Genomic DNA, 56,019 nt, shown 5'->3' on the forward strand with positions numbered 1-56,019 from the left:
GGTACTCCTTTTGGCATAGCAAAACACCCCACTTGTTAGATAGTATATCATACTGTCTAACAAATGGGGTGCTGTTCAGATTACAGCGATCCGGGGATTTTTTATACATTATAAAATTATAAAAAGGAACAGGCAGCAAGTTACTGCTCACGGAAGGTCAGCTGATCGTCGCTCATGGTATCCACGATCGCCAGACTTGCCAGTTTGTACCCGGCGGCGCGCAGCTCGGCACCACCCGGCTGGAAGCCCTTCTCAATGCAGATGCCGATGCCGCCCACGGTGGCACCCGCTTGGGCGCAGACATCCAGCAGGCCCTTCATGGCCTTGCCGTTGGCAAGAAAGTCGTCCAGAATCAGCACTTTGTCAGCGGGGGAGAGGAACTTCTTGGCGAGGGTGATATCGTAATCACGGCCGTAGGTATAAGAATGTACGGTGGAAGTGTAAACGTCGCCGTCGATGTTCTTGCTCTTGGCCTTCTTGGCAAAGACGACCGGCACATTGAAATGTCGCGCGGTCATGCAGGCAATGGCAATGCCGGATGCCTCAATGGTGAGAATCTTGTTGATGCCGTCGTCCTTGAAGATGCGGTAGAACTCCTCACCGATCTTGTCCAGCAGGTCTACGTCCAGCTGGTGATTCAAAAAGCAATCCACCTTCAGGACATTGCCGGGACGAACCTGCCCCTGCTCCATAATGCGCTCCTCCAGAAGTTTCATCTGCGATGATGCCCCTTTCACAAAGTCAATCAAATTATCTTCTATTATGACAAACTCTGCCACATTTTGCAAGCGTTTTCTCTAAAAAAGTCGCGCCAAAATGTCAAGATGACAACCTGATAATATTTTGTAATACATTTTTGTGAAATTTCCCATAAATAGGGGAAATGCACACCGCAACACTGTTGATTTGTATTATTGCATTTTTGCGAACAAAAGATTATAATTTACTCAACAAAACAGCACAGGGTCGTGCGGACCTACGAATGTGCTGCTTGTGTTTTTAGGAGGGAATTACAATGAAAAAACTCGTTAGCTCTGTGCTGGCGGCTTCCATGGTGTTGAGCCTGGCCGCCTGCGGTTCTACCGCATCTACCGACACTGCTTCTTCCGAGGCTGCCTCTGAGGCAGCTTCTACCGCCGCTACCACCGAGGCAGCAGGCGAGGGCTCCGGCGCTTACACCGGCACCCCCATCAAGATCGGCGGCATCGGCCCTGTCACCGGCGGTGCTGCTATTTACGGCCAGGCCGTTAAGAACGCCGAGGAGCTGGCCGTCAAGGAGATCAACGCCGCCAACGGCAGCGATGTCTTTGAGTGGAAGTTCGAGGACGATGAGCATGACGCCGAGAAGAGTGTCAACGCCTACAACACCCTGAAGGACTGGGGCCTGCAGGTTCTGGCCGGCCCTGTCACCACCACCCCGTCCATTGCCGTTGCCGCCGAGACCGCCAATGACAACCTGTTTATGATGACGCCTTCCGCTTCTGCGCCCGCTGTCATCGAGAGCGGTGACAATGTGTTCCAGATCTGCTTTACCGACCCCAACCAGGGCGTTGCCTCCGCAGATTATATCGCAGAAAACAAGCTCGGCACCAAGGTCGGCATCATCTATGACTCCTCCGATGCCTATTCTTCCGGTATTTATGAGAAGTTCAAGGCCGAGGCCGATGCCAAGGGGCTGGAGATCGTTGCCGCAGAGGCATTCACCGCTGACAACAAGTCTGACCTGTCCACGCAGGTTGCCAAGTGCCAGCAGGCTGGCGCTGATCTGGTGTTCCTGCCCATCTACTATCAGGAGGCTTCCCAGATTTTGATTGCTGCTAACAAGAGCGGCTATGAGCCCACCTTCTTTGGCTGCGACGGTATGGACGGCATCCTGACCATCGAGGGCTTTGACACCTCTCTGGCCGAGGGTCTGATGCTCCTGACCCCGTTCGCTGCAGACGCACAGGATGAAAAGACGCAGGCCTTTGTCTCCGCTTACAAGGAGGCCTACGGTGACACCCCGAACCAGTTCGCTGCCGATGCTTACGATGTCGTCTACGCCATCTATCAGGCTGCGGTTGCCGGCGGCATCAACGGCGACATGGATGCCTCTGACGTCTGCGATGCTCTCAAGGCTCAGTTCACCAGCATGACCTTTGACGGTCTGACCGGCGATGGCATGACCTGGGATGCCTCCGGTGCGGTTTCCAAGGCTCCTAAGGCTGTTGTGATCAAGGACGGCGCTTACGCAGCCATGTAATTCCGGCACGGCGCACGTAAACTGATTTTTCCGTTGCCAATGGGGGCTGCCGGACATAGGGTTCGGCAGCCCTTTTTCGTTTGCACTGCACGATTTCCGACAAAGACACTTGTTTTTTACAGAAATACAGGCAAACCCATTGTTTTAGCCGCAGATTTGTGCTACGATAATTTTATATTTTCCTGCTTGTCTGCGGCGTATCGACCGGCAGGGGAAAAGATAGAGTGAGGTGTATTACGCAATGCAGTTTTTATCCTACCTAATCAACGGCATCAGCCTGGGCAGTGTTTACGCATTGATCGCCCTGGGGTATACCATGGTCTACGGCATTGCCAAGATGTTGAACTTCGCCCACGGCGATGTCATCATGATCGGCAGCTATGTCGTCTTCTTTGCTTTCGGCTCTGCGGGCATGAACCCGGTGCTGGCCATCGTCCTTTCGATGGTCGTCTGCACGGTGCTCGGCGTCACGATCGAGCGCGTCGCTTACCGCCCGCTGCGTGAAGCACCGTCCCTGGCTGTCCTGATCACGGCCATCGGCGTCAGCTACCTTTTGCAGCAGGTGGCCCAGCTGGCCTGGTCCTCCAACCCCAAGAGCTTCACCTCCGTTGTCTCCGGCATGAAGCCTATCTCTCTGTTTGACGGTCAGCTGACCATCTCCGCTGAGACGGTCGTCACCATCATCGCCTGCGTCATCATCATGGTGGCGCTGATCTGGTTCGTCAACCACACGTCCGCCGGCCACGCCATGCAGGCTGTGTCCGAGGATCGCGGCGCTGCTCAGCTGATGGGCGTCAACGTCAACGCCACCATTTCGCTGACCTTCGCCATCGGCTCTGCGCTGGCGGCGGTGGCTGGTGCGTTGCTCTGCTCGTCCTACCCGACCTTGCAGCCCACCACCGGCGCTATGCCCGGTATCAAGGCCTTCGTGGCCGCTGTTTTCGGCGGCATCGGCTCCATCCCGGGCGCGTTCCTGGGCGGCATCCTGCTGGGCATCATCGAGAACCTGAGTAAGGCCTACATTTCCACCCAGCTGTCCGACGCAATCGTGTTCCTTGTCCTGGTCGTGGTGCTCATTGTTAAACCCACCGGCCTGCTGGGCAAAAAAGTCAATGTGAAGGTTTGAGGTGGCTGCTATGTTGAAAAATATGAAAAAGTCCACCAAGAGCAACCTCATTACGCTGGGGATCGTCGTCGGCTTCTACGTGCTCATTCAGATTCTGGGTGCAGTCGGCGCACTGACCAATTCCTTCTCCGGTCAGCTGGTGCCCATCTGCGCTTACGTTATCCTGGCCGTTTCGCTGAACCTGACCGTCGGCATCCTGGGCGAATTGAGCTTGGGCCACGCCGGCTTCATGAGCGTCGGCGCGTTCTCCGGCACGCTGGCCTATGTGGTGCTGTCTGAAAACGCCCCGCAGCCCCTCGCCATGCTGGTGGCCTTCGTAGTCGGCGGCGTTGTGGCGGGCCTGTTCGGCGTGTTGGTCGGCATCCCGGTTCTGCGTCTGTCCGGCGACTACCTGGCCATCGTCACGCTGGCTTTCGGTGAGATCGTAAAGAACGTCATGAACGCCTGCTATCTGGGCCTGGATTCCCACGGTCTGCACTTCTCGCTGAAGGACACCGCCTCGCTGAACATGGAGGTGGACGGCAAGGTGCTTATCAACGGTGCTATGGGCATCACCGGCATCAAGAAGGCCTCCACCTTCGCCGTCGGCATCGTGCTGGTCATCATCACGCTGCTGGTCATTCTGAACCTTGTCAACTCCCGCGCGGGCCGCGCCATCAAGGCCATCCGCGATAACGAGATCGCCGCCCGCTCGGTGGGCATCCCCATCACGAAGTACAAGCTCATGGCGTTCGTCACATCCGCTGTCTTTGCAGGCATCGCTGGTGTACTCTACGCGCTGAACTATTCCTCTCTGGTCGCGAAAAAGTTCGACTACAACACCTCCATCCTGATTCTCGTGTTCGTCGTTCTGGGCGGCATCGGCAACCTGCGCGGCTCGGTCATTGCGGCCGCCGTGCTGACCGTTCTGCCCGAGCTGCTGCGCAGCATGAACGACTACCGTATGCTGATTTATGCCATCGTGCTGATCGTGGTCATGATCTTCAACCAGAGTCCTGAAATGATCGCCTTGCGCAAGCGGCTGACCGCCCGTTTCCGCAAGGAAGGCGCGGACAAGAAGGACGCAAAAGAGAAAAAGGGGGTGGCGTAAATGGCACTGTTGGAAGTCAGTAACTTAGGCATTGCGTTCGGCGGCCTGCAGGCCGTTGCGCAGCTGGACCTTTCGATTGAAAAAGGCCACCTGTATGGTCTCATCGGCCCCAACGGCGCGGGCAAGACGACGGTTTTCAATATGCTGACCGGCGTCTACAAGCCTACCGAGGGCAATATCGTTCTGGACGGCAAGGATATCACGGGCCAGAACCCTGAGCTTATCAGCAAATCCGGCATCGCCCGTACCTTCCAGAATATCCGCCTGTTCAACGAAATGTCGGTAATTGACAACGTCAAGGTCGGCCTGCACAACCAAATCAAGTACGGTATGTGGACCGGCATCCTGCGTCTGCCCGCTTTCAAAGAGAAAGAGCACGAGATGAACCGCGAGGCCATGAAGCTGCTCAAAATCTTTGACCTGGATAAAGAGGCTAACTACAAGGCCAGTCAGCTGCCCTACGGCAAACAGCGCAAGCTGGAGATTGCCCGCGCCCTGGCCACGAACCCGAAGCTGCTGCTGCTGGATGAGCCTGCCGCCGGCATGAACCCCAACGAGACGGAAGAGCTGATGCACACCATCCACAGCGTGCGTGACCAGTTCGGCGTTGCCATCCTGCTTATCGAGCATGATATGAACTTTGTCATGGGCATCTGCGAGGAGATCACTGTGCTGGACTACGGCCGTGTGATTGCCCGCGGCGATGGCAAATCCATCCGCAACAACCCGAAGGTCATTGCGGCATATCTGGGAGGTGACTGACGATGGGCGAGATGCTTTCTGTCAAAAATATCAATGTTTTTTATGGTTCTATCCACGCCATCAAGGATGTGTCCTTCCATGTCAATGAGGGCGAGATCGTCACGCTGATCGGCGCGAACGGCGCAGGCAAGACCACGACGATGCACGCCATTTCCGGCCTGCTGAAATTGCGGAGCGGCGAGATCGATTACTGCGGCCAGACCATCAGCAAGATGGAGCCGCATAAAATCATCCGTCTAGGTCTGGCCCAGGTGCCGGAGGGCCGCCGCGTGTTCAGCGGCCTGACAGTGCAGCAGAATTTGCAGATGGGCGCGTACACCCGCCGCGACGGCAAAGAGGCCATCCAGAATGACTTCGACATGGTGTTCGATCTGCTGCCGCGCTTGAAGGAGCGCCGCAACCAGCCCGCCGGTACACTTTCCGGCGGCGAACAGCAGATGCTAGCCATGGGCCGCGCCCTGATGTGCAAGCCGAAGATGCTGCTGCTGGACGAGCCGTCCATGGGTCTGTCTCCGCTGCTGGTCAAGGAGATTTTCAGAATCATCCGCCAAGTCAACCGCAACGGCGTGACCGTCCTGCTTGTTGAGCAGAACGCGAAGATGGCGTTGGAGATCGCCAACCGCGCCTATGTCCTGGAAACCGGCACGATCAAGATGGAAGGCGAAGCCACCGAGCTCGCCAACAACATCGAGGTCCGCAAAGCATATCTGGGCTGCGAATAAGTGCATACTAAAAAATCCTGTGTCCGCAAAAGGACACAGGATTTTTTGCTATAAAGCCTCCCTTGTAGGGGCGAGCATTGCTCGCCCGCAGGGGAGCCGCACACACACGTAGGGGCGGATTCCATATCCGCCCGGGCACATTGCGGCAGGAACTCAGTATTCCTTCCGCTTATAAATCCCCACGCATACCTTATAGCTCACAAAATACACCGCCAGCAGCCCCACAAACGCTGCAACCAGCCCCGTCAGCAACACTTCGTCGGAGGCATTGAACAGCTGCATCAAATCAGGCGAGACGGAAGCGACCAGCCCAATACAACCGCCGAGCACACCGATGATCAGAAACAGCCAGCTGCGGGCCTTGACACTGTTGAACCGATAGGACAGCGGCAGCAAAAGCGCGACCAACAGCAGCGCCATGCTGCCGCAGGCCAGCAGGGCTGCCAGACACTCGAGGGGCGGTACTTTATACGAGGTGTGCCAGAACAGCAGAGGCGGCAGCACATTGTTCAGCGCCACGATCAGCACCGTACACACTGTGCCCAGCGCCAGCCCGCACAGCCCAAACAGGTATTTGCTGCCCACAAGCTGCGCGGGTGTTACGGGCAGCGTGCGGGCGTAGATGTCCCAATGGGAGTTCTCGTCAAACGAAATCGTGGAGGTGATCAGAATGGAAAATACAACGAGCAATGCATAGGCCATCCCGGTCTGCCCGGTCAGAATGCTGATGCCGCCGTAGAGGAGCGCGATAAAAAATACAGACTGTTTGTAGGAACTTGTCAGAATGGCCCATTCTTTATACAAAAGTCCTTTCATTGCGCATCCCTCCCGCTATAAAACCGCATAATATCATCGAGCCTTGCCGCGTCGCAGACGGCCTCCGGCAGAAGCTCCTGCACGGTGTGCCGTTCCCTGACCAGACTTTCACACCCATAGGCCCCGCGCCTGGTGAACACCACCAGCCCGGCGGGCAGGGAAGTCAGTACATCCTCGCCGCAGTGCAGCACGCCGTAGCTTTGCAGCAGCTCGTCCTTGTTCTCGTGGAACAGCAGCTGCCCATTGTGCAGGTAGGCGATAGAATCTGCCACCTGCTCCAAATCGGCGGTGATATGGCTGCTCATGATGATGCTGTGCCGCTCGTCCTGAATGAACTCCAAAAACAGGTCCAGCAGCTCACCGCGCACCACCGGATCCAGTCCGGCCGTGGCCTCATCCAGCACCAGCAGCTCGGGGTCATGGGCCAGTGCGGCAGCCAGGCTCAATTTCAACCGCATACCGCGGCTGTACTCCTTGAGTTTTTTGCCAGCGTCCAGCCCAAAGCGGCGCAGATACCCGGCAAAGGTTTCAGCATTCCACCGCGCTCCATACACGCCCGTCATGCTGCGGCCAACCTGTGCGGCGGTGAAGCTCCCGTAGAAAAAGGCATCCTCAAACACAACGCCAATCTTAGCACGAGTGGCGGCATCGGCAGGAGAGCCGCCCAGCAGGTCGACCGTGCCGTCATCCGCCCGGTTGACGCCGCAGAGGATTTTCAAAAGCGTCGTCTTGCCTGCGCCGTTCTCGCCGATCAGCCCGACGATGTTGCCTGCGGGCACGGTCATATCAACCGGCCCAAGGGTAAAGTCTTTGTACTGCTTCGTGATGCCGCGTAAAGCGGCGGTGCTTGCTGCCATAGGTCAGCCCTCCCACAAAAGGCGCAGAGTCTCTGCGACCTCGTCGTAGCCGATACCGCCCAACCGCGCGGCGTCCACCGCGCCTTGCAGGCAGTCCTCGACCTTTTTCAAATGTTCTTCGCGCAGCAGGGCGGGATTTTGCTCGGCGACAAAGCTGCCCCGGCCCTGCTGGGTCAGGATAAAGCCGTCGCGCTCCAAATCCTCATACGCGCGCTTGGTCGTGATGACGCTGATGCGCAACTCCTTCGCCAACAGGCGGATGCTGGGCAGCGCGTCCCCGGGACGCAGCGCACCGGACAAGATTTGCTGCTTGATCTGCCGCGTGATCTGCGCGTAGATCGGCTCTTGCCCGGCATTGGATAGATAAATCTGCATAGTGTAGAAGCTCCTTGTAGTCGAACTGTACATATTCTATATTTACAGTATATACACGCTATGCACAGTTGTCAAGGGGGATGGCACAAAAAATCCCCTGCACCCGTAAGGGTGCAGGGGCGAAAGGCTTCCCCCTAAGGGGGGGAGGTGTTATTGCAGCGCTGCCGGCGGCCGATCATCCTCACTGCCGGGCTGGGTCAGTGTATCCATGAGCTTGGGATAGATATCGCTGCCGTGGGCGATAAAATTGTTTTTTATCATCTCTGCGGTCAGCTTATCCGGCATGGCCAGCTCCAGGCGGAATACATCGCTGCCCATATCGCCAATCGAACAGACTACGCTGTACTTGCCGTCCGTCTCCTGCACCACGGCACGGTTCGACGCGGCGCGGTGGTTCCAGCTGCGTATCTGCATCACGGCGCGGATGGCGCTTTCCCGCACGGTGCGGGGCAGGTCGTAGGCCAGTGTGTCGGCTACGGTGGAGCCTTTCTGGGTGATAACATACCGCCCCTCGCCATCGATGGTAACGAGCTTCTGCTTTTCCACCTCGACCAGCGCGTCGGCGAACTCAAAATAATTGACAAGCTGCTCCTGCAAGATCGCGCCCTGCATGGTGTCGCGCTTTACAGGGCCTGCCACTTTGACCAGGTAGCAGAGCAAAATGCGAATTTGTGTGTCGTCGGTAAGGCCGCCGGGACGCACACCGGCGGTAAATGCTTCTGCCATCGCAACCACTTCCTCGAAAAATTTTCATTACTTTATTATACACGCAGCGGCGGGCTGTGGCAAGATGGCAAATTTCAAAAGTGACAAAAATGGGATGCCAAAATTCAAAATACCGTCTCGATCTGTTTGTGGCTCTGGGGCGTCGAGTAGGTCCAGCGCTTCAGCCGCCCGCGGGTCACAAAGTAGTGCGGCTCAAACCGCAGGGGCTGGCCCAGATTTTTGTTTACCACCACGAGCTTTATCTTCATCTTGTCAGGCAGGATGTTCTTGATGTACACGCTCACGGCCTGGCCCGGGCGCAGGGTGCTGTCTGCTTCGGCAAGGCCCGCCAGGTTCGGCGCTATCTCGATAAAAACGCCGTAATCCTCGACGCTGCGCACAATACCCACGACGGTCTCCCCGGCGGCAAAGCAGGCGGCGTTCTCGCTCCATGTGCCCAAAAGCTCCCGCAGTGTCAGCACGATGCGCCCCTGCACATCGCGGTTCTTGATGGCGCACAAAAGCTGCTGGCCCACCTGTACTCGGTCGGCGGGGGAGGCAATACGGCTGACCGAAAGGCAGTCGATGGGCAAAAGCGCCGCAATGCCGCAGCCGATATCACAGAACGCGCCGAAATTTTCAATGTGGGTCACGGTGCAGGGGATGACGCTGCCCGCTTCCAGCGTGTCCAGGTACTGTGCCCGGCAGCGGCGCTGGGCCTCCGCGCGGGAGAGCAGGTAATATTCCTCGCCGTTTTCGTCAAACTCGGTTCCCATGATGACAAAGCAGGTCGGGCGGCCCACCCGGGTCAGCACGGCAATGTCCTTCACGGTCTCGCCGGGGGCAGCGTCCACACAATCCGCAAAGGGCATAATGCCCCGCACACCGCCCAGCTCAAACCGCAGCCGACGCTCGGTATCGTAGGCAAGGGCGGTGCTTTGCAGCACTTCGCCGTTCGCCATGCAGCGGCTCAGTTCCTCGCGGTTCAGGTGGTTCGCGTTGCGGCAAAGACCTTCAGCTCTGAATTCCAACATTTTCGGTTCCTCATTTCTTCTAAAATTTAGGGTGTGTTTGTGATAACTTGCTAAACTTTTATGCGGGATGTTTGCAAAACAATACCGGCTGTACTATAATAGAACTGATATTTTTTAAGAAAGGCGGTGTGCCGTATGGACGTACAGGTCGGGGACGTGATCCAGACCAAGAAGCCGCACCCCTGCGGTGCGAACCGTTTCGATGTACTGCGTGTGGGCATGGATTTCAAAATCAAGTGCCAGGGCTGCGGGCATGAAATTATGCTGCCCCGCGCCAAGATCGAGCGCAACATCAAAAAAGTTCTGCGCACGGGCGAGCAGTAGCGGGCTTTGCACAACGTATTGGCAACTTTTTCGGGCGGGTATGGAATCCGCCCCTGCGTGTAGGGGGCGATGCTTGCATCGACCCGGGAACTTGGCGGCAGCCGTAAAGCTCCGCGGGCAAATACTGTTTGCCCCTACAAAATGACCATGTGCAAAGGAGAACCCATGCAGAATTTTACTGAACTTTATGAGGTCGAGCGCCGCTATGAGGAGCTTGCCCACAAAATGTCCACGCCCGACGCGGCCGCCAACGCCGACGAGTATGCGCGGATGATGCGTGATTACAAAGAACTTACCCCCTTGATCGAAGAATACCGCCGTTATACCGACCTGCAGCAGCAGGAGAAGGACGCCAAAGAAATGCTGGCTGCCGAATCGGATCCGGCGTTTGCTGCTATGGTACAGCAGGAACTCTGCGAAATTGCCCGGAATCTGGCACAGAGCGAAGAGAATTTGCGTTTGCTGCTTATCCCCAAGGACGCCGACGACGAAAAAAGCGTTATTTTGGAAATTCGCGCCGGTGCCGGCGGTGAGGAAGCGGCCTTGTTTGCCCATAGCCTGTGGCGCATGTACACGATGTACGCCGCCAGGCGCGGCTGGCAGTGCGAGACCATCAGCGCCAATGAGACAGAACTCGGCGGCGTGAAGGAAATTGTTTTCTCGGTCGAAGGCCCCGACGTGTACAGCCGCCTGAAATTTGAGAGCGGCGTCCACCGCGTCCAGCGCGTGCCCGAAACCGAGACCCAAGGGCGCATCCACACCTCAACGGTGACAGTTGCCGTCATGCCAGAAGCTGAGGAGGTCGAGCTGGAGATCAACCCGAAAGACCTGCGCATCGACACCTTCCGCTCCTCGGGCGCGGGAGGCCAGCACATCAACAAGACCTCGTCCGCCATCCGCGTGACCCACCTGCCTACCGGCATGGTGGTCGAATGCCAGGATCAGCGCAGCCAGCGGGAGAACAAGGACCGCGCCTTGAAAGTCCTGCGCAGCCGCCTTTTACAGCAAAAGCAGGACGCCTACGACGAGGAGTACAACGCCCGCCGCCAAAGCCAGGTGGGCAGCGGCGACCGCAGCGAAAAGATACGCACCTACAATTTCCCGCAGGACCGTGTGACCGACCACCGCATTGGGTTAACGCTACGCAACCTGCAGGGCGTACTGGACGGCGACTTGGACCGCGTGGTCGAGCCGCTGATTCTGGCCGACCGGAAAGAAAAGCTGAAACAGAGCAGCACAGAAGAAGGAAAGTAATATGAAAACACAGGTTTTGCCCATCACGCCGGAAAGCGTGGCACTGGCCGCCAAGCTCCTGCAGCAGGGCGAGCTGGTCGCCCTGCCCACCGAGACGGTCTACGGCATCGCCGCCGACGCCCGCAACGGCGCAGCGGTGAAAAAAATATTTGAAGCAAAGGGCCGCCCGCAGGATAACCCCCTCATCGTGCATATCTATGGGATGGAAATGCTGAACGGCATCGTCTCCGAAGTGCCCGAACGCGCCAAAAAGCTGGCGGCCGCCTTTTGGCCCGGCCCACTTACGATGGTCATGCCCCGCGGCCCCGAGGTCAGCGACGTGACCTGCGCAGGGCTGGACACCGTAGGCGTGCGTATGCCGTCCCACCCGGTCGTGCAGCAGGTGATTAAAGAAAGCGGCGTCGCCTTCGCCGCGCCCTCGGCGAACCTTTCCGGCAAGCCCAGCCCCACGAACGCTCCCGACACGCTGGCCGATATGGACGGCCGTCTGCCGCTGATTCTTGATGGCGGCGAGTCGAAGGTCGGCGTTGAGTCCACCGTTGTGGCCGTGACAGGGGAGCACCCGATGCTTTTGCGCCCCGGCTATGTCACGAAGGAGCAGATGGAAGCTGTCCTCGGCGAGGAAGTCCTCGTCAGCCCGGCCATTCTCGAAAAGCTCAAGGACGGCGAAGTTGCACGTTCGCCCGGCATGAAGTACAAGCACTACGCCCCCAAGGCACAGGTCACGATTCTCCACGGCAACTTTGACAAATACAAAACATTTGTCAAAGAGCACACCGCCCCCGGTGTCTGGGCACTCTGCTTTGACGGCGAGGGGGCCGAGTTGGGCGTGCCGTTCATTGAGTACGGCAAAAACCACGACGGCGTGACCCAGGCGCACCATCTGTTCACGGCGCTGCGCGATTTGGATAAACACGGCGCACAGGTCGTCTACGCCCGCTGCCCTGAGCAGGACGGCGTATCCATGGCCGTCTACAACCGCCTGATCCGCGCGGCGGCGTTCCGGGTGGTCGAACTATGAAGATTGTAGGCATTACCGGTCGTTCCGGCTGCGGCAAATCCAGTGCGACAAGTTTTTTGCGCACACAGGGGTATCCTTGTGTGGATGCAGACCTTGTGGCGCGGGAGGTCTTGCTGCCTGGCTCGGCCTGCATCCCGCAGCTGCAAGCGGCGTTCGGGACGGATATAGCCGATGAAAACGGCGAAGTGCGCCGCCGTCTGCTGGCGGACCGCGCCTTTGCAACGCCGGAGGGCACAGCCCGGCTGACGGCCATCACCCAGCCGGAGATCCTGCGCCGCATCGACGCTGCGCTGGCGGATGCCGAACGGGCAGGGGCGAAGCTCGCCTTTGTGGACGGTGCGGTCATCGTCGGCACGCCGTTTGAACAGCGCTGCGACGCTTTGATTCTCGTCACCGCGCCCTATGACACCAGCGTTGCCCGCATCTGTGCCCGAGACGGCATTGCGCCCGAAATGGCCCGCCGCCGCCTGGACGCCCAGACGCCTTTAGAGACGTTGCGCGCAGCTGCCACCGCCGAGCTTGTCAACGATGGCACGCCAGAGCAGCTGCGCGAAAAGCTGCAGCTTTTACTGCAAAAGCTGGAAAAGGAGGAACATGGCTAAACGTCAAAAACGCAAAAGGTCTGTGTTTCTGCCGCTGCTGGCGGTGCTGCTGGTGCTGGCCTTGGCAGGCACGGTCCTGTTTTCCGCCTTTCGGGAGAAGATAGACCGCTGGGAATACCCCCAGCGCTATGAGGAGTACGTTGAGTATTATGCCGGGAAATACGGCATAGATCCGATGATTCTGTACGCCTTCATCCGCACCGAAAGCAACTTCGACCCGAATGTGGATTCCGACGCCGGGGCACGCGGCCTGATGCAGATTACTGAGGTCACGTTCGACTGGATAAAAACGAAAATTGCCCCGACAGAGGATCTGACCTTCGACGATCTCTACGACCCCGAGACGAATATCCGCTTCGGCAGCTATTTCGTCAGCTACTGCCTGCTGCGGTACGACGACCACCTGGCCACCGCCGCGGCGGCCTACCACAACGGGGTAGGGGCCGTGGACGCGCTGCTGAAAGAAACGCAGTACTCGTCGGACGGCATCACGCTGGATCATTACCCCTACCCGCAGATGCGGCAGTATGTAAAGAAAATCACCGAGAGCTATCAACGCTACTCAGAGATATATAACTAAGAAAGAAGGATTTTCAAGATGAAAACCACTGAGGAACTCAAGAACCTGCTCTACAAAAATGAGACCGTGGCGGACGCTGCGCCCGACGCGATTGCTGCCGCGCAGGATTTCTGCGAGGGTTACAAGACTTTCCTGGATAACGCCAAGACCGAGCGCGAGGCCACCGCATACAGCGAGAAGCTGCTGACCGCCGCCGGCTACCAGAAGTTTGTGCCCGGCACGAACTACGCTCCCGGCACCAAGGTCTACACCATCAACCGCGAAAAGTGCGTGCTGGCTGCCACCATCGGCACCAAGGGCCTGGAGGAGGGCTTCCATCTGAACATTGCCCACATCGATTCCCCGCGTCTGGACCTGCGCCCGGTGCCGGTGTTTGAGAAAAACGGCATTGGCTACCTGCGCACCCACTATTACGGCGGCGTGCGCAAGTACCAGTGGCCCACCATCCCCCTGGCCCTGCACGGCGTTATCTACCGCACCGACGGCACCAAGGTCGAAGTCTGCATCGGCGAGAAGGACGACGACCCGGTTTTCTGCATTTCTGACCTGCTGCCCCACCTGGGTGCAAAGCAGAACGCCAAGACCCTGGCCGAGGGCATCACGGCCGAGGAACTGAACGTCATCATTGCGTCCCTGCCCATCGCTGATAAGGACGCTGAGCAGCGCGTCAAACTGAACGTGCTGGGCATGCTGAACGAGGCCTATGGCATCACCGAGCGCGACTTCACCCGCGCCGAGATCGAGGTCGTCCCCGCTCACAAGGCCCGTGATATCGGCCTGGACCGCGCCATGATCGGTGCCTACGGCCACGACGACCGCGTGGACGCCTATCCCGCCCTGATGGCCGAGATCGAGACGAAGACCCCGGCCTACACCTCCGTCTGCGTGCTGACTGATAAAGAGGAGACCGGCTCCGATGGCGTCACCGGCCTGAACAGTATGTACACCTTCCACTTCCTGCAGCAGCTCTGCGCAGGGCAGGGGGCAGACTACATCACCGCCTGCAAGGCCGCCAAGTGCCTGTCCGCCGATGTCACGGCCGCCTTTGACCCGACGTTTGCCGATGCCTTTGAACCGGACAACGGCACCTACGCGGGCTGCGGCGTGGCCATCTACAAGTATACCGGCTCCCGCGGCAAGTCCGGCACCAGCGATGCCTCTGCCGAGATGGTCAGCTACCTGACCGGTCTGATGGACAAGAATAACGTCATCTGGCAGATCGGCGAGATGGGCAAGCTGGATCTGGGCGGCGGCGGCACGGTTGCCAAGTATGTTGCCAACCAGGACATCGACACCATCGATATCGGCGTGCCGGTCATCTCGATGCACTCTCCGTTCGAGATCGTCTCCAAGGCGGATGTATATATGGCCTACCTGACCTTCAAGGCCTTCTGTGAGGACGCCGAGTAAGCAGCCCCTACACCAGGGCAGCAGAAATATTTTTTGCCGCAGGGTATTGACTTCTGTGCAAAAATCTGTATAATATTTACTGTTGCCTTGTGTGCTGGTGTGGCTCAGTTGGTAGAGCAGCTGATTCGTAATCAGCAGGTCGCCGGTTCAAGTCCGGCCACCAGCTCCATAAAATAAGCGCTGAAACGTGATGTTTCAGCGCTTATTTTTTTATGCTGTTTAAAATTGTGGGTTTTGACTACTTTTTGACTACCTACTATGATTTTATGTACGGTCAAGTAGCCTCGGCAGCGGGGAGATCGTCAACGAAATTGTGCAATAGCAAAAGCCACGGCAGGTGAGCTGTGGCTTTTGCTGCATTTATAGTTTTATAAGGCGGTGCTCCTGGCAGGGGACAAACAACTGCCGCATATCTGCCTTTTCCAGTTCCAGTAGCTTGATTTTTCGGTCAAGGCCCCCGGCGTAGCCGGTCAGGCTACCGTTTGTGCCCACAACGCGGTGGCAGGGGATGATGAGAGAGACCGCGTTGTGACCCACGGCCCCGCCCACCGCCTGGGCGGATACCCGGGCCGCGCCGGTCTGGGCTGCAAGCTGCCGGGCCAGTGCGCCGTAGGTGGTCGTCTGGCCGTAGGGAATCTGCAAAAGCAACGTCCACACTGCCTGCCGGAAAGGGGAGCCGACCAGGTGCAGCGGCGGTGTAAAATCCGGCTGCTGACCGCTGAAATACACATCCAGCCAGCGCCGTGCCTGGGTCAGTGGCGGCGTTTCCTGCACGGTATGTGCGGCGGGCAGGGTACTGGCAAAATATTTCTGCCCCTCAAACCACAGCCCAATCAGGCCGACTTCATCTGCCGCTAAAAGAATGTCGCCCAGTGGGGAGCCATAGCAACAGGTGGAAATCATTTCTGCCCTCCCGGGTCTTTCCCGGTTTCCGGGGCAGACTCCTCCGCCATAGGGGTGCTGTTGTTGGCGACGGGGATAAAACGCTTGGCAAACTTGCCTTTGCCGCGGCTGCGCACGTAGAAGTAGCCGATGATAGAAAACGTCAGTGCGCCGATGAAATTGACGAACAAATCTTCCATCGTATCCAGCAGGCCAATGTCCAGATACCCGCCCAGGCCCAGCGCGGTCTGGGTACCGTCAGTCTGCACAACGATGACGTCGGTGATGTTTTTCAGCACAATGGGTGTGTTGCCGCCGGTGGGGTCGAGCATGATCGAACCAATCGCGCTGACGACGGTGTCCTTCTGCATATCGAGGAAGAACAGCTGATCCATCGTACACTCAAAAAATTCCCAGATGACGCCCACTGTCATCGAAAAACAGAAGGACATAATGGCCAGATACAAGGGCGACAGGTGGAACCGCGCGTCGTTGTGCCGATTCAAAATGTCCAGAAGGGAAAACCCGATGGCCGCACACAAAAAGCCGTTCAGCGTGTGCAGGACTGTGTCCCAGTAGGGGAAGGTCACGTAGTACGCGCCGATCTCGCCTAGGATTTCCGCCGCATAAATAAACAGCAGTATGATGATTTCCAGTGTGTTGGGCAGGTCAAGGTCCAGCTTGCGCTCCAAGGTGCTGGGCAGCATGAACAAAATCAGCGTCAGAACGCAGAGAAATACGTTTTCAAAATTGCGGTTAAAAATCTGCGCCAGCATGACCAAAACGACTGAGGTGCGCAGCAGGATGTACACCATCGTGACGGAACGTTTTTCATGCCACGCTTTCTTGAGGGCTTCGAACTTCGGGTGGTCCATGTTTTCTCCTTCTTAATCGTCCAGCGTAAAATCCCGGGGGTCCAGCTCCGGCAAGACCTGGCGGCGCGGCACCCGCATCAAGGGGTCATAGCTGAATTTGCGGCAGCAGTAGTAGGGCGAAACAACGCCCTTGTGCTTGCACAGAATCATTTTGGGGTCGGCTGCCGTGGAACCGTGCAGGCAGTAGGCGCACGCTGGGGCAATATTGGCCCCATAGTAGAGCTTTTTAAACATTAGCCTCACCCTCAAAATACAAAAATATACCACTATTTATTATAAAGGTTTTGCCAGGCCTTGTAAAGGGCTGCGCAGAGAAAGACAAACCCCACCGCTGCAGCGTCGGGCGGCAGATGCAAAAGTGGTACGATCCGGGCAGAAAGCGTGCTGCACACCCCCACATCCCCCGGCAAAAACCGCACGCAGAACCGTAAAATGCCCTGCAAAAACACAAGATGCAGCAGGCGGCTGGCGAGCAGCACCTGCGGACAGAACGCTGCCCCGGCGAAGAGCTGCATCTGCGCCCAGACCGACACCCCCAGCAGGCTGAGCACTGCGCAGCAGCCGTACAGCGCCGCCTGCCCGCCCAGCACCGCAAAGTCCGCACACCCGGCGCTGACCTCCAACGCCGCGCTGACCAACACCGACGGTAGCGGAATCACTGCCCCCAGTACCGCGCCTGCCAGCCGGAAAAACACCACGCACCCGCAGACCGACAGCGAGGATGTGACAGCGGAGGTGATGGCGGTTGAAATGCTGACCTGTTGCACTGTAGGGGCGGACGCTTGCATCCGCCCGCGGGGCGGTGACGCGCATCGCCCCCCGCAGCCATCTCGCAGATCAGGTGTGTCCCCGCGCGTGCATCCACACGCCCCGAAAAGGCAAACCACCCCCGCCGCCAGATTCGCCCCGATCTGTGCCGCATACAGCACGACCCCTAGCCGCACATTGCCCAGCAGCAGCCCGCCCACACAGCCAATGACAAACCCCGGCCCGGAGCAGCACCCCAAAATTTGCAGCCGCACAGCGTCCCGGCGGGAAATTTTCCCCGTGTCGTATAGCTGCCCGGCTAATCTTGCGCACACGGCGTACCCGCCCACCCAGGAGAGCACGACCGCTTGGGTTGCTTCCGCAGATTCTAACCCCAGCACCCGCTGCAAAGGCCGCAGCAGCACGGCGGGCGGTGGGGCGGCCATCAGCAGTTCACACACCACAAAAAAAGGAAACAGCGCAGGCAGCACACTGTCAAGACAGAGTGCCGTGCCGCTGGCGAACCCCTGTTTCGCGGCCTGCGGCTCGGTCAGTACCAATACCCCCAGTACAGCCGCCGCGGCCGCTGTAAAAAAACGCCGATTTCTGCAAACGTTCATATTGCGCACCTCACAGCGTATACTGGACTGACAGATTTTTGCGGGGAGGGAACAGCCATGAAACCGAAAAAGCCGCATCCCCGCAAACTGTATGAGCGCCCCGATCTGCGCCGCATGGCCGCCCCGCCGCCCCGGGATTTCTACCGCCTGCCGGAGCTGGAACTGCGCGGCGGCAATCTGTTGACAGATGGCTGCCGCCGCGTGCTGGATTTCACCCCGAAGCGCGTCTGCCTGGACATGGGCGACACCCTGGTAACATTGTATGGCGAGGGACTGCGGATAGAATCTTTCGCGGGGAAAAGATTGATCCTGGCCGGGCGGTTTACCCGGGTGGAACTGCGCAGCAAGTGGGAGGTGCCACCCGATGAAGGCTGAATTTTGGGCGGTGGATACCTTCCGCTTTTCCGTGACCGGGCCGGGGACGTTTCGATTTTTGAACCGCGCGGCAGCCAGCGGCGTGCGGCTGCGGCACGTCCGCTGGCAGAAAGACGGCTACACCGCCACAGCCAGCGGCCCGGACCGGCGCAGACTGGAAGAAATTGCAAAAAGCGGCGGCTGGGCGTTTACGGTCACGGCCCGGCGCGGTCCCGGGCGGCGCACCGAATGGCTGCTGCGCACCCGCCCCGGGCTGGCGGCGGGTGCGGTGCTGTTTTTTGTGCTGCTGCGTTTTCTGGGCGGCTTTGTCTGGTGCATCGATTACGGCGCGATGGACACTGACCTGCACGCAGGCGTGCGCACACTGCTGGCGGACTGCGGCATCCACGAGGGCGTGTACCTGACCAAACCGCTTTTGCAGGCGGCCCAGGCCCAGGCGCTGCGCCGCAGCGAGACGTTCGGCTGGGTCAGCCTGAACTTTACCGGCGGCTGCCTTTCGGTGGAGAGTACGCCTGTCCAGACCCAGACCGTGCGCGACCCACCGCCCCGGCAGGGCCTGTACGCTGCCGCAGATGGGGAGATACTGGCGGTGGAAATTGAGAGCGGCTTTGCGGTGGTCGCAGTGGGGGAGCAGGTCACGGCGGGCCAGCCCCTTGCGGCGGCGGAAAAGCTCGACCGCAAGGGCAACGCCGTACCCCAGGGGGCATGGGGGCGCATTGTGGCGCGGGTGCAAAAACAATACACCGCCGCCCAGGCGTTGGAATACGAGGCCCTTGTCTACACCGGCCGCAGCAGTGCGGCGGAAACGCTCTACTTGCCCGGCTATGCTCACACCCGGCCCGCCGAAACGCCGCTGGCCGGCGAGGAACAGACCGAGTGGCTTCCGCTGCGGCTGGGCCGCCTGGCGCTGCCCGCCTGTATCTGCCGTGTGACGACCTGGGAGCAGAAGACCCAGCCGGTGCGCCTGACCGACACCGCAGCCGTCGCGCTGGCTGTCCGCACCTGCCGCGCCCAGCTTTTGCGGGACTTCCCAGATGCGGAAATCGAAGCCGAACAGCGTGAAACCACCACTGAAAACGGCACCGCTGCCGCCGCTGTGACCTATATTTTTACCGCCGACATTGCCCGGACGCGGTAATTCGACAATTTTTGCGGACAGTGACGAAATGAAACGCAAAATTTTGTGCAATATTCACAGTTTCTTTTGCGGAAAACTGTGATATAATCTAAATGTATAGCTGGGCCTATAACCAACTATCCCATGGAGGAACGTATATTGGCAGAACGATCTCTTGAACTGGACAGCATTGAACTGGCTGCCGCCATCTTTGGCAGCGGCGACCAGAATATCCACCTGCTGGAAAAAGAATTCCGCGTTACAGCGGTATGCCGCGGCTCAGTGCTGCGCTTTACCGGCGAGCAGAAGGATGTGGACGCCGCCGCCCGCGCGGTGGAGGGCATGGTCACGCTGATGGAAAACCACACCCCGCTGGAGGAACAGACCGTGCGCTACTGCATGAGCCTGGCCCATGGCGGCGAGGAAAAACGCCTGCGGGAGCTGACCGACGACTTTGTCGCCGTCACCGCCAAGGGCCGCCCCATCCACCCCAAGACCCTGGGGCAGAAGGAATACCTGGCGGCCATCCGCAAAAACGCCATCACCTTTGGCGTCGGCCCGGCTGGTACCGGCAAAACCTATCTGGCCGTGGCGATGGCTGTCAAGGCGTTCAAGTCAAAAGATGTCAGCCGCATCATCCTGACCCGCCCGGCGGTCGAAGCGGGCGAGAAGCTGGGGTTTCTGCCCGGCGATCTGCAAAATAAAGTTGACCCATACCTGCGCCCGCTCTATGACGGCCTGTTTGACCTGCTGGGCGCGGAGACGTTTCAGAAATTGTTTGAAAAGCAGGTCATCGAGGTCGCGCCCCTTGCCTATATGCGCGGCCGCACGCTGGACGACGCCTTTATCATTCTGGATGAAGCCCAGAACACCACGCCTGAGCAGATGAAGATGTTCTTAACGCGCATGGGCGTCGGCAGCAAGGTCGTTGTCACCGGCGACGTGACCCAGATCGATTTGCCGGATAAGGTCCGCAGCGGCCTGATTGACGCGCTGCATGTCCTGCGCAACGTTGAGGGCATTGCCCAGGTGCGCCTGACTGAGAAGGATGTTGTGCGCCACCGCCTGGTCCAGCAGATCGTAAAAGCGTATGAACAGGCCGCCGAGGAAAAGTCCGGCAGCCCAGAGCATAAAAAAGTATAAATGGAGGTAGATTTCCGTGTCCAATAAGGTGTTGATTACCAATGACCAGAACGTAGTCAAGGTCCCTTCCGGCTTGCGCATCCTGATCCGCCGCAGCTGCAACGCTGTGCTGGATTTCGAGCACTTTGACGGTCCGGCCGAGATCAGTGTAACATTCGTGGATAACAACCGCATCCACGAGCTGAACCGCGAGTACCGCGGCAAGGACTCCGCCACCGATGTGCTCAGCTTCCCTCTGGGGGAAAACGGCGAGTATGACATTGACGAGGACAACGGCTGCAAGCTGCTGGGAGACATCGTCATCTCGATGGAGCGCGCAATGGAGCAGGCTGAACTGTACGGTCACTCCCTGCAGCGCGAGGTCGCGTACCTGACTGTACATTCCATGCTGCACCTGCTGGGCTACGACCATGAGGCCGGCGGTCTGGAGGCTGTGCGCATGCGCGAAAAAGAAGAAGCCGTCCTGATCCAGCTGGGCCTGCCCCGCACGGTTTCGTATACGAGCGATGAAATTTGAGCCGCTGACCCGCTTCGCCCGCGGCTTTGTCTACGCCTACAACGGCATCCGCGCCGCCATACGGGAGGAGCGCAATTTCCGCTTTCATCTGTGTGCGGCGCTCTATGCCTTTGTGGCAGCCTACTGGGCGCAGCTGCCTGCGGTGGAAACAGCCCTGATCGCGCTCTGTGTGGCGGCGGTGCTGGCGCTGGAGCTTGTCAACTCCGCAATTGAGCGCGCGGTGGACAAGCCCGATACCACCCACTGGTGGACAGCAGGCGCGGCCAAGGATATGGCGGCGGGGGCGGTGCTCGTCATGGCGCTGGGTACCCTTGTAGTCGCCGTGTGCCTGCTTGTGCCGCATTTCGGCACGCTGTGGGCCAATTTTACCCTGCGGCCCACACGCCCGGCGGGCATTGTGCTGACGCTGGTCATCTTTACAAAATTTATTTTCCGTTCTTCCAACTCAACAGAGAAAGGCAAACAACCGAATGGCAAAACCGATTCCTGAAATGCCGTCCAGCGTCTTTGTGGCGCTGGTGGGCCGCCCCAATGTGGGCAAATCCAGCCTGACGAACTACCTTGTGGGCGAGAAGGTCGCCATCGTGACCAAAAAGCCCCAGACGACCCGCAGCCGCATCACCGGCGTCATCACCAAGGGCCCGGTGCAGTATGTGCTGATGGATACCCCCGGCATCCATGCGGCCCGCAACAAGCTGGACGCCCGTATGACCCAGACCGCCGCCGCCAGCCTGAAAGATGTCGATGTGACGATGATGCTGTTTGAGCCGGCAGGGGAGTTCACCGACGCCGAGCTGACGATGGTGAAGGCCCTGCAAAAGGGCGGGCCTGCCATTGCGGTCATCAACAAGGTGGACCTGCTCGACAATTTTGCCGCGCTGGAAGCCCGCAAAAAGCAAATGGAAGATTTCGGCTGCTTTGATCATATTGTCACGATCTCAGCCAAGGACGGTACCGGCTGTGACGATCTGTTTGCCATGCTCAAGCCCTACGGCAACGAAGGCCCGCACTATTTCGACGATGACGCCTTCACCGATATGCCGGAGAAGGAACTCGTCGCCGAACTCGTGCGCGAGAAGGCCCTGCTGTTCCTGCGGGAGGAAGTCCCCCACGGCATTGCCGTTGTGGTCGAGCGCTTTAAGGAGCGCCCCGACAAGGACCTCATCGACATTGATGTGAACATCTACTGTGAGCGCAAGAGCCACAAGGGCATGATCATCGGCAAGGGCGGCCAGATGCTCAAAAAAATCGCCTCTGCCGCCCGGATGGATATTGAGGAGCTGCTCGGCGTCAAGGTCAACCTGCAGTGCTGGGTCAAGGTCCGCGAGGATTGGCGCGACAACGAATTGCAGCTGAACTCGCTGGGGTTCGCCAAGCCGTAACGGATATTTGCCGATGCCCTTTATTCCGCCAACATCCCCGCCGCGCCTGTGCTATCCTGTTGCCATGGGGGTGACGACATGGACAATGCGGCGGACGGCTGGCGGCGTTTTGCGCAGACCGGCAGCATTTATGACTACCTAACGTATAAAACACAGCAGAACGCAGCACGGGAGGACGTATATGCAAATTGCAACAACGGGTCTGGTGCTGCGCCAGGTCAAGGTGGGGGAGGCCGACCGGATCCTGACGATCCTGACGCCTGACCTGGGGGTCATATCGGCCTCGGCCCGGGGCAGTCTGCGGATGAAAAGCCCGCTGTTCAGTGCCACGGGCCTGTTCTGCTACTCTGAATTTTCCCTGTCCAGCGGCCGCAGCCACTTTTTTGTGGATGCGGCGCAAATCAAAAAAGTGTTTCATGGCGTATCTGCCACGGTCGAGGGCATGGCCCTGGCCAGCTATATGGCGGAGATCGCCATGGAGCTTTCCCCCACACCGGCGGAAGGCGAGGCCGACGCCCAGCTGCGTCTGCTGCTGAACTGCCTGTACCTGATCGGTGAGCGCCGCTACCCATGGCGGCAGCTGAAAGCCGTCTACGAGCTGCGTGCTCTGTCTAAGGCGGGCTACATGCCGGACCTGCGTATGTGCGCGGGCTGCGGCAAATACGAAGGGGGAGAGTTCTACCTGGACCCGGTGGGCGGGCTGCTGCTCTGCGCTGACTGTGCCGAGCGGCAGCGCCATATCCCGAACCTGGACGCAGGGGCCTTGTATGCCATGCGCCATATCTTCTGGACGGTCGAGGATAAAAAAGTATTCGGCTTCAAGATTTCACCCGAGAGCCTGAAAGATCTTTCCCGCGTCAGCGAGCAGTACACGCTGGCGAACCTGGAACATGGGCTGAAAACGCTGGACTTTTTAAAAACTGTACTTGAGTAAGGAGACCAAAACCCTGTATGGATACCGCCTATAAAACAACACTGGAACTGGACAAGGTCCTTGCCCGGGCTGTGCAGCTGTGTGCCTGCCAGGAAACCAAGGAGATGATGCAGGCCCTGGAACCCGCCCCCACCATTGAGGACGAGCGCTACGACCTGGCTCAGACCAACGCCATCAACGCGCTGCTCATCAAAAACGGCAGCCCCCGCTTCGGCAGCGTGCGCGAGGTGCGCCGCATCGTCGCCCACGCCCGCAAGGGCGGCATTCTCTCGATGGGCGAACTGCTGGAAATTGCCGCGACGCTGCGCAACTTTTCGGGCCTGAGCCAGTGGTACGGCCTGAGCGAGCACGAAATGCTTCCCACCGACGATTTGTTTTTTTCGCTGGCCCCGCAGCCAGTGCTGGAAAAACAGATCAGCGAGAGCATTCTTTCCCCGGAGGAAATGGCCGATACCGCCAGCGTAACGCTGCACGATCTGCGCCGCAAAATCCGCCAGACCGAGGATTCCATCCGCACCAAACTCGATAACATCATCCGCAACTCCACCACCAACAAATTCCTGCAGGATGCCGTTGTTTCGCTGCGCAATGGCCGCTATGTCGTGCCGGTCCGCGCCGAGTACCGCGGTGAGGTGGGCGGCGTTATCCATGACGTTTCCTCTACCGGCGCGACGGTGTTCGTTGAGCCGACGGCGGTTGTCGAGGCCAATGCCCGCATTATGCAGCTGCGCGCCCAGGAGCAGGAGGAAATCACCCGTATCCTGACGTCCTTCTCCACACAGGTCGGCTCACTGGAGCCGCAGTTTACGTATAGCTACGATGCTATGCTGAAAATTGACCTGCTGCTGGCAAAAGCACGGCTGGCTGTCGAGCAGAACGCCTTTATGCCCGCCGTCAGCGACAAGGTCTATTTCAAGCTGAACAAGGCCCGCCACCCGCTCATCGACAAGAAAAAAGTCGTGCCGGTGGATATCGAGCTGGGCAGTGACTACGACACGCTTGTCATCACCGGCCCCAACACCGGCGGCAAGACGGTGTCCTTAAAAACCGCAGGCCTGCTCAACGCCATGGCCCAGTACGGTTTTCTGATTCCCGCCCATGAGAGCAGCATCGTCTGCCACTTTGAGGAATACCTCGTGGATATCGGCGACGAACAGAGCATCGAGCAGAGCCTGTCCACCTTCTCCGGCCACATGAAGCGCATCAGCGGCATTCTGGATCTGGCAGGCCACGCTACCCTGACCCTGCTGGATGAGCTGGGTGCGGGCACCGACCCCGCCGAGGGCGCAGCGCTGGCTGTCAGCATTCTGGAACGGCTGCGCCGCCAGGGCAGCTTGCTGATGGCGACGACCCACTACGCAGAACTGAAAGTCTACGCGCTGGAAACTCCCGGCGTCGTCAATGCCAGCTGCGAATTTAACGTGGAGACGCTGATGCCCACCTATAAACTCAGCGTCGGTGTGCCGGGCAAATCCAACGCGTTCCTCATCAGCTCCAAGCTCGGCATCCCGGAAGAAATCATTGATGCCGCGCGCAATCATATGTCCAACGATGACAAGCGGCTGGACAGCGTGCTTTCCCAGCTGGACGATCTGAAAGTCCAGCTGAAAGAGGCCCAGGCCGAGGCCGAACAGGCCAAGTACGACGCCGAGCACGCCCTTGAAAGCGCCGAGAAGAAGCGCGACGCCTTAATTAAAAAAGGTGAGGAAGAACTCGAAAACGCCCGCCGCCAGGCCCATGACCTGATGCAGCAGGTGCAGAACGAGGCGTACAGCCTGACCGATGAATTGCGCCGCATCCAGAAGGACGAAAAGACCAGCGCCGCCCAGCGTGCCGTGCGTGCCCGGGAAATTGCCCGCAAGGACACCGAGACATTGCTCAAAAAGACCGACGCCAAGCCGAAGCCGGTCAAAGAGTTCGTCCCACTCAAAGAAGTGCAGATCGGCCAGGAGGTCGTCATTGCGGATCTTGGCCAGACGGCCACCGTCACGGCCCGCCCCGACCGCAACAATATGGTCGAGGTCCGCGCCGGCATCATGAAAACGAAGGTGCCGCTCTCCAACCTGCGTGCACCGGACAAGATGGAGAAGCGCAAGCCCGCCGAACCCCACCGCTCCACCCGCGTGCAGCTGGATAAATCCCGCAAGGCCAGTATGGAAATCAACCTGCTTGGCTACACGGTGGACGAGGCCTTGAACGAGGTGGACAAGTTCCTGGACAGCGGTATGCTGCGCGGGCAGACGACGCTCTACATCATCCACGGCAACGGCACCGGCGCACTGCGCACGGCCATCCAAAAGCACCTGCGCACCCACAAGGCGGTCAAGAGTTTCCGCCCCGGCCGCTATGGCGAGGGCGAAAACGGCGTAACTGTGGTGGAATTAAAGTAAAAATTCAAAACAATCCTGCATTTTTGTCTATGGCAATCATTCGCCACATCTGCTATGCTGAAGGTAGCATGATGGGTGTCTGAACATTAAATCAACAAGAAAGCGAGCGAACGCTTTGGCAATGGATTATAACAGCACGCGCAGCTTTACGATGACGCTGGCGCACCGCGCGGTGGGGGATATCCGCCGCGGGGGCTTCCGGCAGCTGCGCAACTATGTGGATATGTGCGCCACACTGGCAAAAAAGCCGCAGCAGAAAGACTTCTTTGCCTACGCGCAAAAGGCTTTGCAGCGCACGGACAGCTGCTATTACAGCATGATCCACCGTCTGCTGGACTCGGTGGAGGAGGACCGCATCTGCACCGTCGGCGTTAATATGGGCTTCGGCGGGCTGATCTACGGTGCCAGCGAAATGAAAAAGCAGGCGGACGTGGACGGCAAGCCCATCGCCTGGATCACGGCGGCCCGCTGCGGCGACGAACGCCTGGCAGATATGGTACCCAAGGCGGTAAAAAAAGGCAGCTTCGTCTGGCTGCTGGACGCCACAGCCAACGACCCTGTGCAGGCCGTATCGCTTGCTAAGGCCAACCCGCAGAGTGCTTTCGGCCTGCTGGCCGACCCCGCCGCGCTGGATGATGCCTGCGTCAACGCATTGACGGCCTGCCGCAACCTCGTCGTCATGCCGCTATTGCAGACGCCGGAACTGACGGCGGAGGCCTGCCGCGCCGCCCGTCGCCTAAAAGCGCAAAAAATGTTCTATGCTCTGACGGTGCTTGTGGACGATGACACCGTTGATGAGGTCACACAGGACGATTGGCTCGAGAGCATTGCTCAGGAAACACTTTTCTGTATGTGCGCCCGCAAGCCCGGTATTTCGGCGGAAAGCTCCCACAAGCTGCGCCGCAGCATCGTGGATGGCCGCATGGAGACCGGCAAGCCGGTTCTGCTGCTGGACTGGGACGGCGATGTCAAATACCTGAACAACCGCATTTCCGAGCATATGACCTTCGGCTCCGTGCTGGCAGAAGGGGAGACCTTCCCGCTGCAGTTGGGCTGAAAAGTTCGCATACTTCAACAAAAAGCGACCCTGTACCGATGGTAAAATCGGGTACAGGGTCGCTTTGTTTATTGTGTTTCGCCGCGCAGCAGGCTTTGCATGATCTCGTGGTTGAACAGCGGAATGGACAAATCGGATACCGCCGCCAGGGTGTTGCTCTTCATCCCGCTGAACACCCAGGGAATCAGCACGCCCATCATCGCGCCGGAAAAGAACTGGCCGATTTTTGCTGCCTCCTCGGCAGGGATATCCGCTTTCAGCTCCCGCGCATTCTGCGCAAAGATGGAGCAGAGATAATCGAACATATATTGCTGCAAGCTGTTCTGTCCGTTGTAGGCCAAGGCGTTGCAGTAGAACACTTTGTTTTCCAGAAAATAGGCTTCCAGTGCTGTTAGCAGGGAATCCCAGCTGGAATAGGCGCTGCGCTCTACCAAAAACTGGGTGATGCCACTCTGGAAATACCAGTTCACCAAGTCGTATTTATCCTCAAAATGGTAGTAGAAGGTGTTGCGGCCCACCCCTGCGTGGTCAACGATATCATTGACCGAGATCTTTTCCAGCGGGGTCGTAGCCATCAATTCCTGCAGGCTCTGGGCCAGCAGATGTTTTGTCTGATTGGAACGCGGCATAGCAATTCTCCTGCTTTATCGGTGGTAAAATTACGTGTAATCATTGTAGCACATTTCCGACAAAAAGTCCAAATATTTCACTGCCACGCCGCAAAAACTGCGGCGGGTTTTGTATGACAATTCAGCCGGAATGTTTGGTTTTGCCCATAGCGGCGCGGTTTGCGGGCTTTAAATTGAACACTCCCCGGCTTTTGTCTATGTACACAACGCCGCGAAAAAGCATAAAATAAGGCCATAAAACGGAGAAAGAAAAGGAGAGCAATCTATCATGCCGATGAATAAAGTGGTTCATGCCGCCCAGCGTGCAGCGTTCAGCGCTGCCATTGATGCCGCCATCAACGCAGTGCGCGGCAAAGGCCCTGAACATATGGCCGAGCAGGCTGTCAAGCTCGTCAACCTGGCGCAGCCCCTGCTGGCTCACCGTTACCCCGATGCCGACTGGGACAAGGTCCGCTCCTTCGTGTCCGACCCCAACAGCAAGTGGATGGAGTACGCCTACAAGGCCATCAATGAGATCGACCCCCATATCCTGAAGATGAACACCCTGAACCTCGTGTACGAGGGTATGTTCGCAGGCTACAACTACGTCATGGAACTGCGCAAGAAGTACGACTGCAACATGCCGTGGATTTTGCTGTTCGACCCGACTTCCGCCTGCAACCTGCACTGCAAGGGCTGCTGGGCTGCCGAGTACGGCAACCGCCTGAACCTGAGTTTTGAGGATATGGATCGCATCGTTACCGAGGGTGAGGAACTGGGCATCCACTGGTATATGTGCACCGGCGGTGAGCCGACCTGCCGCAAGGAAGACCTGTTCAAGCTGGCCGCCAAGCACCAGAACTCGGTGTTCCACCTCTTCACCAACGGCACGCTGATTGACCAGGCCTTCTGTGACCGCGTCAAGGAAGTCGGCAACATGGCCTTCTTCATCTCCATCGAGGGCATCGGCGATGCCACCGACGACCGCCGCGGTAAGGGCGTCTATGACCGCGTCATGCACGCCATGGATCTGATGAAGGAGAACGGCCTGCTGTTCGGTACCTCCATCTGCTACACCAGCGCTAACTACAAGGCCGTCACCAGCGATGAGTTCATGGATATGCTCATCAGCCATGGCGTGCGCTTCAACTGGTACTTCCACTATATGCCCATCGGCGACGGTGCCAATGTTGACCTGATGCTGAACGCTGAGCAGCGCGAGTATATGATCCACCGTGTCCGTGAGATCCGCGGCTACACCGGCGGCAAGCCTATCTTCTGCATCGACTTCCAGAACGACGGCGAGTACATCGACGGCTGCATTGCCGGCGGCCGTCAGTATGCCCATATCAACCCGGCCGGTGATGTGGAGCCCTGCGTGTTCATCCACTACTCCAACGCCAACATCCACGACAAGAGCCTGCTCGAGTGCCTGCAGCAGCCGTTGTTCAAGGAATACCACAAGGGCCAGCCCTTCAACCACAACCACCTGCGCCCCTGCCCGATGCTCGAAAACCCCGAGTTGCTGGGTGAGATGGTCAAGCGCAGCGGTGCCCACAGCACCGATATGCAGCAGCCGGAATCTACGGATGATGTGTTCCGCCGCTGCCGCCCCTATGCCGACCAGTGGACTCCCTCCGCTGACCGCATCTGGGCCGAGGAGCACCCCGACTGTGCCTCCTGCGCCAGCTGCTCCGCCTGCGCATCCAAGTAAAATAGCATAAGCTCCTGCGCCCCGCTGTATTTTGCAGCGGGGCGTTTTTGCGTTGAAAGGCATCCTCCTTGGGGGGAGGCACCGGGCTTGTCATGTTTTCGGACATTTCACCGTTCCCGGATTTTCTCACCCGGCCGCGCATATAGTGGTAACAGAGCCAATGCAGGGGAGGTGGGCCTATCAAAACGGTAGTGTATCTGGATGTGCTGCTGCTGACGAATTTCCTCATGGCCTATTTCCTGTTGCTGGCGGCAGGGGCGCTCAGCGGGCAGCGGGGAGGGTTCGTGCGGATGCTGGCGGGCAGTGGGCTGGCGGCGATGTCGTCGCTTATTTTGTTTGCGCCGCCCCAGCCCTACCTTGTGCAGGTCGTCTACAAAATCACCACGGCGCTGGCTATTACGGCGGCGGCTTTCGGCTGGCGCAGCAAACGGCGGCTGGTCACGGCGGCCTGTTGGTATGCAGCGCTGAATATCGCCCTGGCGGGGGCGGTGCTGCTGGCCGTTCTGCGCACCGGCACGCGGGCAGCGGATACGGCCAACCTGACGGTGTATCTGCGCGTTTCGCCGTTGCTTTTATTGGCGCTGTCGGGCGTCTGCTGCGGCGCAGTGGATCTTGGCCTGCGGCTGCTGATGCGGCGGGACGCCCCGATAAAAACCGTCGGGCTGGAATTTGAACTCTGCGGCCAGCCCATCCGGCTGCGGGCGACACCGGACACCGGCTGCCACCTGCGCGACCCCATCACCTGTCTGCCGGTGCTCGTCGTCAGCTACCCGGATGCCAAGGCGCGGCTGCCCGGGCCAGCGGTGGATTTTTTGGAGCAATGGTTCGCCGGAGCCACCCAGGCAGATCCGCCGCCCGGCGCACGGCTGCGGCTGGTGCCCTGCGGCACGGCGGCAGACAGAACCCTGCTGCCCGGCTTTGCGGTACCGGGTATTGGCCTTATCACCGAGAAAGGTGTGCTGGGCCTGGGCCGCAGCGCCGTGGTGTTTGCACCGCGCAGCTTTGGCAGCACCGCCTACGAAGCGCTGTACGGCAATGATTTTTTGTGACAAAGTGGGAGAACATCATGCTCAAAGAACTGTACCTGCTGTGGCTGCGGCTGGCCGCCCCGCAGGAGCTGCACTACATCAACGGAGCGGACACATTACCGCCGCCGCTGCCGCCCGATGAGGAACGCGCCGCCCTGGCCGCACTGGCAGCGGGCCGGCCCCAGGCGCGGGATCTGCTCATTACACATAATCTGCGGCTTGTCGTGTACATTGCCAAAAAGTTTGAGACACCGTCGGCTGGCATTGAGGATATGATCTCGATAGGCACGATTGGCCTTATCAAGGCTGTCAACACCTTTGAACCTACGAAAAACATCAAGCTGGCGACCTACGCCAGCCGATGTATCGAGAATGAAATTTTGATGTACCTGCGAAAAAGTTCCAACCGGCGGCAGGATGCCAGCATTGACGAGCCGCTGAACACCGACACCGACGGCAACGAACTTTTGCTGATGGATGTGCTGACCAGCGACGACCCCCAGGTGGGCGAGGAACTGGAACGCAATGCCGAACGTGCGGCCCTGCGCGGCGCAGTGCAGCGGCTTTCCCCCCGTGAACGGCGTATCATGGAGCTGCGCTTCGGCTTGAACCACGAGGAAGAACACACCCAGAAAGAAGTCGCCGACACGCTGGGCATATCCCAGAGCTATATCTCGCGGCTGGAAAAGCGCATTATCCGCAGATTACGCCGGGAGTTGGAGGCGGTGGGCTAAAAAATCTGCAGCTTCGTAGGGGCCGGGCATGCCCGGCCCGCGGCCTGCCCGTCAGCAGGAGTCCCCGGAAAGCCGCGGGCCGCACATGTGCGGCCCCTACAGGGCAATGCCTTCTACACCACCGGCTCCACCCGGGTGTTTGTCACAAACTCCACGGCCAGCCCGACGACCATGTTCATTTCGGGCTGCATTGAATACAGCAGATACTCGTACCCATCCCGCGCCCAGCTGATGCCGGTGATACGCCCGGCGTTCTGCCGCTGTGTGACCGTGATGCCGTCGATCTCATACTGCTGCACATCCTCAAACGCCAGGTCAAAGAACCCGGCGGGGTATAACATCTGCCCCTGCTTCGCGGTGCGCAGGCTCATCCGCCGCCCAGGTACAATGTTGTAATCGATCTCCGAGACGCGTCCCTCGATGAGCCAGTAGCGATAGGGAATGATGATTTCGTTGTTGGGCGTGGACGCGACCCGGAATCCACCCGTCTGCCCATAGTTGGGCTGCAAATACTCGGTGCGGGTCTCGCGGCCGTCGCGCAGTTCCTCCCGCCGCAAAACCAGCACCAGGACCAGCGCCACCGATACGACGGCCAGCAGTACCAGCACAATGACAAACCACAGGGAATCCATCATAAAAACCCCCTCCTTTTTCGTATGCTATGCGCCGCCGCAGCCCAATGTGCAAAATTTACCGGTTTGCCGCGGCGCATACCGGCCCATACTCCCGGTAAATAAAAACTGGGGGTCAACAGGATGTATGCTGGAAAAGTAGAACTCTGCGGCGTGGATACCGCCCGCCTGCCAGTGCTGAGCGAAGCCGAAAAAGCCCGCCTTATCAAGGCGGCCCGCGCGGGTGACCGCCAGGCCCGGCAGGAGATGGTGCAGGGCAACCTGCGGCTGGTGCTCAGCGTCGTGCAGAAATTCGCAAGCCGCGGCGAGAATATGGACGACCTGTTCCAGGTGGGCTGCATCGGGCTTATCAAGGCCATCGATAACTTTGACCCGGCGCAGAACGTGCGGTTTTCCACCTACGGTGTGCCGATGATCGTGGGCGAGGTCAAGCGCTACCTGCGGGACAACAACGCCGTGCGGGTCAGCCGCTCCATCCGTGATTTGGCCTACCACTCGATGCAGGCGCGGGAGGAACTGCAAAAGCAGAATGGCCGCGAGCCGAAAATATCCGAGATCGCCGCCAAGGTGGGCCAAAGCCCCGAAAACGTCGCCATGGCGCTGGAATCCGCCGTCACGCCCGCCAGTCTGTACGAGCCGGTCTACTCCGACGGTGAGGACAGTTTTGCCCTGGTGGATCAGCTGCGGGACAACGCAGGCGAGGAAAACTGGATCAGCGATATGATGTTCCGTGACACGGTCAAGGCCCTGACACCCCGGGAACGGCGCATCATCGCGCTGCGGTATCTCCGCGGCCAGACCCAGACCCAGGTGGCGCAGGAAATCGGCATCAGTCAGGCCCAGGTCAGCCGCCTGGAAAAGGCCGCACTAAAGCATATTAAAGAGCAAATCTGCGCGGACTAAGCAAAACAAAACCCGCGGCATCCAAATCGGACGCCGCGGGTCATTTATGCTTTACTCAATCTCGATTCCGCACGCTCCCAGCGCACGGGTGAAGGACTTCGGGTTCTTATACAAAATACCGGTGATGCCCAGGTTGTACGCGGCCTGGGCATTTGCCTTGTTGTCGTCCACAAAAATCGACTCATCGTAGGCCAGGCGACAGGTCTGCATCAGCGTTGTAAAAATCTCCGGCTCGGGCTTGCACAGGTGTACGTCGCAGGACGCAATCCCGCCGTCGAATAGTGAGAACCACTCCCGCTGGCGCAGCTCGTCCATGATGTCGGTGGGAATGTTCGTCAGGTAGTACAGCCGGTAGCCCGCGGCTTTCAGCTTGCGCATGATCTGCACGGTCGTCTTTTTTGTGCGCAGCATCGTGGCCCACTCGTCAATGCAGGTCTGCACCTCAAATATGCGGCCTGCCTCGGCGGCGTGCTCTAACATCTGCTTGTTGGCGGCCTCGCGGGTGATGGTGCCCCGGTCCAGATCCTGCCACTCCTGGCTGCCGAAAACCAGCTCGTAGGTTTCCTCCTCAGCGCGGCGGTTCATGAAATGGTCCATCAAGAAATCCTTGGGGGCAAAATCCACCACAACGCCGCCAAAATCGAAAATAATATTTTTATACATAAAAACCTCCGTAAGGTGCATAGCATATTTTCTACTATTATACACGCAATTTGCATAGGATACAAGAGAAAGGGGGCTATCCCATGACATTGCGCGATTTGAGCAACAAGGATGTCATCCAGCTGAAAACCGGCGAAAACCTTGGCCGCATCGACGATATCGTCTTTGACGAGCGGGGGGCGCGGCTGCAATCGGTCATCCTGCGCGGGCGGGCGCACTGCTTTGGCCTGCTGGGCTGCGATGATGACCTGATCCTCCCGTGGGAGAGCATCAAGACCATCGGCACCGATGCTATTATGGTGGACGCCGAGCCGCTGCCCGGTACCCGCCGCCGCTAAGGCAAGAAAATCGTATATTTTGTGTAAAATTCCGCAAAAGCGGATGCTTTTTTTAGAGCAATGTGCTATAATTAAAATTCAACAGGAAATGGGAGACACGGCCATGCAGACAACCCGGAAACTCGCAGCGCTGACGGCTGCCGCAGCGGCGTTGATTATCCTGGGGTCGCTGTTCCTCATCGCGCCTGTGTGGCAGCCGCAAAGCCCCGCCGCTGTGTATATCCCGGCGGCTGTGGCCGCGCCGACGCCGACCCCCGCCCCGGCAATCATCAACATCAACACCGCTACTGCCGAGGAACTGACCACCCTGCCGGGCCTTGGCCCCGAGAAGGCCGCCGCCCTTGTCGCATACCGCACCGCTCACGGCGCATTTGCGTCGCTGGCTGACGCGGCCAACGTCAAGGGGATATCCCTGCGCATGACAGAAAGCTGGGCGGGCCTTGCCGCCGTACAATAAATGGAGGAGATCAACTTGGAAAAAAAGCCGGAAAGCATCTTCATCAACCGTGAACTCAGCTGGCTCGACTTTGACAGCCGCGTACTGGCCCTGGCAAAGGAAAAGACCGTGCCTTTGGGCGAGCGCATCAAGTTTGCCGCCATCTTTGGCAGCAACATGGACGAGTTCTTTATGGTGCGCGTCGGTTCGCTCTACGACCAAACGCTCTTGAAAAACAACAAGACCGACAACGTCACCCACATGACCGCTGCCGAGCAGATTGCCGCCATCACGCCCCGCGTGGCGGAATTGCAGGCCAAGTGCGATAAATATTTCCAGCACCTTGTCACGGCACTGGCCGCCGAAGGCTACAAGAAAGTCGATTTCGCCAAGCTGTCCAAGCCGCAGGAACATTTCTGGAAAACCTACTTCCAGCGCGAACTGTTCCCGCTGCTCAGCCCCCAAATTGTCGACTCCCGCCATCCATTCCCGTTTTTGAACAACAAGGATATCTACTACATTGCTCAGCTGCACACGAAAAACGAGGGCGTCGGCTACGGCATCGTGCCGGTCAGCAGCCAGTTTGAGCGCGTACTCTTCGTAAAGGACGGCGAGACGGCCTGCTTCGCCTTTGTGGAAGAGCTCATCGCCCACTACGCCGCCACGATTTTCAGCGCCAGCACCGTGACCAAGCAGTGCCTTTTCCGCGTGACCCGCAATGCCGATATCACGGTCGACGAAGGTATGATGGACCACGATGTTGACTTCCGCGACGTTATGAGTGAGCTGCTGAAAAAGCGCCGCAAGCTCGCCGCTGTGCGCCTGCAATTCTGGCCCGACGCCCCGCAGGAAATCGTCAAGTTCCTGCGGGACAAGCTCGTCGTCCCGGCGGACCGCTGCTATACCCAGACTTCGCCGCTCGACTCCGGCGCACTGTTCAAGCTGGCCGGGCGTATCTCCGGCGACGGCGGCCACACGGAGCTGTTCTATCCCACCGCCAGGCCGATGCAGGCCCCGGCAGGGTACGACCTCTACACCGAGGTGCGCAAGCATGATGTGCTGCTGGCTTACCCGTACCAGAGTATCCGCCCGTTTATTAAAATGCTGCTGCGCGCGGGCGCGGACCCGGACGTTGTATCGATAAAAATGACGCTCTACCGCATGGCAAGCGACTCCCAGATCGTTAACGCCCTGATTGCCGCCGCCGAGAACGGCAAGGAAGTCGTTGCCATGGTCGAGCTGCGCGCCCGCTTTGACGAGCAAAACAACATCGACTGGTCAAAGCAGCTCGAGGATGCCGGCTGCACGGTTTTCTACGGTTTCGATGACTATAAAGTACATTCCAAGTTGACCCTTATAACCAGCCGCGTCAACGGCCAATATAAATACTTGACGCAGATCGGCACCGGCAACTATAATGAAAAGACGAGCGAGCTGTACACCGACCTGTCCTTCATCACGACCCGGCAGGAGATCGGCGAGGAAGCCAGCGCTGTGTTCAACAATATGGCCCTGCAGCGCCTGACCAGTGAGGCCGACACGATGCTCGTCGCGCCGCTGCGATTCAAGAGCGTATTGCTCGAGGAAATGGACCGCCAGATCGCCCTTGCCATGCAGGGAAAGCCCGCGTCGATTATCCTCAAAAACAACTCCATCAACGACCCGCAGATTATTGATAAGATCAGCGAGGCCAGCTGCGCGGGCGTGCGCGTGGATATGATCGTGCGCGGCATCTGCTGCGTGCGGGCAGGTGTGCCGGGCCGCACCGAGAACGTGCATATCCGCAGCCTGGTCGGGCGGTATTTGGAGCATTCCCGCATCTACTGCTTCGGCAGCGGCGAGAATATGCGCATTTATATCGCCTCCGGCGACTTCCTGACCCGCAACACCGAGCGCCGCGTCGAGGTCGGCGTCCGGGTGGACGACCCGGCTATCGCCAGAAAGCTGCGCGGTATTCTCGATTTGCAGCTGCGCGACACCGTGAACGCCCGCGAAATGCAGCCGGACGGCACCTACACCAAGGTGCGCCCCGCCGAGGGCCAGCCCCCGGTGGACAGCCAGATGGCAATGTTCGGCTATTTCCAGTACGGCTTTGAGATGGCCCCCGAGAAGCCCAAAGCCAAGCCAAAACCCAAAACAGCGGCCGCCAAGGCCACTGCAAAACCTGTGGCCCGCCAGCACGCAGCGCTGCGCCCCAAACGCGCCAGCCTTTTGCAAAACCTGTTTGGCCGCGGGAAAAAATAAGGAGAACCCAAACCATGAAAAGTTGTGTAGTGACCGCAAATTACGCCTGTGACCCCAACAAGGTCTGGCTCTACCTGACCAAGCCCACCCTGAACAACTGGCGCAAGGACGTCAGCGGGTACGAGGAAAGCGACGACGGCATGAAAGCCACCGAGAAGAACACCGACGGCGGCGAGACCCAGATCGTCTTTACCCGCAAGGAAAAGCCCCGCTGCCTGAGCTGCAACTTCCAGAAGGGCAAGATCAGCGGTACCTTTACGGCGCTGCTGCTGGGCGGCGGCGACTCCACCAGTGTAGAGTGTACGCTGGATGTGAACGGCCTGGGCCTGTTCACCAAGCCCGCCAAGCTGATGAACGAGCGCCTGGAAATGCTGCGCCAGACGTTGGGCGCGTAAAGAGCCTTCCCCCGAAGGGGGAAGGTGGTCGAGTGTGCGAGGCCGGATGAGGGGCGGGCTTGCCGAAGCTTGACCTGTAAGGAAAACGACCTCCTGCGGAAAAGCCGTGGCCGTGTGCCGTTATAACCAATCTTCCATCCGCCTTTCGGGGCGGATATTTTTTTCCCCTCCCGCATACTGTTGTAAAAAACAGGGGAGGTGTACGCCATGTGGGAAGATGCAGCCCCGATGCAGGAGCGCGAGCCGCCCAGACCGCCCGCACGTCCGCGCAGTGAGGAAGATTTGGTCCTGTGGGCGCAGATTTTGCTGTGCCTGGCCGCCGTCGGCTTTGTGCTGGCGGCCAAACTGCTGGGCTGGCCCGCGTATCCGGTGCTGCGCCGTGCCTTTGCCGCCGCCACACAGCCAGAACAATCGCTGCTGCTGGGGGAGGAACGCGGCCTTTTGAAATTCACTGAACAGACTGCCGAGGAACTGGCAAACTCCGCCCGCAGTATGTGGGACGACTTCACCGCCGCGCCCGAGACAGCCCGCACGCCCCACGGCCAGCCGACACCGCCCGCCTACGCCAGCGAGGACAGCTACACCCCGGACTTTGCGCTCTGCTTCCCGCTGCCGGGGCACTTTGCCCGCAAAACCTCCGGCTATGGCTGGCGCACCGACCCCATGGGCGGCCTGGGCGACGATTTCCATATTGGCAACGACCTGGCGGCGGCCCGGGGCACGGCGGTACTGGCCGCCGCGGACGGCGTGGTACGCACGGCGGGCAGCCATAAAAGCTATGGCAACTATGTCCGCATCCTGCACGCCGACGGCGACGAGACGCTGTACGCACATATGCAATATCTGTTTGTCCGCGCGGGGGAGTGCGTGACCGCCGGGCAGACGCTGGGCACGGTGGGGCAGACCGGCAACGCCACCGGCCCGCACCTGCATTTTGAGATACTGCACAAGGGCCTGCGGTACGACCCGGCCCAGGCTTTACAGGATGCAGCGTAGGCCCAAAATCACCTGGCGCAGGCCGCTGGCGGTGCTGTTTGGCCTGACCGTGCTGCTGGCGCTGGACGGCAGCGGCCTTGTGCGGGTGGGGCTGGGCTGTGCGATTCTGCACGAGAGCGGCCACGCGCTGGCCTACCGCGCTTTGTGGGGGCACTGGCCGGAACTGGAAGTGTCGCCGTTTGGTATCTGCCTGCGGCTGCGCGGCCTGCCCATGACCGCCCGGCAGGAGCTTCTGCTGGCTGCAGCCGGGCCGCTGGCCAACCTGCTGGCCTGCGCGGCGGTGCTGCTGTTCATGCGCGGGGCAGGGTACAGCTACGGCGGGTATTGGTTTGCCTGCTGTAACCTGCTGGTGGGCGGCAGTAACCTTCTGCCCCTGCCCGGCCTGGATGGCTGGCGCATTGCGGGGGCACTTCACGGCTTGCGGAGAACGTAGGGGCGGGGCTTTGCTCCGCCCGCAGCCGTTGCCACAAAATGCAAAACCCCGGGGACGCACGGTCTCCGGGGTTTGTTTTAATTTGGATTATTTGGATTTACGGCGCTTTTGCAGCACGCAGAGGGCGGTGATACTGCCCAGCGTCAGAATGCTGAACAGGGCGGGGGAAGAGCTGTCGCCCGTCTGGGGGATAACACCGGATGCCTGCGCGGTGGGCGCGGGTGTGGCGGTCACAGTGGGCTGTGCCGTGGGCGCCGGGGTGGCGGGGGCAGCCGTTGCGGTGTTGTCGGCAGGTGCTGCCGTGGGCGCTGTTGTAGGCGCTGCTGTGGGTGCTACGGTAGGGATTGTTGTGGGTGCGGCGGTAGGGGTAGGTGCTTCGGTAGGGGCGGCAGTCGGTTCCGCCGGCTTCGGCGAAGGAGTAGGTGCATTTATACCATGTGCCGCTTTCAGCGCCGCGCCCAGGGGAAGAATGGTGACGGTATTATTTTTAGCGGTTGCTGGCTTCCAACGGTTTTCTTCGCCTTCGGTATCGTGATACCAGTCGTCAATGATTTTTCCGTCATCGTCCAAAACACTCCACTTTGCGCCGGGTTCCAGTTTAATGATGTTGAAGCTGTTGCCTCCTTTATTGGTATTATAAAGGTCATCACCGGCTGTGACGGCTTTGTTGTTGTAAACTTTGACGAGCGGCGAGAGACTCACAGTGCCGTATTCATTGTAGATGCCGCCGCCGTACTTTTTGTGTTCATAATCACGATCGTTGACATTAAAAGTGATATTGCCTTTGTAGGGGATGCTGTCAAGCTTGTTGTTTTCCGTAATTAAACCTGCATTAAGAACCAACGTGCCAGAACCTATGTCACTATTGCCGTTTTTGATGCCCCATGCGCCATTACGGCAAATTTCCAAATGTGCGTCGGCCTCAACGGTAGTAGTAGCATTGGGATAGTTGTCGAGACCGACAACGTTGTCATTCAAATATACCTGCGCACCGGCAAGAACGTTAAAATTGTTGCCGCCGTTTGCTAAACCAACGGCTGTACTGCTAGAAGAAAGCACAGCATCCTTTTGTACAGTCAAGGAACCTTTGCTGCCGTTGAAATCGTAAAGAGCGATTCCGGGACCCCAATGCCCCACGGAGGTCATCTTTGCACCGCTTTGCAAAACAGCGTTGCCGTTGAAAGCGATACCATAAATTGTGTCATACCGTGACTCGATTTCAGAAGTTCCGTCCACATCAAGATTGTGGACAAAAATGCCAAACGTGGAACCATTATTTTCCGAAATAACGCGGGAATGATCGGAAATAGTCATGGTTCCATAGTAGCAACCAATACCACCTTTGTGAGCGTAGGGGTCCCTTGCATCACCATTCCTGTTGACGTTTATTTCGGAATAATTAGTTACCTTGACATCTACTGGGTTGGCGGTGATGCCATTATGATAACAGTTTGTGGCTGTCAGAGTAGAATTGTTAGAGACATCAATTCGACCCTTGATGGTTTTATATTCGTCATTCTGGTCCGGATCAGAATCAATATAGATGCCGCTGCAACCGCCCTTTCCCTCTTCACCAGGGTTTACCGGAATTCTGTTCATAAACCCGCTGACGGTGAAGTGCGTATTATTCTGAATGCACAAGTTACCGCCGTTGTAGATGCACAGGCCGCTGCCGCCCGAGTCGTTAGGCTCGAGGTTCGTAATATTCACGATGGCGCACTCGTCCAGAATCAGTGTGCCGGGGCCAAAGAATACTGCAGAGATATTGGCATTTTCTTTATTGGCGTTGCCGGGGTTCGTTCCCGCATTGACAGTCAGCTCGCGGCAGTTCTTGATGGTCACTTCGCAGCGGGTCGCATAGATACCCTTCTGTTTCAGCGTTAAGCTGTGTTTGGCGGCATCCAGCGTAATCTTCTTCCACTGGTCAGCATTATCACCCGAACCGATAAACCGCAGGCCCTCGGTCAACTCCAAATCGCTTTGCAGCGTAATGGTAATGGTAGCATCGCTGCTTGTGGTGCCATTACATGCATCGGTAATCGCGGCTTGCAGCGTCGGATACTCAGTTTCGCCAATCTTAGCCACCACAGGGGCGGCAACACTGGGATTTGTCTGTCTCTCACTGTTATTGTTTTCCCCATTGGGCAAAGCATCATTACTGCCGCCGGGCAGCGCATCTTCCTTCACATTCCCGTCAGAATTCCCGTCAGAATTCCCGTCAGGATTCCCGTTAGAATTCCCATCAGACTGCACGGATGCCTCGCTGCCGATCGTTGGCTCATCCGGAAGGCTTGGTTCCCCTGCAAAGGCAGGGGTTGCAAAAGCAGAAAGCGCAAAGCAGGTTGCAGCCGCAAATATGAACAACCGTTTTCTCACAAGTACCACTCCTAAAACTGTATTATACCCTGTACGTATCCCTGACAAATTCCGCCGAAAAATACACGTACAAATGTAACGATAAATATATAGCAGTAATACTAGCATGTTTAAAACCACCTGTCAACACGCCCAAAAGTCCGGGGGGGGGGTATCCTGTAAATCGCGCAACAAATGCGCAACGTAACGCCGGTAACGCGCAGCGAAATCAACACTTTGCGGTTACAGTTGTGGCAGTTCGCTCAATCAAGTCTAAAAAAATTGTGCAAACTTCCGAAAATCAACCTTTTTTACCTTTTTGGCACATACAAAGGTAAATGGTTGCAATTTTGGCGGTGGCAGCGTATAATAAACTTACTATTGCCAAAAAGTGATTTACGGCACAATACAAACAAGGATGGTTCACCAATATGGCGGAATTTTCCCCGAAATTTAAAGAGGCTCTGAGTCTGGTACAAAAGCCGGGCCGTTACACGGGCGGTGAGCCGGGCTGCATCTACAAAGACAAATCCAAAGTGGATGTGCGCATGGCGTTCTGCTTCCCGGACACTTACGAAATCGGTATGTCGTTTCTTGGCGAAAAAATCCTGTACGACATTCTGAACCGCCACGAAAACTGGTGGTGTGAGCGTGCCTTTATGCCCTGGACCGACATGAAAGAACAGATGGAGCGGTTGGACATTCCGCTCTATTGCCTCGAGAGCAAGGATCCGCTGTGCGATTTTGATATCGTCGGCTTCTCGCTGGAATATGAGTTGGCCTACACAAACGTCCTGGCTATGCTGCGCCTGTCGGGTATTCCGCTGCGGGCGGCTGACCGCGACGAGCGCTGGCCGCTCATTATTGCGGGCGGCCCCTGCGTCTGCAACGCCGAGCCGATGGCGGATTTCTTCGACATTATGCAGCTGGGCGAGGGCGAGCAGATGCTGCAAGATATCTGCGCAACGGTTGAACAGGGCAAAAAGCAGGGCTGGAACAAAGAACAGCTGCTGCTGGCGCTGGCGAAGATCCCCGGTGTCTACGTGCCGTCCTTCTACGATGTGACCTACAAGGAGGATGGCCGCATTGAGGCCGTGACCCCGAACCGCCCGGGCATCCCGGCCCGCGTGACCAAGGCCATTGTCAAGGATATGGACAGTTTCACCCCGCCGGAAAACTTCGTTGTGCCGCTTGTCGGCGCGGTGCAGGATCGCGCCTGTGTCGAGGTGCTGCGCGGCTGCGTGCGCGGCTGCCGCTTCTGCCAGGCGGGCCAGCTCTACCGGCCTTTCCGCGAGCGCAGCCCTAAGCTCATCAGCGACAGCGCCCGTGCGCTCTGCCGCAACACAGGCTATGACGAACTGAGCCTGTCGAGCCTGTCCACCTCCGACCATTCCCGGCTGGAAGAAATTTTGGATAATTTGAACTCCTGGGCCGAGGCTGACCATGTCAGCCTGTCGCTGCCGTCACTGCGCGTGGACAATTTCTCGGAATCTCTTGTCGAGAAAACGACGAAGGTACGCAAAAGCGGCCTGACCTTTGCCGCCGAAGCCGGCACCCAGCGCCTGCGCGACGTTATCAACAAAAACGTCACCTGGGAGCAGATCGAGCGCGGCTGCCGCATTGCCTTCTCGGAAGGGTACACCTCGGTCAAGCTCTACTTTATGATGGGCCTGCCCACCGAGACACTGGACGATATCAAGGGTATTGCCGATACCGCCCAGCAGGTCGTGGATCTCTTCTACAAAATCCCCAACCGCCCGAAGGGCAAGGGCGTACAGGTGACGATCAGCGTGGCCTGCTTTGTGCCCAAGCCCGACACGCCGTTCCAGTTCTGCGCCCAGGACCGCCGCGAAGCCCTGCGCGAGAAGCAGAAATATCTGCTCAGCTGCGTGCATTCCCGCAAAATCAAGGTCAACTACCACGACAGCACCACCAGCGTGCTGGAAGGCGTTTTCGCCAAGGGAGACCGCCGCATGGGCCGCGTTATCGAGACAGCGTTCGAGAACGGCGCGTTCTTCGATACGTGGGAAGAATACTTTGACTATGACCGCTGGCTGGATGCCTTTAAGACTTGCGGTATTGACCCAGACTTCTACAACTACCGCGCCATTGGCCTGGACGAGGTCACACCCTGGGATCATCTTGACGTCGGCGTGACAAAGGCCCATCTGGTGCGGGAGTACAAAAAAGCGCTGGAAGCCAGGACCACCCAGCCCTGCAACCGCCAGTGCAGCGCCTGCGGTGCCAATAAACTGATCGGAGGACCGTGCTTTGACTACAATCAGGATATTCTTTGAAAAGTGCGGTGAGGCCGCGTATATCTCGCTGCTGGATTTGCAGCGGGTGTTCCACCGGATGCTGAAAATGAGCAGCCTGCCGGTGTACTATACCCAGGGTTTCAACCCCCATATCTACCTGTCCTTCACCTGCCCGCTGTCTCTGGGACAGGAGAGCTTATGTGAGAGCTGCGAGGTCAAGACCGAACAGGAGACAATCGACCCGCAAACCTGGATCGACGCTTTGCAGCCCTTGATGCCGCGGGGCATTGTCATCACAAAAATTGCCCCGGCGGTGGAAAAAGTCGGCGAGATCGAGACAGCGGCCTATGAGGTCACGATGCCGGCAAGCAGTGCCATTGCGCTGGATGCCTACAACAACGCCGAGCACGCCGAGGTCACGAAAAAGACGAAGCGCGGACAAAAAACGCTGGAACTGAAGAACTACTTAGACCGCATTGCCTACACGGTGGAGGGGGACACGGTGCGCTTTACGGCAATGCTGCCCTGCGGCAGCGGCGAGGCACTGAGCCTGAACCCCTCGCTGCTGACGGATTTCCTGCGCACCCAGGGTGCCGCCCCGGTCTGGCAGTGCCGTGTGCTGCGCACGCACCTTTATAATAAGGCGGGCAAAGACTTCGAGTAAGAAAAGCCTTCCCCCGCAGAGGATGGCAAAAGTTGAAAAAATCTTCGATTTTCTGTCAAAACCCCCTTGCCAAACTTCCTGCACAATGATATAATACTAAAGCGTTAGTGCCGCCGAGCCATCGGCGGGATAATGACACATCATTATACAGGCGGTCCTCTGACGAAACATCGTGTATGAACGTCGCAATAAAATGGAGGAATTCAAACCATGGACGCAATGAAGCATTTTACCGAGGGTATGATCAAAGAGAACAAGCCCCAGTTCGAAGTCGGCGACACCGTTCGCGTCTCCGTCCGTATCAAGGAAGGCGACAAGGAGCGTATCCAGGCTTTCGAGGGCACCGTTATTGCTAAGAAGCATGGCGGCATCGCTGAGACCTTCACCGTTCGCCGCACCTCTTACGGTGTCGGTGTTGAGCGTGTGTTCCCGGTCAACAGCCCGTTCGTTGAGAAGGTCGACGTCGTTCGCCGCGGCAAGGTTCGCCGTGCGAAGCTGTTCTACCTGCGCGAGCGCACTGGCAAGGCTGCCAAGGTCAAGGCACGTATCTGAGCATACTGAGAAAAGGGGAGGACGGTTGGCGTTCTCCCTTTTTTCGTATTTTTTTAGGAATGGGTGGTGGAAAGCATGGGTGCAGCGTTTGATGAATCGTTCAAAAAACGCTACCGCCGCAATAAGGAAGCGCTGGAATGGTACGACGCCCTGGCCATGGCCGTGGCAGTCATTGCCATTGTGTTCACCTTTTTTGTGCGCATCGTCAAGGTGGACGGCCACTCGATGGATCCGACGCTCTTCAACGGCGAGCGCATCCTCATCAACCTGATGAAGCAGCCCGACTACGGCGATATCGTCGTGGTGGACGGCTACACCAGTTACGGAAAGCCACTGGTCAAGCGGGTCATCGGCAAGGGCGGCGATACCATCGACATTGATTTCGCCGCGGGCATCGTCTATCGCAACGGCGTCGCCCTCGACGAGCCGTACACCGCAGAGCCTACCTATTTATATGAGAGCGTGGACTTTCCCATCACGGTGCCGGACAGCTGCCTTTTTGTGATGGGCGACAACCGCAACAATTCCACCGACAGCCGCGATTCCCGCGTGGGCTGCGTGGACGAACGTGACATTATGGGCGCAGCTATGCTGCGCGTACTGCCCTTTGGCAAGATAGGAGCGGCCGAATGAGCCAGAGCGACATTATCAACAGCCGCCAGATCCAGTGGTTCCCCGGGCACATGACCAAGACCTTGCGCCTGATGGAAAAGGAAATCCGCAACGTCGACTGCGTTTTGCAGATTCTCGACGCACGCATCCCGCTTTCCAGCCTGAACCCCGAGATCGAGCGCATCACCGCGGGCAAACCGCATTTATATGTACTGAACAAATCTGACCTGGCCGACCCCGAAATCACCAAGCAGTGGCTGGCCTACTTTAAGAGCGCGGGCGCGGGCTGCATTGCCATGGACTCCAAGCAGCGGGGCCGCGCCACGGCGACGAAAGGGTTGATTGAGAAAGAACTCTCTGCCCTGATGGAGCGCCGCCGCAACCGCGGCATGGTGGGTGCGGCCATCCGTGTGATGATCGTCGGCATCCCGAATGTGGGCAAGTCCACCTTTATCAACTCCTTTGCGGGCACGACCCGTGCAAAGGCCGCCAACAAGCCCGGCGTCACCCGCGGCAAGCAGTGGATCAGCGTTGACAACTTTGACTTGATGGATATGCCCGGCGTGCTGTGGAAAAAGTTTGACTCGCTGGAAACGGCGTCGAACCTCGCGTTCATCGGCTCCATCCGCGACGATATCCTGGACATTGAGGAGCTGGCCTGCGGTCTGCTCTCGAGCGTTCGCGGCATCTACCCCCAGCAGCTGCTGGCCCGCTACAAGCTGGATGCGGCGGCGCTGGAACTGCCGCCCTACGACCTGCTGCAGGCCATCGGCGCCAAGCGCGGGATGCTGATTTCCGGCGGCGAGGTGGACACCGAACGCGCCGCCAAGATGCTGGTGGGTGAGTTCCGCGCCAGCAAGTGGGGGCGACTCTCGCTGGAGCGCCCGCCTCAGCGTGCGATTCAAGAAGAAGCAGAAGAGGTGATCGACGATGCCCCGGACGACTGGGACGACGACGAGCAGTAACGAGGCGCTCTATGCCTTTGACGCCGCCAAACGCGCCGAACACGGCGTACTCTGCGGCGTGGACGAGGCCGGGCGCGGTCCTCTGTGCGGACCGGTCTGCTGCGCGGCGGTCATCCTGAACCCCGACGACCCCATTGCGGGGGTCAATGACTCCAAAAAGCTGACCGAAAAACGCCGCGAAGCGCTGTTTGAAGAAATCACAAACCGTGCCTTGGCGTACAAAATCGTATTTATCTCGCCGCAGGAGATCGACGAGCGCAACATCCTGTGGGCGACGATGGACGGCATGGCCCAGGCAGTGGCAGGGCTGGAAATAACGCCCGATTATGCGCTGATTGACGGCAACCGCTGCCCGCCGGGGCTGATACAGCCCGCCGAGGCCGTCGTCAAGGGCGACGCAAACAGCGCGTCCATTGCGGCAGCGTCGATTCTGGCAAAGGTCAGCCGTGACCGCTATATGCTGGAACTGGACAAGCAATACCCCCAGTACCAGCTTGCCAAGCACAAAGGCTACCCGACGAAGCTGCACTATGAGTTGATTGCACAGTACGGCATCCAGCCGTTTTACCGCCGCAGCTTTTTGAAAAAACAGGGCTACTGGCATGACTGACACCGGCCATATCGGCGAAGCGATTGCCGCTAAGTATTACCAGCAGCGCGGCTGGCTGCTGCTCAACCACAATTACCGCACCCGGATGGGGGAAATTGACCTTATTTTATATAAGGATGACACCCTCGTCTTTGCCGAGGTCAAGACCCGCACCGGTGCGATGCTGGATCGCCCGGCCGCTGCGGTGGATGCCCGCAAGCAGCAGCGATTGATTTTAGCCGCCCAGCAGTATTTGCAGTGCAGCCCCTACCGGGACGCAGCCATCCGCTTTGATGTGGTGGAAGTCACCCCCGCCGCCAAGGGCTGGCAGGTACATTGCATTCCCAGCGCGTTTGAGTGCTGAGAAGATATAGAGGAACGAAAGTACAAGAGAATAAGAGAAAGGGTGTAAACATATGCAGTATTTAAGCACCAGAGATTCCGCACTCCGCGTTTCCGCGCAGGAAGCAATCGTCCGTGGTCTGGCACCGCAGAGCGGTCTGTTTGTACCGGAAACTTTCCCGAAGGCTGATCTGGAAGGTTGGAAAGACCTTTCGTACCCCGTACTGGCTGAAAAGGTGCTGGCCGGTTTTCTGACCGAGTACAGCGCTGATTTCCTGCACACCGCCACCGCTGCTACCTACGGCGAAGCCTTCGGCGGCAAGGCGGGCGAGACGGTCAAGGTTCGCGACGGCCTGTATTCTCTTGAACTGTGGCACGGTCCGACCTGCGCGTTCAAGGACTACGCTTTGCAGCTGATGCCGAAGCTGCTGGTCGAAGCCAAGAAGATGCTGGGCCGCACCGAGACGACCCGCATTCTCGTCGCGACTTCCGGCGATACCGGCAAGGCCGCGCTGGCGGGTTATGCTGATCTCGACGGCATCGAAATGGAAGTGTTCTATCCGAACGACGGCACCAGCGAGATCCAGCACCTGCAGATGGCGACCCAGAAGGGCCAAAATGTGCAGGTCTACGCCGTGCAGGGCAACTTTGACGACGCCCAGACCGGCGTCAAGAAGGTCTTTGCCGACGCCGACGTTGCCGCCGAGCTGGAAAAGCGCGGCATCCGCCTGTCCAGCGCGAACTCCATCAACTGGGGCCGCCTGGTGCCGCAGATTGTCTACTACTTCTACGCCTACTTCCGTCTGGCTGAGCGGGGCGCGGTCGCATGGGGCAAGCCGGTTGACTTCTGCGTTCCGACCGGTAACTTCGGCGATATCCTGGCCGGCTACTACGCCAAGCAGATGGGCCTGCCGGTGGGCAAGCTGATCTGCGCGTCCAACAAGAATAACGTGCTGACCGACTTCCTACGCACCGGCACCTATGACGCCCGCCGCACCTTCTACAAGACGACGTCACCGTCCATGGATATCCTGATTTCCTCGAACCTCGAGCGCCTGCTCTACCACGTCAGCGGCAGCAGTGAGAAGGTCGCCGCCTGGATGCAGGAGCTCAGCCAGACCGGCAAGTACACCGTCGATGCCGAGACGCTGGCGAAGATCCAGGCGAGCTTCGCCGCGGGCTATGCGGATGACGCCGAGGGCGCAGCGGAAATCAAGGCCCGCTTTGACGAGGACAACTACCTCTGCGACACCCACACCGCCGTGGCGTTCCGCGTGGCCGAAGCTCTGCGCACCGAGGCTCCCATGGTCGTGCTGTCCACGGCAAGCCCCTTCAAGTTCCCGCGCGACGTGCTGACCGCCCTGGGCGAGACCGCTCCCGCCAGCGACTTTGCTGCTATGGCGGCCTTGACCGCCAAGACCGGCGCCGAGGCCCCGGCGTCCTTAAGTGAGCTGGACAAGCTGGAAGTGCGCTTCAAGACGGTCTTGCAGCCCGCGGATATCCGCACCGCATCCCTTCGTTAAAAACAACAACTAGAAAGTGAGGGCCGTATGGCCATCTTTGCAATCGGGGATATGCACCTCTCGCTGGGAACGGACAAGCCCATGGACGTTTTCCCGGGGTGGGAGGGGTACCTGCCCCGACTGGAAGCCAACTGGCGAAAGCTCATATGCCCGGAGGACACCGTTGTCCTGGCGGGCGACACCAGCTGGGCCATGAACCTGAACGACACCAAGGCGGATTTTGCCTTTATCCAAAACCTGCCTGGCCAGAAATGGCTGCTGAAAGGCAACCATGACTACTGGTGGACGACGACTCGCAAGATGGAGACGTTTTTGGCCGCCAACGGCTTTGACACGCTGCACATTCTGCACAATAACGCCTGCATCGTGGGCGATGTGGCGCTGTGCGGCACCCGGGGCTGGCCCTTTGACGATGTGGCTGCCCAGGGGGAAAAGCTCATGGCGCGCGAGGCTGGCCGCCTGCGGATGAGTTTGCAGGCGGCGGGGGAGACGCGTGAAAAAATCGCCTTCCTGCACTACCCGCCCATCTACCCGGGCGCACAGGCGCAGGAGCTTGTGGATGTGCTGAACGAGTTCCATGTGACCGAATGCTGCTACGGCCACCTGCACGGCAAGTCCATCCGCTATGCCATGCAGGGCGAGCGGGACGGCATCACCTACCGTCTGATCTCCGCCGATGGCCTGTCGTTCTGCCCCTATAAAATACGGTGAAGCCTATGAAGCAGAAAACAAAAGATATCATCCGGGCGCTGCTGCTGGGGCTGCTCTGCACGTTGGCGCTCTCCGCCGTCATCACGGTGGCGGATACCGAAACCGCCTGCACCGATCTGATGATCGGTATGCAGTACGAGACGACCGGCCTTGACCTGGACGCCGCGCCGGGGCTGCTGGTGGGGCTTGTCAAGCTGCACCAGAACTTCCCGCTGGACGCCTGGGTCTGGGGGCCTGCGGTGGCGGGGCTGGCCGCGCTGCTCTACTGGGTGCGCCGCCAGCGCACGGCCAAGCCCAGATGCGCCGAGCTGGTGCTGAGCATTGTCTTTGGTGTCGCCGAGGTGCTGGGCCTGAGCATCTGCAAGCTGGGCAGCTGGGCCTTCGTCTTTAAAAATCCCTATCAGGTCTTTGTGGGCGCTGTCTGCATGGCCGGGTATGGGGTGTTGTTCTACCACGCTGTCTGGGGCTTGTACGCCCTGCTGGGACGGCCTGGCGGGGCAGAAGCTGAACCGGAAAACCGCTTCGCCCGCCGGTTCGCCAGGGCCCCGGGCTGCACGTCGTCGCTGCTCATCGGCGCGGCATGGCTGCCTTGGGTGGCCGTGTTCTGGCCCGGGTCGGTGGACTGGGACTCCTGGGGGCAGATCTCCCAGGTCATCGGCAAGCAGGAAATGACCGCCCACCATACGGTGCTGTCCACCTGGCTGCACGGCTGGCTGTTCCAGCTGGGCCGCGTCCTGGGCAGTGATAACCTGGGTGTGTTCTTCTACATCGTCTTGCAGTTCATCGTCTGTGCCTGGGTGTTCGGGCAGGTGGCGGCCTTTGCGGGCAAGCTGGGCTGCTCCCGCGGGGTGCAGTACGCTGTCACGGCGTTCTTTGCGCTGAACCCGATTTGGGGCGTGTTCATCCAGACCCAGGTCAAGGATACGCTTTACACCGGTCTCTTTGTGCTGTTCGTGCTGAAAACCGCCGATCTGTTGCTGTTCCCGCAGGAATGGCAGGGGAGCCGCAAACGCCTGGCCGCCTACGCGGTGCTGGGCATCCTCTGCTGCCTTTTGCGCAAAAACGGCATCTACGCCGTTGTGCCGATGGTGCTTGCTTCGGCTCTTGTGCTGACTGGTAAACAGCTGCGCAAACCACTTCTGGCGGTCATGCTGGCGGTGGTCATTGGCTCCTTCGGGTTTGATGTATTCACCGAAAAAGTCCTCGACATCCCGGCGGGCAGCGTGGGGGAGGCCCTCTCGGTGCCGATGCAGCAGACGGCTCGCTATGTCCGGGACTTCGGCTATGACGTCACCGACGACGAGAAGGCTGTCATCAATGAAGTGCTTGACTATGACAGCCTGGCTCAGAGCTATATGCCGGAACTTTCCGATGGCGTAAAGCAGTACTACAAGAATCCCAGCAAGGGTGGCCTGGCCCGCTATATGCTGACCTGGGCCAAGACGCTCTTCAAGCACCCGGTCTGCTATTTTGAGGCCCTGCATGCCAACTCCCACGGCTATTACACCATCACGAAATGCCGGGCTATCAACGATTACTACACGTTTAATAATGACACTTGCATGCAAATGTTTGAAATGGACGTCCACTATCTTGATAAATCCGGCTATCTGCGGTATGCTTTTGTACAGGCGCTCTCGGCGTTTGAAAAACTGCCGCTGGTGGGGCTGATCACGTCCATCGGGTTTATGGCCTGGCTCACGGCGGTGCTGGGGGTCTGGCTGGCGCGGCGCAAAGCAAAGCAGACGCTGCCGATTTTTATTGGCCTGGGCATTTTCTGGCTGACCTGCATCGCGTCCCCGGTCAATGATTGTATGCGCTATTTCCTGCCGATTGCGGGGTGTCTGCCGCTGATTTTCTGTCTGGCGCTGTATTTTTGCAAGAAAAATGCAGAAAAATCCGCTTAGTTTGTTAAAATTTTAAAAACAGGGCTGGTATTTTCTGCACAGGCATGGTATAATAACTTGTATTTTTATGTACATCTATTTTTGGAGGAATTTATAAATGAAACTGATTTCCTGTGAAAAGCTCGAAAAGAGCATGGTCGAACTGCAGTTCTCCATTGACGCGGAGACCTTCAAATCTGCCGTCAATACCGCTTTCAAGCGCGAGGGCAAGAAGTACGCCATCCCCGGCTTCCGCAAGGGCAAGGCCCCCAAAGCCATGATCGAGAAGATGTATGGCAAGGATCTGTTCCAGTATGACGCCATCAACGACCTGTTCCCCGAGAACTACGAGGCCGCCGTCAAGGAGGCTGGCATTGAGGCCGTCGGCCGTCCTGATCCCGAGGTCGTCTCCATGTCCGAGGACGAGGGCGCTACCCTGAAGGTCAAGGTCGCCGTCAAGCCCGAGGTCGAGCTGGGCGAGTACACCGGTTTAACCGTCAACAAAGATGTCAAGACTGTGGATGAGGCCGATGTTGACGCTGAGATCAAGCGTATGCAGGACCGCAATGGCCGTCTGCTGACCCGTGAGGGCGAGGCCCAGAACGGTGACACCGTCGATATCGACTTCGAGGGCTTCGTTGATGGCATTGCTTTCGAGGGCGGCAAGGCTGAGCACTACTCTCTGGTGCTGGGCTCTGGTTCCTTCATCCCCGGTTTCGAGGAGCAGGTCGTTGGCCATAAGGCTGGCGAGGCCTTCGACGTCAACGTCAAGTTCCCCGAGGAGTACCAGGCTGAGGAGCTGGCCGGCAAGGACGCTACCTTCAAGATCAAGCTGCACAACGTGCAGTACAAGGAACTGCCCGAGCTGGACGACGACTTTGCCAAGGACGTCAGCGAGTATGACACCCTCGATGAGCTGAAGGATTCTATCCGCAAGGGCATCCAGACCAACCATGAGAAGCAGGCTGACCAGAAGGTCGAGAACGACCTGATCGACCAGGTCGTGGGCGGCATGAAGGCCGAGATCCCCGACGCCATGATCGAGAGCCGCATCGAGGAGCTGGTTCAGGACTTCCAGTACCGTATCTCCCAGCAGGGCCTGAAACTGGAGCAGTACCTCCAGTACATGGGCATGACCATGGAGCAGTTCAAGGAGCAGTTCCGTGAGCAGGCCGACAAGCAGGTCAAGATGCGCCTGGCCATGGAGGCTATCGTCGCCAAGGAGTCCATCGAGGCTACCGAGGAGGAGTTCGAGGCTGAGATCAAGCGCATTGCCGATGCTTACCAGATGGAGGCCGACAAGGTCAAGAGCCTGGTCGATGCCGCTGCCGTCAAGAAGGATCTGGCTGTCAACAAGGCCATCGACTTCGTGAAGGAGAAGGCTAACATCGTCCTGGGCGCTGCCGAGGAAGAAAAGAAGCCCGCCAAGAAGACCACCCGCAAGACCACCAAGAAGGCTGCCGCCAAGAAGGACGAGGAGCCGAAGGAAGAGGAGACCCAGGGCGAGTAATCACCCCGCGGCATCCGTAAACATTGAGTAAAAGGGCCGGTACGGTGCGCAGCTTTGCCGCCGTATCGGTTCCTTTATCATCACCACATTTTTATGACACCAAGGAGGGAAAACCCAATGAGCCTTGTACCCTATGTTGTCGAGCAGACTGCGCGCGGTGAGCGCAGCTATGACATTTTCTCCCGCTTGCTCAATGACCGTATCATTGTGCTGAGCGAGGACGTCAACTCCGCCTCCGCCAGCGTTATCGTGGCACAGCTTTTGTACCTTGAAGGCCAGGATCCGGAGAAGGATATCTACTTTTATATCAACAGTCCCGGCGGCTCGATCTCCGACGGCATGGCCATCCATGACACGATGAACTACATCAAGTGCGATGTCTCCACCATCTGTGTCGGCATGGCGGCCTCCATGGGCTCTTTCCTGCTGGCCAGCGGCACAAAGGGCAAGCGCTTTGCACTGCCCAACTCGGAAATCCTCATCCACCAGCCGCTCATCGGCGGACAGGGCATTTCCGGCCAGGCCACGGATATCAAAATTCACGCTGACCACATCGTGCGCATCCGTGAAAAGATGAACACGCTGCTCAGCCAGTACACCGGCCAGCCGCTGGAGACCATCACCCGCGATACCGAGCGCGACAACTATATGACCGCGCAGCAGGCGAAGGAGTACGGCCTGATCGACGATATCCTCTATAAACACTGATTCGGGGGAACAACATGGCAAATCAAACGTCCGGTAAGGACGGAAAAGGACGCGAGCTCGTCTGCAGCTTCTGCGGACGCTCTCAAAATGAGGTGGAGCAGCTGGTCATCGGCCCCGGTGTCAACATCTGCAAGGACTGCCTGGATATGTGCTGCAACGCCCTGTATAAGGATGGCGAGCGCCCGGCCCCGCCGCGCGCCGGTATGCCACCCCGGGATCGCCGCCGCAGTGCGCCGCAGCCCGGTGCCGACTACGACTATGACCCGCTGGAAAGCATCAACATCCTGACGCCTGCTGAGATCAAGGCAGGCCTTGACCAGTATGTCATCGGCCAGGATGCCGCCAAAAAGGTGCTGGCAGTCTCGGTCTACAACCACTATAAGCGCATTCTCTCCGGCCAGAACAGCGACGTCGAGCTGCAAAAGTCCAACGTCCTGATGCTCGGCCCCTCCGGCACCGGCAAAACGCTGTTGGCCCAGACGCTGGCAAAGATGCTGAACGTGCCTTTTGCCATCGCCGACGCCACGACCCTGACCGAGGCCGGTTACGTGGGTGAGGACGTCGAGAACATCCTGCTTAAACTGATTCAGGCGGCAGATTTTGATATTCCCCGCGCTGAGATCGGTATTATCTATGTGGACGAGATCGACAAGATCACCCGCAAGAGCGAGAACCCCTCCATCACCCGCGACGTTGGCGGTGAGGGTGTGCAGCAGGCATTGCTGAAAATCGTCGAGGGCACGGTCAGCAATGTGCCGCCCAACGGCGGCCGCAAGCACCCGCAGCAGGAGTTTATCCAGATCAACACGAAGAACATCCTGTTTATCTGCGGCGGTGCGTTTGACGGGCTGGAAAAGCTCATCCAGAAGCGCACTGACAATGCCAGCATGGGCTTTGGCAGCCAGCTTCGCACGACGCTCGATAAGGACGAAACGCGCCAGAAACTGCTGAAAAACGTTGAACCGGACGATCTGGTCAAGTTTGGCCTTATCCCGGAGCTTATCGGCCGTCTGCCGGTCGTGACCGTGCTGGACCCGCTGGACGAGGAAGCCCTTGTCCGCGTGCTGACCGAACCGAAAAACAGCATTGTGCGCCAGTACAAGGAGCTGCTGCACCTGGATAACGCCGAGCTGGTCTTTACCGACGCGGCACTGCACGCCATCGCCAAAAAGACGGTGGAGCGCAAGAGCGGCGCACGCGGCCTGCGCAGCGTCGTCGAGGAACTGCTGATTCCGATTATGTACGACATTCCTTCCGACGCGACCATCACCAAGGTGACGATCGACGCCGACACGGTGGAGGGCGGCCAGCCCCACATCGAGCATGGCGCTATGCGCCCGCGCTACAAAAGTTTGACGGAACAGCAATAAAAACTACCTGCACCGGAGCCGAAACGCCCCGGTGCATTTTTGTTCACAAAAATTTTATATAGAAAACACTTGATTTTTTACAGCAAAGTGGCTATTATATATTTAGCACTCAGAGAGAATGAGTGCTAAACTAAAAATATAAAGAGAAATCTTTTATAGGGAGGAACTTCCACTATGAAAATCAAACCTCTTGCAGATCGTGTTGTTATCAAACTGGTCGAAGAAGAAGAAACCACCAAGGGCGGCCTGATCCTGTCCGGCTCCGCCAAGGAAAAGCCCCAGGTTGCCGAAGTCATCGCTGTCGGCCCCGGCGGCAATGTGGACGGCAAGGAAGTCGAGATGATCGTCAAGGTCGGCGACAAGGTCCTGACCAGCAAGTACTCCGGCACCGAGGTCAAGGTCGACGGTGAGGAATGCACCATCGTCCGCCAGAGCGACATCCTCGCGGTTGTGGAATAATTTGATTTTTCAGTAATTCTTTCAGATAAAAGGAGAGATTCATTATGGCTAAACAGATCAAGCAGGGCGAGGACGCCCGCAAGGCCCTTTGCGCTGGCATCGACCAGCTGGCCAACACCGTCAAGGTTACCCTCGGCCCCAAGGGCCGTAACGTCGTGCTGAGCAAGAAGTTCGGCAGCCCGCTCATCACCAACGACGGTGTCACCATCGCCAAGGAAATTGAGCTGAAGGACGAGTTCGAGAATATGGGCGCACAGCTCGTTCGCGAAGTCGCCACCAAGACCAACGATGCTGCTGGTGACGGCACCACTACCGCTACCGTTCTGGCTCAGGCTTTCGTCAACGAGGGCATGAAGAACGTTACCGCCGGTGCCAACCCCATGGACATCAAGCGCGGTATGCAGAAGGCCGTCTCTGCTGCGGTTGAGGCCGTCAAGGAGCACAGCCAGAAGGTCAACGGCAGCAAGGATATTGCTCGTGTCGGCACTGTTTCTGCCGGTGATGCTGAGATCGGCCAGCTGATTGCTGACGCGATGGAGAAGGTCACCGCCGATGGCGTCATCACCATCGAGGAGAACAAGACCACCGCCGAGACCTACACCGAGGTCGTTGAGGGTATGCAGTTCGACCGCGGCTACGTGACCCCCTACATGGTCACCGACACAGAGAAGATGGAGACCGTCTACGACGACTGCTCCGTCCTGATCACCGACAAGAAAATCAGCGTCTTCCAGGATGTGGTCCCTCTGCTTGAGCAGGTCATCCAGTCCGGCCGCAAGCTGCTCATCATTGCTGAGGATGTCGAGGGCGATGCCCTGTCCAACCTCATCATCAACCGTCTGCGCGGCGGCCTGAATGTTGTTGCCGTCAAGGCACCTGGCTTTGGCGATCGCCGTAAGGAGATGCTGCAGGATATCGCCACCCTGACCGGCGGCACCGTTATCAGCAGCGACCTGGGCTATGAGCTGAAGGATGCCACCATGCAGCTGCTGGGCCAGGCTCGCCAGGTCAAGGTCACCAAGGAGAACACCACCATCGTCGGCGGTGCCGGAGACAAGCAGGCTATCGCAGACCGCGTTGCCCAGATCCGCAGCCAGATCGCTGTTGCAACCTCTGACTTCGACCGTGAGAAGCTGCAGGAGCGCCTGGCCAAGATGGCCGGCGGTGTTGCCGTCATCAAGGTTGGCGCTGCTACCGAGGTCGAGATGAAGGACAAGAAGCTGCGCATCGAGGATGCTCTGAACGCGACCAAGGCCGCTGTTGAGGAAGGCATCGTTGCTGGCGGCGGTACGGCCACCATCAACGCCATCCCCGCTGTCGACAAGCTGGTCGGCGAGCTGGAAGGCGATGAGCGCACCGGCGCCAAGATCGTCCGCAAGGCGCTGGAAGCTCCTCTGCGCCAGATCGCTGCCAATGCCGGTCTGGAAGGCAG

General features: G+C 58.5%; 59 protein-coding genes and 1 tRNA gene (1 of these 60 only partly in view). 46 read left to right on the forward strand and 14 right to left on the reverse strand.

The window, feature by feature from the left end; all coding sequences use genetic code 11:
* Positions 1-140 precede the first annotated feature (140 nt).
* A complete protein-coding gene (locus tag GPK89_RS04930; RefSeq protein ID WP_215691833.1) occupies positions 141-716 on the reverse strand; it encodes a xanthine phosphoribosyltransferase in 576 nt (191 codons plus the stop codon).
* A 299-nt stretch (positions 717-1,015) separates the two neighbouring features.
* On the opposite strand from GPK89_RS04930, the gene GPK89_RS04935 reads away from it, so the two are divergent.
* The 5 genes from GPK89_RS04935 to GPK89_RS04955 all read left to right on the forward strand — a co-directional run bounded on the left by GPK89_RS04935 (position 1,016) and on the right by GPK89_RS04955 (position 5,942).
* On the forward strand, positions 1,016-2,242 hold the full coding sequence (locus tag GPK89_RS04935; RefSeq protein ID WP_215691834.1) for an ABC transporter substrate-binding protein: 1,227 nt from the start codon (positions 1,016-1,018) through the stop codon (positions 2,240-2,242).
* Between the two features lie 241 nt (positions 2,243-2,483).
* Positions 2,484-3,368 carry a branched-chain amino acid ABC transporter permease gene (locus tag GPK89_RS04940; protein ID WP_215691835.1) on the forward strand — a complete coding sequence of 295 codons (885 nt, stop codon included), beginning with the start codon at positions 2,484-2,486 and terminating at the stop codon, positions 3,366-3,368.
* 10 nt (positions 3,369-3,378) lie between these two features.
* A complete protein-coding gene (locus tag GPK89_RS04945; protein ID WP_215691836.1) occupies positions 3,379-4,458 on the forward strand; it encodes a branched-chain amino acid ABC transporter permease in 1,080 nt (359 codons plus the stop codon).
* The gene (locus GPK89_RS04950) at positions 4,459-5,220 is read left to right on the forward strand and encodes an ABC transporter ATP-binding protein (RefSeq protein ID WP_215691837.1); all 762 of its coding nucleotides are present in this window, start codon (positions 4,459-4,461) and stop codon (positions 5,218-5,220) included.
* Positions 5,221-5,231: 11 nt separating this feature from the next.
* Entirely contained in the window at positions 5,232-5,942 is a 711-nt protein-coding gene (locus GPK89_RS04955) for an ABC transporter ATP-binding protein (RefSeq protein WP_337555962.1), read from the forward strand.
* A 153-nt stretch (positions 5,943-6,095) separates the two neighbouring features.
* Here the strand turns inward: GPK89_RS04955 and GPK89_RS04960 are convergent, their stop codons facing one another.
* The 5 genes from GPK89_RS04960 to GPK89_RS04980 all read right to left on the reverse strand — a co-directional run bounded on the left by GPK89_RS04960 (position 6,096) and on the right by GPK89_RS04980 (position 9,729).
* A complete protein-coding gene (locus GPK89_RS04960; RefSeq protein ID WP_215691839.1) occupies positions 6,096-6,758 on the reverse strand; it encodes an ABC-2 transporter permease in 663 nt (220 codons plus the stop codon).
* Positions 6,755-7,615, reverse strand: a complete 861-nt coding sequence (locus GPK89_RS04965) for an ABC transporter ATP-binding protein (RefSeq protein ID WP_215691840.1) — start codon at positions 7,613-7,615, stop codon at positions 6,755-6,757. The genes GPK89_RS04960 and GPK89_RS04965 overlap by 4 nt, the downstream gene beginning before the upstream one ends.
* Positions 7,616-7,618: 3 nt before the next feature.
* Positions 7,619-7,990 (reverse strand): GntR family transcriptional regulator, encoded by a 372-nt coding sequence (locus GPK89_RS04970; RefSeq protein ID WP_215691841.1) that lies wholly within the window; start codon positions 7,988-7,990, stop codon positions 7,619-7,621.
* A gap of 150 nt (positions 7,991-8,140) precedes the next feature.
* Complete coding sequence (locus GPK89_RS04975) at positions 8,141-8,716, reverse strand: DUF4364 family protein (protein WP_215691842.1); 576 nt, start codon at positions 8,714-8,716, stop codon at positions 8,141-8,143.
* A 104-nt stretch (positions 8,717-8,820) separates the two neighbouring features.
* On the reverse strand, positions 8,821-9,729 hold the full coding sequence (locus GPK89_RS04980; RefSeq protein WP_215691843.1) for a S1 RNA-binding domain-containing protein: 909 nt from the start codon (positions 9,727-9,729) through the stop codon (positions 8,821-8,823).
* A gap of 135 nt (positions 9,730-9,864) precedes the next feature.
* Between GPK89_RS04980 and GPK89_RS04985 the strand changes: the two genes are divergently transcribed.
* From GPK89_RS04985 to GPK89_RS05015, 7 genes are all read left to right on the forward strand, one after another.
* Positions 9,865-10,053, forward strand: coding sequence for a DUF951 domain-containing protein (locus GPK89_RS04985; protein ID WP_215691844.1), 189 nt, complete (start codon positions 9,865-9,867; stop codon positions 10,051-10,053).
* Between the two features lie 165 nt (positions 10,054-10,218).
* On the forward strand, positions 10,219-11,307 hold the full coding sequence (gene prfA / locus GPK89_RS04990) for a peptide chain release factor 1 (protein ID WP_215691845.1): 1,089 nt from the start codon (positions 10,219-10,221) through the stop codon (positions 11,305-11,307).
* Position 11,308: 1 nt separating this feature from the next.
* Positions 11,309-12,328 carry an L-threonylcarbamoyladenylate synthase gene (locus GPK89_RS04995; RefSeq protein WP_215691846.1) on the forward strand — a complete coding sequence of 340 codons (1,020 nt, stop codon included), beginning with the start codon at positions 11,309-11,311 and terminating at the stop codon, positions 12,326-12,328.
* On the forward strand, positions 12,325-12,930 hold the full coding sequence (gene coaE / locus GPK89_RS05000) for a dephospho-CoA kinase (RefSeq protein WP_215691847.1): 606 nt from the start codon (positions 12,325-12,327) through the stop codon (positions 12,928-12,930). The genes GPK89_RS04995 and coaE overlap by 4 nt, the downstream gene beginning before the upstream one ends.
* Positions 12,923-13,510, forward strand: a complete 588-nt coding sequence (locus GPK89_RS05005) for a lytic transglycosylase domain-containing protein (protein WP_215691848.1) — start codon at positions 12,923-12,925, stop codon at positions 13,508-13,510. The genes coaE and GPK89_RS05005 overlap by 8 nt, the downstream gene beginning before the upstream one ends.
* 18 nt (positions 13,511-13,528) lie before the next feature.
* Positions 13,529-14,920 carry an aminopeptidase gene (locus GPK89_RS05010; protein WP_215691849.1) on the forward strand — a complete coding sequence of 464 codons (1,392 nt, stop codon included), beginning with the start codon at positions 13,529-13,531 and terminating at the stop codon, positions 14,918-14,920.
* A 93-nt stretch (positions 14,921-15,013) separates the two neighbouring features.
* Positions 15,014-15,089, forward strand: a tRNA-Thr gene (locus tag GPK89_RS05015).
* Between the two features lie 191 nt (positions 15,090-15,280).
* Here GPK89_RS05015 and GPK89_RS05020 read toward each other — a convergent pair.
* The 4 genes from GPK89_RS05020 to GPK89_RS05035 are packed head-to-tail and all read right to left on the reverse strand — an operon-like array spanning position 15,281 to position 18,044.
* Positions 15,281-15,823, reverse strand: coding sequence for a methylated-DNA--[protein]-cysteine S-methyltransferase (locus tag GPK89_RS05020; protein WP_215691850.1), 543 nt, complete (start codon positions 15,821-15,823; stop codon positions 15,281-15,283).
* Positions 15,820-16,677: a hypothetical protein gene (locus GPK89_RS05025; protein ID WP_215691851.1), complete on the reverse strand. Its 858-nt coding sequence runs from the start codon at positions 16,675-16,677 to the stop codon at positions 15,820-15,822. Before GPK89_RS05025 ends, GPK89_RS05020 begins: the two co-directional genes overlap by 4 nt.
* A 12-nt stretch (positions 16,678-16,689) precedes the next feature.
* The gene (locus tag GPK89_RS05030; protein WP_215691852.1) at positions 16,690-16,911 is read right to left on the reverse strand and encodes a hypothetical protein; all 222 of its coding nucleotides are present in this window, start codon (positions 16,909-16,911) and stop codon (positions 16,690-16,692) included.
* Between the two features lie 32 nt (positions 16,912-16,943).
* Entirely contained in the window at positions 16,944-18,044 is a 1,101-nt protein-coding gene (locus GPK89_RS05035) for a hypothetical protein (protein WP_215691853.1), read from the reverse strand.
* A 57-nt stretch (positions 18,045-18,101) separates the two neighbouring features.
* Here GPK89_RS05035 and GPK89_RS05040 point away from each other — a divergent pair, with 57 nt between their 5' ends.
* The 9 genes from GPK89_RS05040 to GPK89_RS05080 all read left to right on the forward strand — a co-directional run bounded on the left by GPK89_RS05040 (position 18,102) and on the right by GPK89_RS05080 (position 26,959).
* Complete coding sequence (locus tag GPK89_RS05040) at positions 18,102-18,419, forward strand: YabP/YqfC family sporulation protein (protein ID WP_215691854.1); 318 nt, start codon at positions 18,102-18,104, stop codon at positions 18,417-18,419.
* Positions 18,409-19,557 carry a sporulation protein YqfD gene (locus GPK89_RS05045; RefSeq protein WP_215691855.1) on the forward strand — a complete coding sequence of 383 codons (1,149 nt, stop codon included), beginning with the start codon at positions 18,409-18,411 and terminating at the stop codon, positions 19,555-19,557. Before GPK89_RS05040 ends, GPK89_RS05045 begins: the two co-directional genes overlap by 11 nt.
* Positions 19,558-19,695: 138 nt before the next feature.
* Positions 19,696-20,679, forward strand: a complete 984-nt coding sequence (locus tag GPK89_RS05050) for a PhoH family protein (RefSeq protein ID WP_215691856.1) — start codon at positions 19,696-19,698, stop codon at positions 20,677-20,679.
* 16 nt (positions 20,680-20,695) lie between these two features.
* A complete protein-coding gene (gene ybeY / locus GPK89_RS05055; protein ID WP_215691857.1) occupies positions 20,696-21,196 on the forward strand; it encodes an rRNA maturation RNase YbeY in 501 nt (166 codons plus the stop codon).
* Entirely contained in the window at positions 21,186-21,686 is a 501-nt protein-coding gene (locus tag GPK89_RS05060) for a diacylglycerol kinase (RefSeq protein WP_215691858.1), read from the forward strand. The genes ybeY and GPK89_RS05060 overlap by 11 nt, the downstream gene beginning before the upstream one ends.
* The gene (gene era / locus GPK89_RS05065) at positions 21,667-22,578 is read left to right on the forward strand and encodes a GTPase Era (RefSeq protein ID WP_252261483.1); all 912 of its coding nucleotides are present in this window, start codon (positions 21,667-21,669) and stop codon (positions 22,576-22,578) included. Before GPK89_RS05060 ends, era begins: the two co-directional genes overlap by 20 nt.
* Before the next feature lie 181 nt (positions 22,579-22,759).
* Positions 22,760-23,512 (forward strand): DNA repair protein RecO, encoded by a 753-nt coding sequence (gene recO, locus GPK89_RS05070; RefSeq protein ID WP_215691859.1) that lies wholly within the window; start codon positions 22,760-22,762, stop codon positions 23,510-23,512.
* A gap of 17 nt (positions 23,513-23,529) precedes the next feature.
* Positions 23,530-25,902: an endonuclease MutS2 gene (locus tag GPK89_RS05075; protein WP_215691860.1), complete on the forward strand. Its 2,373-nt coding sequence runs from the start codon at positions 23,530-23,532 to the stop codon at positions 25,900-25,902.
* A 115-nt stretch (positions 25,903-26,017) separates the two neighbouring features.
* Positions 26,018-26,959 carry a hypothetical protein gene (locus GPK89_RS05080; RefSeq protein WP_215691861.1) on the forward strand — a complete coding sequence of 314 codons (942 nt, stop codon included), beginning with the start codon at positions 26,018-26,020 and terminating at the stop codon, positions 26,957-26,959.
* Positions 26,960-27,027: 68 nt separating this feature from the next.
* On the opposite strand, the gene GPK89_RS05085 is transcribed toward GPK89_RS05080, so the two are convergent.
* Complete coding sequence (locus GPK89_RS05085) at positions 27,028-27,588, reverse strand: TetR/AcrR family transcriptional regulator C-terminal domain-containing protein (RefSeq protein ID WP_215691862.1); 561 nt, start codon at positions 27,586-27,588, stop codon at positions 27,028-27,030.
* Between the two features lie 268 nt (positions 27,589-27,856).
* Here GPK89_RS05085 and GPK89_RS05090 point away from each other — a divergent pair, with 268 nt between their 5' ends.
* The 3 genes from GPK89_RS05090 (at position 27,857) to sigK (ending at position 31,043) form a co-directional block, all read left to right on the forward strand.
* Positions 27,857-29,281, forward strand: a complete 1,425-nt coding sequence (locus tag GPK89_RS05090; protein WP_346344832.1) for a radical SAM protein — start codon at positions 27,857-27,859, stop codon at positions 29,279-29,281.
* Positions 29,282-29,472: 191 nt separating this feature from the next.
* The gene (locus GPK89_RS05095) at positions 29,473-30,330 is read left to right on the forward strand and encodes a sigma-E processing peptidase SpoIIGA (RefSeq protein ID WP_215691863.1); all 858 of its coding nucleotides are present in this window, start codon (positions 29,473-29,475) and stop codon (positions 30,328-30,330) included.
* Between the two features lie 17 nt (positions 30,331-30,347).
* Entirely contained in the window at positions 30,348-31,043 is a 696-nt protein-coding gene (gene sigK, locus GPK89_RS05100) for an RNA polymerase sporulation sigma factor SigK (protein ID WP_215691864.1), read from the forward strand.
* Between the two features lie 113 nt (positions 31,044-31,156).
* Here the strand turns inward: sigK and GPK89_RS05105 are convergent, their stop codons facing one another.
* A complete protein-coding gene (locus GPK89_RS05105) occupies positions 31,157-31,678 on the reverse strand; it encodes a hypothetical protein (RefSeq protein WP_215691865.1) in 522 nt (173 codons plus the stop codon).
* 120 nt (positions 31,679-31,798) lie between these two features.
* Here GPK89_RS05105 and GPK89_RS05110 point away from each other — a divergent pair, with 120 nt between their 5' ends.
* A complete protein-coding gene (locus tag GPK89_RS05110; RefSeq protein ID WP_215691866.1) occupies positions 31,799-32,578 on the forward strand; it encodes a SigB/SigF/SigG family RNA polymerase sigma factor in 780 nt (259 codons plus the stop codon).
* A 51-nt stretch (positions 32,579-32,629) separates the two neighbouring features.
* Here GPK89_RS05110 and GPK89_RS05115 read toward each other — a convergent pair whose 3' ends face one another.
* Complete coding sequence (locus tag GPK89_RS05115; protein WP_215691867.1) at positions 32,630-33,241, reverse strand: HAD family hydrolase; 612 nt, start codon at positions 33,239-33,241, stop codon at positions 32,630-32,632.
* Between the two features lie 83 nt (positions 33,242-33,324).
* On the opposite strand from GPK89_RS05115, the gene GPK89_RS05120 reads away from it, so the two are divergent.
* From GPK89_RS05120 to GPK89_RS05145, 6 genes are all read left to right on the forward strand, one after another.
* Entirely contained in the window at positions 33,325-33,579 is a 255-nt protein-coding gene (locus GPK89_RS05120) for a PRC-barrel domain-containing protein (RefSeq protein ID WP_215691868.1), read from the forward strand.
* A 103-nt stretch (positions 33,580-33,682) separates the two neighbouring features.
* On the forward strand, positions 33,683-34,036 hold the full coding sequence (locus GPK89_RS05125) for a ComEA family DNA-binding protein (RefSeq protein ID WP_215691869.1): 354 nt from the start codon (positions 33,683-33,685) through the stop codon (positions 34,034-34,036).
* Positions 34,037-34,051: 15 nt separating this feature from the next.
* Positions 34,052-36,259 (forward strand): polyphosphate kinase 1, encoded by a 2,208-nt coding sequence (gene ppk1 / locus GPK89_RS05130; protein ID WP_252261485.1) that lies wholly within the window; start codon positions 34,052-34,054, stop codon positions 36,257-36,259.
* 14 nt (positions 36,260-36,273) lie between these two features.
* Positions 36,274-36,654 carry a hypothetical protein gene (locus tag GPK89_RS05135; protein WP_215691871.1) on the forward strand — a complete coding sequence of 127 codons (381 nt, stop codon included), beginning with the start codon at positions 36,274-36,276 and terminating at the stop codon, positions 36,652-36,654.
* Positions 36,655-36,861: 207 nt separating this feature from the next.
* Positions 36,862-37,650, forward strand: coding sequence for a M23 family metallopeptidase (locus GPK89_RS16215; protein ID WP_252261486.1), 789 nt, complete (start codon positions 36,862-36,864; stop codon positions 37,648-37,650).
* Positions 37,640-38,083: a peptidase gene (locus GPK89_RS05145; protein WP_215691872.1), complete on the forward strand. Its 444-nt coding sequence runs from the start codon at positions 37,640-37,642 to the stop codon at positions 38,081-38,083. The genes GPK89_RS16215 and GPK89_RS05145 overlap by 11 nt, the downstream gene beginning before the upstream one ends.
* Positions 38,084-38,170: 87 nt before the next feature.
* On the opposite strand, the gene GPK89_RS05150 is transcribed toward GPK89_RS05145, so the two are convergent.
* Positions 38,171-40,459, reverse strand: a complete 2,289-nt coding sequence (locus GPK89_RS05150; protein WP_215691873.1) for a hypothetical protein — start codon at positions 40,457-40,459, stop codon at positions 38,171-38,173.
* Between the two features lie 410 nt (positions 40,460-40,869).
* Here GPK89_RS05150 and GPK89_RS05155 point away from each other — a divergent pair, with 410 nt between their 5' ends.
* From GPK89_RS05155 to groL, 15 genes are all read left to right on the forward strand, one after another.
* Positions 40,870-42,735: a TIGR03960 family B12-binding radical SAM protein gene (locus GPK89_RS05155; RefSeq protein ID WP_215691874.1), complete on the forward strand. Its 1,866-nt coding sequence runs from the start codon at positions 40,870-40,872 to the stop codon at positions 42,733-42,735.
* Positions 42,710-43,360, forward strand: coding sequence for a TIGR03936 family radical SAM-associated protein (locus tag GPK89_RS05160; protein ID WP_252261488.1), 651 nt, complete (start codon positions 42,710-42,712; stop codon positions 43,358-43,360). The genes GPK89_RS05155 and GPK89_RS05160 overlap by 26 nt, the downstream gene beginning before the upstream one ends.
* Before the next feature lie 210 nt (positions 43,361-43,570).
* Positions 43,571-43,912 (forward strand): 50S ribosomal protein L19, encoded by a 342-nt coding sequence (gene rplS, locus GPK89_RS05165; protein ID WP_078784112.1) that lies wholly within the window; start codon positions 43,571-43,573, stop codon positions 43,910-43,912.
* A gap of 75 nt (positions 43,913-43,987) precedes the next feature.
* The gene (gene lepB, locus GPK89_RS05170; protein ID WP_215691875.1) at positions 43,988-44,545 is read left to right on the forward strand and encodes a signal peptidase I; all 558 of its coding nucleotides are present in this window, start codon (positions 43,988-43,990) and stop codon (positions 44,543-44,545) included.
* Positions 44,542-45,489 carry a ribosome biogenesis GTPase YlqF gene (gene ylqF / locus GPK89_RS05175; RefSeq protein WP_252261489.1) on the forward strand — a complete coding sequence of 316 codons (948 nt, stop codon included), beginning with the start codon at positions 44,542-44,544 and terminating at the stop codon, positions 45,487-45,489. Before lepB ends, ylqF begins: the two co-directional genes overlap by 4 nt.
* The gene (rnhB, locus tag GPK89_RS05180) at positions 45,455-46,099 is read left to right on the forward strand and encodes a ribonuclease HII (RefSeq protein ID WP_215691876.1); all 645 of its coding nucleotides are present in this window, start codon (positions 45,455-45,457) and stop codon (positions 46,097-46,099) included. Before ylqF ends, rnhB begins: the two co-directional genes overlap by 35 nt.
* Positions 46,092-46,442, forward strand: coding sequence for a YraN family protein (locus tag GPK89_RS05185; RefSeq protein ID WP_215691877.1), 351 nt, complete (start codon positions 46,092-46,094; stop codon positions 46,440-46,442). The genes rnhB and GPK89_RS05185 overlap by 8 nt, the downstream gene beginning before the upstream one ends.
* 52 nt (positions 46,443-46,494) lie before the next feature.
* The gene (gene thrC / locus GPK89_RS05190) at positions 46,495-47,943 is read left to right on the forward strand and encodes a threonine synthase (protein ID WP_215691878.1); all 1,449 of its coding nucleotides are present in this window, start codon (positions 46,495-46,497) and stop codon (positions 47,941-47,943) included.
* 27 nt (positions 47,944-47,970) lie between these two features.
* On the forward strand, positions 47,971-48,654 hold the full coding sequence (locus GPK89_RS05195; RefSeq protein ID WP_215691879.1) for a metallophosphoesterase: 684 nt from the start codon (positions 47,971-47,973) through the stop codon (positions 48,652-48,654).
* 5 nt (positions 48,655-48,659) lie between these two features.
* Entirely contained in the window at positions 48,660-50,561 is a 1,902-nt protein-coding gene (locus GPK89_RS05200) for a DUF6020 family protein (RefSeq protein ID WP_215691880.1), read from the forward strand.
* A gap of 97 nt (positions 50,562-50,658) precedes the next feature.
* Positions 50,659-52,050 carry a trigger factor gene (tig, locus tag GPK89_RS05205; RefSeq protein ID WP_215691881.1) on the forward strand — a complete coding sequence of 464 codons (1,392 nt, stop codon included), beginning with the start codon at positions 50,659-50,661 and terminating at the stop codon, positions 52,048-52,050.
* Positions 52,051-52,167: 117 nt separating this feature from the next.
* Entirely contained in the window at positions 52,168-52,758 is a 591-nt protein-coding gene (locus GPK89_RS05210) for an ATP-dependent Clp protease proteolytic subunit (RefSeq protein WP_215691882.1), read from the forward strand.
* Between the two features lie 14 nt (positions 52,759-52,772).
* Positions 52,773-54,128 carry an ATP-dependent Clp protease ATP-binding subunit ClpX gene (gene clpX, locus GPK89_RS05215; RefSeq protein WP_215691883.1) on the forward strand — a complete coding sequence of 452 codons (1,356 nt, stop codon included), beginning with the start codon at positions 52,773-52,775 and terminating at the stop codon, positions 54,126-54,128.
* A 174-nt stretch (positions 54,129-54,302) separates the two neighbouring features.
* The gene (locus GPK89_RS05220) at positions 54,303-54,587 is read left to right on the forward strand and encodes a co-chaperone GroES (RefSeq protein ID WP_215691884.1); all 285 of its coding nucleotides are present in this window, start codon (positions 54,303-54,305) and stop codon (positions 54,585-54,587) included.
* 44 nt (positions 54,588-54,631) lie between these two features.
* Positions 54,632-56,019, forward strand: partial view of a chaperonin GroEL gene (gene groL, locus GPK89_RS05225; protein WP_215691885.1) — the 5' portion only. It continues 244 nt past the right edge of the window; 1,388 of the gene's 1,632 nt are visible here — the first part of the coding sequence; the start codon lies at positions 54,632-54,634; its stop codon lies off the right edge, out of view.

The sequence above is a fragment of the Gemmiger formicilis genome (genome assembly GCF_018784445.1).
Lineage (GTDB): Bacteria > Bacillota > Clostridia > Oscillospirales > Ruminococcaceae > Gemmiger.

Excerpts from the sequence above, each read along its gene's own strand:
- GPK89_RS04930 (WP_215691833.1), bottom strand. The coding sequence starts at position 716 with ATGAAACTTCTGGAGGAGCGCATTATGGAGCAGGGGCAGGTTCGTCCC.
- GPK89_RS04935 (WP_215691834.1), top strand. The coding sequence starts at position 1,016 with ATGAAAAAACTCGTTAGCTCTGTGCTGGCGGCTTCCATGGTGTTGAGC.
- GPK89_RS04940 (WP_215691835.1), top strand. The coding sequence starts at position 2,484 with ATGCAGTTTTTATCCTACCTAATCAACGGCATCAGCCTGGGCAGTGTT.
- GPK89_RS04945 (WP_215691836.1), top strand. The coding sequence starts at position 3,379 with ATGTTGAAAAATATGAAAAAGTCCACCAAGAGCAACCTCATTACGCTG.
- GPK89_RS04950 (WP_215691837.1), top strand. The coding sequence starts at position 4,459 with ATGGCACTGTTGGAAGTCAGTAACTTAGGCATTGCGTTCGGCGGCCTG.
- GPK89_RS04955 (WP_337555962.1), top strand. The coding sequence starts at position 5,232 with ATGCTTTCTGTCAAAAATATCAATGTTTTTTATGGTTCTATCCACGCC.
- GPK89_RS04960 (WP_215691839.1), bottom strand. The coding sequence starts at position 6,758 with ATGAAAGGACTTTTGTATAAAGAATGGGCCATTCTGACAAGTTCCTAC.
- GPK89_RS04965 (WP_215691840.1), bottom strand. The coding sequence starts at position 7,615 with ATGGCAGCAAGCACCGCCGCTTTACGCGGCATCACGAAGCAGTACAAA.
- GPK89_RS04970 (WP_215691841.1), bottom strand. The coding sequence starts at position 7,990 with ATGCAGATTTATCTATCCAATGCCGGGCAAGAGCCGATCTACGCGCAG.
- GPK89_RS04975 (WP_215691842.1), bottom strand. The coding sequence starts at position 8,716 with ATGGCAGAAGCATTTACCGCCGGTGTGCGTCCCGGCGGCCTTACCGAC.
- GPK89_RS04980 (WP_215691843.1), bottom strand. The coding sequence starts at position 9,729 with ATGTTGGAATTCAGAGCTGAAGGTCTTTGCCGCAACGCGAACCACCTG.
- GPK89_RS04985 (WP_215691844.1), top strand. The coding sequence starts at position 9,865 with ATGGACGTACAGGTCGGGGACGTGATCCAGACCAAGAAGCCGCACCCC.
- prfA (WP_215691845.1), top strand. The coding sequence starts at position 10,219 with ATGCAGAATTTTACTGAACTTTATGAGGTCGAGCGCCGCTATGAGGAG.
- GPK89_RS04995 (WP_215691846.1), top strand. The coding sequence starts at position 11,309 with ATGAAAACACAGGTTTTGCCCATCACGCCGGAAAGCGTGGCACTGGCC.
- coaE (WP_215691847.1), top strand. The coding sequence starts at position 12,325 with ATGAAGATTGTAGGCATTACCGGTCGTTCCGGCTGCGGCAAATCCAGT.
- GPK89_RS05005 (WP_215691848.1), top strand. The coding sequence starts at position 12,923 with ATGGCTAAACGTCAAAAACGCAAAAGGTCTGTGTTTCTGCCGCTGCTG.
- GPK89_RS05010 (WP_215691849.1), top strand. The coding sequence starts at position 13,529 with ATGAAAACCACTGAGGAACTCAAGAACCTGCTCTACAAAAATGAGACC.
- GPK89_RS05020 (WP_215691850.1), bottom strand. The coding sequence starts at position 15,823 with ATGATTTCCACCTGTTGCTATGGCTCCCCACTGGGCGACATTCTTTTA.
- GPK89_RS05025 (WP_215691851.1), bottom strand. The coding sequence starts at position 16,677 with ATGGACCACCCGAAGTTCGAAGCCCTCAAGAAAGCGTGGCATGAAAAA.
- GPK89_RS05030 (WP_215691852.1), bottom strand. The coding sequence starts at position 16,911 with ATGTTTAAAAAGCTCTACTATGGGGCCAATATTGCCCCAGCGTGCGCC.
- GPK89_RS05035 (WP_215691853.1), bottom strand. The coding sequence starts at position 18,044 with ATGAACGTTTGCAGAAATCGGCGTTTTTTTACAGCGGCCGCGGCGGCT.
- GPK89_RS05040 (WP_215691854.1), top strand. The coding sequence starts at position 18,102 with ATGAAACCGAAAAAGCCGCATCCCCGCAAACTGTATGAGCGCCCCGAT.
- GPK89_RS05045 (WP_215691855.1), top strand. The coding sequence starts at position 18,409 with ATGAAGGCTGAATTTTGGGCGGTGGATACCTTCCGCTTTTCCGTGACC.
- GPK89_RS05060 (WP_215691858.1), top strand. The coding sequence starts at position 21,186 with ATGAAATTTGAGCCGCTGACCCGCTTCGCCCGCGGCTTTGTCTACGCC.
- era (WP_252261483.1), top strand. The coding sequence starts at position 21,667 with ATGGCAAAACCGATTCCTGAAATGCCGTCCAGCGTCTTTGTGGCGCTG.
- recO (WP_215691859.1), top strand. The coding sequence starts at position 22,760 with ATGCAAATTGCAACAACGGGTCTGGTGCTGCGCCAGGTCAAGGTGGGG.
- GPK89_RS05075 (WP_215691860.1), top strand. The coding sequence starts at position 23,530 with ATGGATACCGCCTATAAAACAACACTGGAACTGGACAAGGTCCTTGCC.
- GPK89_RS05085 (WP_215691862.1), bottom strand. The coding sequence starts at position 27,588 with ATGCCGCGTTCCAATCAGACAAAACATCTGCTGGCCCAGAGCCTGCAG.
- GPK89_RS05090 (WP_346344832.1), top strand. The coding sequence starts at position 27,857 with ATGCCGATGAATAAAGTGGTTCATGCCGCCCAGCGTGCAGCGTTCAGC.
- sigK (WP_215691864.1), top strand. The coding sequence starts at position 30,348 with ATGCTCAAAGAACTGTACCTGCTGTGGCTGCGGCTGGCCGCCCCGCAG.
- GPK89_RS05105 (WP_215691865.1), bottom strand. The coding sequence starts at position 31,678 with ATGATGGATTCCCTGTGGTTTGTCATTGTGCTGGTACTGCTGGCCGTC.
- GPK89_RS05110 (WP_215691866.1), top strand. The coding sequence starts at position 31,799 with ATGTATGCTGGAAAAGTAGAACTCTGCGGCGTGGATACCGCCCGCCTG.
- GPK89_RS05115 (WP_215691867.1), bottom strand. The coding sequence starts at position 33,241 with ATGTATAAAAATATTATTTTCGATTTTGGCGGCGTTGTGGTGGATTTT.
- GPK89_RS05120 (WP_215691868.1), top strand. The coding sequence starts at position 33,325 with ATGACATTGCGCGATTTGAGCAACAAGGATGTCATCCAGCTGAAAACC.
- GPK89_RS05125 (WP_215691869.1), top strand. The coding sequence starts at position 33,683 with ATGCAGACAACCCGGAAACTCGCAGCGCTGACGGCTGCCGCAGCGGCG.
- GPK89_RS05135 (WP_215691871.1), top strand. The coding sequence starts at position 36,274 with ATGAAAAGTTGTGTAGTGACCGCAAATTACGCCTGTGACCCCAACAAG.
- GPK89_RS16215 (WP_252261486.1), top strand. The coding sequence starts at position 36,862 with ATGTGGGAAGATGCAGCCCCGATGCAGGAGCGCGAGCCGCCCAGACCG.
- GPK89_RS05145 (WP_215691872.1), top strand. The coding sequence starts at position 37,640 with ATGCAGCGTAGGCCCAAAATCACCTGGCGCAGGCCGCTGGCGGTGCTG.
- GPK89_RS05155 (WP_215691874.1), top strand. The coding sequence starts at position 40,870 with ATGGCGGAATTTTCCCCGAAATTTAAAGAGGCTCTGAGTCTGGTACAA.
- rplS (WP_078784112.1), top strand. The coding sequence starts at position 43,571 with ATGGACGCAATGAAGCATTTTACCGAGGGTATGATCAAAGAGAACAAG.
- lepB (WP_215691875.1), top strand. The coding sequence starts at position 43,988 with ATGGGTGCAGCGTTTGATGAATCGTTCAAAAAACGCTACCGCCGCAAT.
- ylqF (WP_252261489.1), top strand. The coding sequence starts at position 44,542 with ATGAGCCAGAGCGACATTATCAACAGCCGCCAGATCCAGTGGTTCCCC.
- rnhB (WP_215691876.1), top strand. The coding sequence starts at position 45,455 with ATGCCCCGGACGACTGGGACGACGACGAGCAGTAACGAGGCGCTCTAT.
- GPK89_RS05185 (WP_215691877.1), top strand. The coding sequence starts at position 46,092 with ATGACTGACACCGGCCATATCGGCGAAGCGATTGCCGCTAAGTATTAC.
- thrC (WP_215691878.1), top strand. The coding sequence starts at position 46,495 with ATGCAGTATTTAAGCACCAGAGATTCCGCACTCCGCGTTTCCGCGCAG.
- GPK89_RS05195 (WP_215691879.1), top strand. The coding sequence starts at position 47,971 with ATGGCCATCTTTGCAATCGGGGATATGCACCTCTCGCTGGGAACGGAC.
- GPK89_RS05200 (WP_215691880.1), top strand. The coding sequence starts at position 48,660 with ATGAAGCAGAAAACAAAAGATATCATCCGGGCGCTGCTGCTGGGGCTG.
- tig (WP_215691881.1), top strand. The coding sequence starts at position 50,659 with ATGAAACTGATTTCCTGTGAAAAGCTCGAAAAGAGCATGGTCGAACTG.
- GPK89_RS05210 (WP_215691882.1), top strand. The coding sequence starts at position 52,168 with ATGAGCCTTGTACCCTATGTTGTCGAGCAGACTGCGCGCGGTGAGCGC.
- clpX (WP_215691883.1), top strand. The coding sequence starts at position 52,773 with ATGGCAAATCAAACGTCCGGTAAGGACGGAAAAGGACGCGAGCTCGTC.
- GPK89_RS05220 (WP_215691884.1), top strand. The coding sequence starts at position 54,303 with ATGAAAATCAAACCTCTTGCAGATCGTGTTGTTATCAAACTGGTCGAA.